Below are 57,671 nucleotides of genomic sequence, written 5' to 3'. Positions count from 1 at the left end.
CGAGTTCCTCCTCGACCGCTTCGCCGACCCGGTCGACGACGCGACGAAGGGCGCCATCAAGGCCGCCCTCATGCACACCCTCGACCGCATGACCCTCGGGGGCATCCACGACCAACTCGCCGGCGGCTTCCATCGCTACAGCGTCGACCCCGCGTGGGTCGTCCCCCACTTCGAGAAGATGCTCTACGACAACGCGCAACTCGCCTCCACCTACGCGCGCGCCAGCGAGGCCTTCGGCGAAGACGCCGACGAGCCCGACGCGCTCTACGCGCGCACCGTCCGCCTCACCCTCGACTACGCCCTCCGCGAGATGCAACTCCCCGGCGGCGCCTTCGCCAGCGCGCAGGACGCAGAGGTCGACGGCATGGAGGGCGCCAACTACCTCTGGACGCCCGACGACCTCGCGCAGACGCTCACGAGCGACGAGGCGTCCTTCGCCGCCCATGTCTACGGCCTCGATCGCGGCCCCAACTTCAAGGACCCCCACCACGAGCACCTGCCCCCGAAGAATGTGCTTTTGCTGGGCGAACGACCCGAAGAGATCGCCGCTCGCTTCAACCTGACCACCGAGCAGTTCTACGCCCGGCTCGACCAGATCCGCTGGAAGATGCTCGGCGCACGCGCCAAACGCACCCAGCCCCTGCGCGACGACAAGGTCATCGTCTCGTGGAACGGGTTGATGCTCAGCGCCCTCGCGCACGGCGCGATGCTGCTGCGCGAATCGCGCTACCTCGACGCCGCCAACCGCGCCGCCGCGTTCATCCTCTCCGCGATGCGCAACGACAAGGGCGAACTCGTGCGCGTCTGGCGCGATGGGCGCGTGGGCACCACCGCCGTGCTCGAGGACTACGCCATGCTCGCGCAGGGGCTCATCGCGATGCACCGCGCGTCCACCCGGCTCAACCGGGGCACAGCGCCCCAACTCGAACGCGCGCTCTCCATCCTCGACGAAGCGTTCGCTCTTTTCGCCTGCCCCGACACCGGCGCGCTCTTCGACACCCGCGACGGGCGCGACGACCTGGTCGTCCGCGCCATCTCGCGCGCCGACGGCGCCATGCCGAGCGGGCAGTCCGTGATGCTGCACGCCCTCCTCGACGCGCACGAGATCACGCGCGACGACAAGCACCTCGAACGCGCCGGCCGGCTCCTCGCCGCGATGAGCCGCGCCGTGCACGACACGCCGTTGGGCGCGATCAACTCGACGCGCGCGCTCCGGCGCGTCCTCGCGCTCGACCCGGCGCTCCTCGACCGCTTCGGCATGACCGAATCGCCCGAGCGCTTCGGCCCCGACCTCGACCCCAGCGAGCCCATCGCCCCGCCCGTCGAGGTCTTCGCCGATGTCGACGGCTTCCACCTCGCAGAGGGCGACATGCAGGAGTTCACCATCGAACTGCGCATCCGCGAGGGCTTCCACATCACCGCCAACCAGCCCTACGACGAGAGCACCACCGGCAAACGCGTCGACGGCCTCGAAGGCCTCCAGGTCGGCGTCACCGGGGGCCGCGGCGTCATCCTCTCGTGCGACTACCCCGCCGGAACCCCCTTCGAGCCAGCGATCGCCAAGGGCACGCTCGCGCCCATCCTCGTCCACTCGGGCACGGTGCGCCTCGACATCACCGCCCTGCGCACCACCGACGCGTGGGAAGGCGAGCCGAAAGTCGCCGTGCGCTTCCAGGCGTGCAACGACCGGGAGTGCCTGCAGGCGATGACGGCGGTTTTGGAGGTTGGGATGACGAGGAAGGAAGCGTGAGCGATCCGCTCACTTGGCCGCGGGCGCGATAACCCCCCGACACTCCCCCATCCCGATCCTCCGCGCCCCCTCGCGCAGGCAGTAGCCGCGGAGGATGACCTCGTCGCCGTCGGCGAGGAACTTGCGCTCTTCGCCCGTGGGGAGTTTCAGGGGCTCGGTGCCCCGCCAGGTGCGCTCGAGCAGGCACCCGCGCGAGTCGGGCTCGGGGCCGCTGATGGTGCCGGAGGCGAGCAGGTCGCCCGGGCGCATGTTGCACCCGTTGCTCGCGTGGTGCGTGAGCATCTGCGTGATCGTCCAGAACATGTGCTTGAACGAGCCGCGGCTGATGAGCGTCTCCGCCACGCCCTCGCTGCGCATCTTCTCGCTGCGCAGCCACACCTCGACCGTGATGTCCAGACCCCACGCGTCCATCGGCTTCTGCGCCGTCAGGTAGGGCAGGGGCTGGGGGTCGCCCTCGAAACGCAGCGGGCCCGCGACGCGGAAGGGCGCCAGCGCGTCGAGCGTCGTCACCCAGGGCGACACCGTCGTCGCGAAACTCTTCGCGAGGAACGGCCCGAGGGGCTGGTACTCCCACTTCTGCAGGTCGCGCGCCGACCAGTCGTTCACCAGCGACAGCCCGAAGATATGGTCGGGCGCCGCGTCGATGGGGATCGTCGTTCCCATCGCGTTGCCGGTCCCCACGAAGAAGCCCATCTCGAGCTCGTAGTCGAGCAGTTTCGAGGGGCCGAAGACAGGGTCCTTCGCGTCGTCGGCCTTGGTCTGCCCGCTGGGGCGTTTGACAGGGGCGCCGCTGACGACGAGCGAACTCGCGCGCCCGTGGTAGCCGATGGGGATGTGCTTGTAGTTGGGCAGCAGCGGGTTGTCGGGGCGGAACATCGAGCCGACATTCGTCGCGTGGTGCACGCTGGCGTAGAAGTCGGTGTAGTCGCCCACCTGCGCCGGGAAGAGCATCTCGGCGTCCTTCATCGCGACGAGCGCCCTGGCGCGCAGCGTGACATCGTCGCGCAGCGCGTCGCTGTCCTCGCGCAGCAGGTGGCTGAGGTGCTCGCGCGCCGCGCGCCACGCCGGGCGCCCCAGCGCCATGAACGCGTTGAGCGTCCCGCTCGCGAAACAATCAGACTTGCCCGCCAGCCCGACCACCCCATCGAACAGCCCCGCCTCGTGCAGCACGCGCAGGTCGAGCACGCGGTCGCCGATCGCCACGCCCACGCGCGCCGGCTCAGCGGTCCCCTTCCGACGGAACACCCCGAAGGGCAGGTTCTGGATGGGGAAATCGGCGCGCTGGTCGTTGGCGCTCTCGACCCACGAACGGAGGGCGGGGTCGGTCGTCGGGTCGGTGTTGCGATGAACGGGGCTGGTCATACCCGCAGGGTATGCGAACGGCCTCAGACCGTCACATCGAGCAGGCCCAGCGACTTCAGGTCGTCCAGGGGCTCATCGACCGAGCACGAGCCGATCGACAGGAAGAAGCTCTCGCGCGTCCGCTCGATCTGCTCGAGCGTCACCCGATGCCCCCGCCAGACGATCGCCTCGTCGCTGAACCCGAACGCGCGCGTCTCGCGCTCGTCGAGCACCTCGATCAGCGTCTTCTCGTCGGCGCGCAGCGCGAGCCCCATCGCCGCGGCCATCGCGACATTCACGAAGCCGTGCATCGTCACGCCCTGGCCCTGGTTCAGATGCCGTATCGGGTGGTGCAGCCCGGCGGTCGCCTTGAAGGGCGTCTGCGCCATCGCGCAGGTGCGGATGAACCGCGCCAGCGCGTCCGGGGGCGGGAACAGGTCGGGCGTCATCCCCCCGGTGCGGATCTTGGCGCACAGCCCCTCGCCCGAGACAGCGGTGATCACGCCGCGCAGGTCGGGCATCGTCCAGGGCAGCTCGAACGCCGCCGTCAGATAGGACGGGATCGAGCCGACGGCGCGGTCGATCTCCTCCGCCGTCGTCGCCTTCAGCTCGATCGCGTCGATCGCCGCGAGCCCGTTGTCGGGGTCGGAGTACTTCTCGTTGAACCGCTCGATGCGATCGAGGTCGGCGACGAGCCCGGCGTCGTCGGCCCCGCGCGTCAGCGCCGTGATGCGCCACGGGTCGACGAGGATCTCGCCGTCCTCGTCGTCGTCGCCACCCCCGGCCCCGATATCGCGCGGCAGCAGGTCGGCGGCGTGCTCCTCGAACTCGTCGAGACGCGACACGGGGATCACCAGGCGCGAGACGAACTCGTCGCGCGCGTCCGCCCGGTACGACGCGAAGTTGCGCACCGTCGGGGCCATCTCGAGCTTCGCCGGCGGGAAGAGCCCCGCGTAGTCGATCAGGCCTCGCATCATCGCGTGCACGGTCTGCATCCGGGGCTTCTCCACAGGGGAATCGCCGGGGCCAGCTCTCGCGGACCCCGGCGCGGGTGTCTCGGAACGGATCAGGCCTTGCCGGCCAGGGCGGCGCCCAGTCGCTCGTTGAAGCGGCGCTCGGGGCGACCGGCCCACTTGCGCCGGTGCAGCGCGTCGCTGGCCAAAATCGGGAAGGTGGTGGTGGCCTCGCCGAAGACCATCTGCTCGTGCACGGTGTCGACCTTGCCCCACGAGCACGCCTCGCGCAGCGTCGACCCCGAGAGCGCGCCGTCGCGCGAGTCGGCGACGGTGAGCTGGACCGCGTACTTGTGCATCGGCGCGTCGTTGCCGAGGAGTTCGGCCGCGACGACGATGTCCTGCGCGAAGTTCTTGGGCACGCCCCCGCCCAGCATGAGCAGGCCGGTGCTGGGGTTGAGCAGCTTGATCTGCGTGAGCTCGCGGAAGTCCTTGCCCGAATCGAACATCAGGTGGGGCTGGTCGAGGCGCGCCATCTGGTGCATGACGATGCCGAACCCGGCGGAGCAGTCGCTGAACGCCGGGACGAAGATCGGCACGCGCTTGCGATGGGCCGCGAGCACGACGCCGGGGATCTCTGGGTGCTTGTCCGCGAGGTAGGCGCCCATCGCGTCGATCAGCTCGCGCGAGGAGTACCCGCCCGGGGGCAGCGAGTCGAAGATGTCGCGGGTGACATCGTCGCACGCGCGCAGGTCGTCCTCGTCGATCAGTGTGTCGTAGATGCGATCGATGTGGAAATCGCGGAGCTGCTCGTCGGTGACGAGCGGGTTCTCGGGGGACCACTGCGCGATGTAGTGGCGGAAGCCCAGGCCCTCGAAGAAGTCCTGGTCGACGATGTTCGCGCCGGTCGACACGATGGCGTCGACCATGTTGTTCTCGATCATGGCGACGATGGCCTTCTTGAGCCCGGCGGAGACCATCGACCCGGCGAGGGTGAGGATGACCGCGCAGTCCTTGTCGGCGAGCATCATGTTGTAGATGTCGGTGGCGCGGGCCAGGTTGCGCGCCTGGAAGGCGGTCTGGCGGAAGCCGTCGACGATCGGGCGCGCGTCGAAGGACGCGACGTCGATGTGCTCGACGGGACGGGACAGGAGCTGCTCTTTCGTGATCTTCGTCATGGGATCGCCCTCACGCGTGAAATGCCAGCCGGCGCCTTCGCCGGTCACACAGTGCGCCGCCACGCCGCGCGGGGCAGGGCGCCGACTCTCTCTCCGCCCCGAAGGGGGCGTCTGCTCGCCAAACCATATCCGGCCCGCGACCGATCAGTCCTCGAGGTAGGTGTACCCCGCCAGCCCGTCCTCGTAGAAGCGCAGGAGGGCGGTGGACTCGGTGATGCTCATGTCGCCCCGCTTGACGGCGCGCTCGACATCGCGCCGGACCGAGCGCTTCAGCTCGTTCTGGTCGAACTGCACGTACGACAGCGCCGTGGACACCGTGTCGCCTCGCACGACCTCGTCGATCGACATGTCCCCGTCGTCGTCGATGGAGACATGCACGGTGTGCGTGTCGGCGAGGAGGTTGTGCAGGTCGCCCAGGATCTCCTGATACGCCCCGACCAGGAACGCGGCGAGGTAGTACGGCTCGCCCGGCTTCAGGTCGTGCAGCTCGAGGGTTTTCTTGACGTCGCGCTTGTCGACGAAGTTGTCGATCTTGCCGTCCGAGTCGCAGGTGATGTCGGCCAGGATGCCGCGCCGCATCGGGCGCTCGGTCAGGCGGTGGATGGGCAGGATCGGGAACAGCTGGTCGATGGCCCACGAGTCGGGCATGGACTGGAAGATCGACATGTTGCAGAAATAGATGTCGCTCATGATGTCGGGCAGGTCCTGGAGCTCGTCGGGCAGCTCCTGCCTCGTCGCGACGCGCTCGAGGATCTTGCGCCCGACCGACCAGAACAGACGCTCGGCGATGGCGCGCATCGGGAGCGAGATGTAGCCGAGCCCGAACAGACTCATCGCCTCGTCGCGCGCCTGCAGCGCGTCGTGGTAGGTCTCGAGGATGTTCTTGTCGGACAGGTCCTGCGACGCCTGGATGAGATCGATGATCGGCTGGGGGACCTCTTCCTCCGCCGCCATCGCGGCGTCGAGCTCGTCGGGCGCCGGGTCCTTGTCGAAGCGCGACGACCCGCGCACGTCGAACACCAGCACGCTCGAGTGCGCCACGAGGGCGCGACCCGACTCGCTGATGATCATCGGGTGGGGCGCCTTGGCGTCGTCACAGACGCTCTTGATGCGATAGATCACGTCGGACGCGTATTCCTCGATGGTGTAGTTCATCGACGAGTCCGACGAGCTCTGCGAGCCGTCGTAGTCGACGCCCAGCCCGCCGCCGATGTCGATGATGTCGAGCGAGGACGCGCCGAGGCGGCGCATCTCGGTGTATATGTGCGCGAGCTCGTTGAGCGCGTTCTTGAGGTTGCGGATGTCGCAGATCTGGCTCCCCATGTGGAAGTGGATCATGCGCAGGCAGCCGAGCATGTCGTTCTCGCGCAGGTAGTCCATCCCGCGCAGGATCTCGCTGATGAAGAGCCCGAACTTGGATCGCGAGCCGGCGGACTCGCCCCAGCGCCCGACGCCGCGCGAGTCGATCTTGACGCGCACGCCCAGCTTGGGCTTGACGCCGTAGCGCTTCGCGTGCTTCACGAGCATCTCGAGCTCGCTGTACTTCTCGACGACGGGGATGATGTTGCGCCCGAGCTTGGCGGCGAGCACGACCATCTCGATGTACTCGTCGTCCTTGAAGCCGTTGCAGACCACGGGCATGTGGGGCCGGTTCTCGGTGAGCGCGAGGACCGCGAGCAGCTCGGGCTTGGAGCCGGCCTCGAGGCCGAAGCCCAGGGGCTCGCCCACGTCGCGCACGAGCTCGACGACGTGCTTCTGCTGGTTGACCTTGATGGGGTACACGCAGGAATACCCGCCCTTGTACTCCTGATCGGCCATCGCGCGTTTGAACGACGAGTGCAGGCGCTGCGCGCGGTCCTTCACGATGTCGTCGAAACGCACAAGCACAGGCGTGTGCACGCCGCGCTGCGCCAAGCCCTCGATCAGCCCGAACAAGTCCACCGACGCGCCGCGGTCGCGCCTCGGGTTCACCACCACCGTCCCGCGCTTGCTGACCCCGAAGTACCCAAGGCCCCACCCGGGCAGGCCGTACAGATTCGCAGCGTCATCGGCCGTCCATTCGGACAGAGACTGGGGCTGCTCGGCCTTGGCGCCGAGCGGCGCGGGAATCGTCGTCATCGAGGGTGTTCTCTCTTGGGCATATCGCGGGAGCGCGGGGGCCTCGGGGGGGCCGTGCGGAGCAATCCGGGACGAAGGGAACTATACGCGGGTCAAACCCGGGGGGACCCCTTCGCACGCCGGCTCCGACGAGCCCCGGCGCGCTCCCCGGGCAGCCGGTCGTCGTCCCCTTCGACCTCCTTGAACGCGGCTGCGGTGAAGGTCTTCCCCGTCGTCGACGGGTCCCAGGTCCACGCCGGCCCGCGCTTCGACTCGTAGAAGTCCCACAGCTCGAACCAGTAACTCTGGAACTTCCTCGCCCCGAACGGGGCGTAGTGCGCCTCCACCCGCTTCCACAGCTCGGCGTCCGTCCCCTCGAAGCCCAGCACCGTCCTCGCGTGGCGCATCGTCTCGGTGTCGATCGGCAGCCGCTCGTACCGCCCCAGCAGCTGCATCACGTTGGCCGCCGAATAGGGCCCCAGCCCTGGCAACCCTTTCAGGAACGCGAACAGCTCGTCGTCGCCGACGCCGGGATCGCTCAGGCGCGCCTCGTCGATCTCCCCGGCCGCGGCCATCTTCGCGAGCAGCACGATCCGCGCGTCGCGATACCCCACCGAGCATCGCGCGCGCAGCGTCGACGCCTTCTTCCTCGCGAGCTGCGCCGGTGTCGGGAATGCCGGCGCGACGACCTCGCACAGGCGCTGGTTCATCTTGATCGTGCTGGGCCAGGCGACATTGCAGCTGGTCACCGTCTTGATGAGATCTTCAAAGAAGGTCGGGCTGCGAAACAGGCGCCCTCGCCCGCTCGCGCGCCAGCGAGGGTCGACGCCGTGGAACTCCCCCACCCCGTCGTCATCGAGGCGCAGCATCCGGGTGAGCATCGCTTTCGCCTGCGTCTGCTCGCGCCGGGACAGCGCGCGATCGGCGCGCACGCGCAGGGGCTTTCCCTCGCTCGCCCAGCGCAGGCGACCGGCCCTGTCGGGCCCGGGATCGGCCTCGCGCTCGTCCTGCGCGATCGCCAGCGTGGCGACGCCGCCCTCGAGGGCGAGGGGGCGCGTCAGCGTCCGATCGAAGGGGTTCCACCGGTTGGGCGCGAGCAGGAAGTAGCCGTAGGAGCAGGCGTCGCGCGCCAGCACGAAGTCGCCCGGGGGCGTGATGGACAGGCGCGTGCCCACGACGAATCACACTCTGCGCACGAAATCGGGCACGAAAAGGTATGTCACGAGGTTCACGCAGACGCGATCGCTGAGGCGCGCGAACATCGGGTAGTCACGCTCCGCCTGCCGGTTCACGTCGTCGAAGGTCAGCCCGTTGTCGTAGAACGACTGCTTGCCCTCGCGAACGAACCGCGCGACGCCCTCGCGGTCGAGCTCGAAGTGGTGCTGGAAGCCGTAGGTCCGGGCGCCGAAACGCACGATCGAGTTTTTGCACCGGGGCGTGGACGCCAGCGTGACGGCGCCCGGGGGCAGCGCCGTGACCTCGCGCGTGTTGCAGTAGAACTGGGGGGAGTCCCACGCCACGCCGCTGAGGACCTCGTCGGTGTGCCCGGCGGGCCCGATCGACAGGGGCAGGAACCCGAACGCCTGCTTGGCGGATCTCTCGACAGTGCCCCCGAGCGCCGCGGCGATCATCTGGTGCCCCAGGCACACCCCCACGACCGGGATGCCGCGCTCGTGGCCCTCGCGCAGGAGCGAGAGCTCCTCGTCCATCCACGGGTGATCCTCTCGCGGGTCATCGACGTTCGGCCTGCCGCCCAGCGACACGATGCCCTCGACGCCGTCGAGGTCCGGGGGGACCGCATCGCCGCGGAAAAGCTGGCGGACATCGATCCGGAGCCCGTGGTCGCGCAGGGTGACGCCGAGCCGGCCGGCGGTGTTGGTCGCGTCGTGCTGAAAGACGAGGATGGCCATAGGGCCGCAGCATAGCCGCCCCGGAGCCCGGGGAGGTCAGGCGGCACGACGGAGGGCCCGCGCAGGGCGAAGGGCCGGCTGGTTGTCGGAGCGTCCCGAACCCGGCGCTCAGCGCCGGGCGATGCCCTCTCGCTTGTCGCGCGTGATCATCGCGTAGGCGTTGTGGCTGTGGATCGACTCGAAGTTCTCGCTGGTGATCGAGTACCACACGATGCGGTCCTCGTCGTCCAGCCGGATCGCCAGATCGCGCACGATGTCCTCGACGAACTTCGGATTCTCGTACGCCTTCTCGGTGACATACTTCTCGTCGGGGCGCTTCAGCACGGCATAGACCTGCTCGCTCGCCGACTCTTCGATCATCGTCGCCACGTCCTCGATCCACAGCGAGCCCCGGAAGCGGACCTTGGCCTCGATCTCGCATCGCTGGTTGTGCGCGCCGTAGCGACTGATCTCCTTCGAGCACGGGCACAGACTCGTCGCGGGCGCCTTGACGCCGATGATGAAGTCATCGTGGCTGTTCGAGGTGCACTCGAAGGTGACCTTGTAGTCCATAAGCCCCGGCATCTTCGTGACGGGCGCGAACTTCTTGATGAAGTAGGTGAACGCGAGCTCGATGTGCGCCTGCTCGGCCTCGAGCCGCTCCTTCACGCTGCGCGCGATCTGGGGGATGTTCTCGGGCTTGATCGGCGCCGAGTTGTGCTCGTTGAGCACCTCCAGGAAGCGGCTCATGTGCGTGCCCTTCTGGTGATGGGGCAGAGACACGTACATATTGATGGAGGCGACGGTGGGCTGCTCGCCCCCATCGGGGGTGTGCAGCACGAGGGGGTAGGTCACGCCCTTCACGCCCACGCGGTCGATGGCGATCCGCCGCTCGTCTCGCTTGCTCTGGACGTCGGGGATGACACCGGGGGCGCCGGGGGCGCCGGGGGCGGGAGGGGTCTTCGTCGTGACCATGCGTGTGCTCTCTGCGGGGTCGGACCCGCCGCGCGTTGAAGAGTCCTGTCCGCTCATCGGCGGATCCTAGGTCGCGCGGGCTGAGTATCCGACCGGGGATGGATGGGTTCTTTCGCCCGAGAGGGCCGCCCGGATTCCCCCTATGCCCGTCGCCGGGGGGCTTACGCCGCGGCGCGAGACTCCCCGGCCCGGGGCGCGCCGCTGCGCTTCTCGATGACCGACGCGGCCCACGACAACCCAAGCGGCAGGCCCAGCATCGAGCCGGCGAGCCAATCCAGCGGAATCGGATGCGAGAGCGCCGGCAGACGCATCTCGTACGCGGCGCGCAGCGCGTCCGATCCGGCCAACACCATCCCGAGCACCGGACCGAGCACGCCCACCAGCATCACGCCCAGCGCGAGCGCCGCCAGCGGCGCCCGGATCGCCACGATGCGACCCGCCGCCCCGCCCCCGATGCCGGCCGCGACCCCGGCGAAAATCGACTGGCCCTTCGTCGGCTCGCGCGCGATCACCCACGCCGCCAGCGCGCCGGCGGCGAGCGCCACGCCCATCGCGATCGCGGAGTCCATCGACAGCAGCTTCGGGGCGTCGGCTTTTTGCAACTCGTGCGACGAGCGCGAGACGCGTTCGATCAGCAGCGCAGCGAACGCCGCCGCGATCGCGAGGATGACGCCCTCGATCGCCATGACGCGGAACGCGCCGGGTGATTCTGCCCAGCGCAGAATGGGGACGAGTTCGCCGAGGCGCATCGCCGGGGCGATGAGCGTCATCGCGAACGCGCCCAGCCCGGCGTTGATCCCGAGGAGTCGCGACGCCGCGACGCCGACGCCGCCGGCAACCACGAGGATCAGCGCCATCGCGAAGATCCCGCTCGGAGCCGACGCCGAGAGCAGGAAGGTCGCGTCGGTCCCCCCGTCGCCGCCGCGCACGCCGCCCATCGCCAGCGTCAGCGCCGGACCGAGCCCGAAAAGGCAGAGAAGGAGGACAGCCCACATCGTCGCGGTTCGCGCCATGACCGTGGTGATACCCGCCCGCGACCCCCCCGGCAAACGCCCGATCGCCGCTCGGGACAGATTTCCGCCTTGCCAAGTCCCCTGCGACGCCGAACACTGACCACGATGCCCACCAAGGTCACGCTCACCGGTCAGCCCCTCACGCCAGCCCAGGTCGAAGCGGTCGCACGCCGGGGGGCGACCCTGGGCGTCTCCGACGAGGCCCTCGGCTTGATCGAGCGCTCTCGCCAGGCGCTCGAGCGCGAATCGCGCACCGGCGAGCCCCTCTACGGCGTCAACACCGGCTTCGGGAAGTTCGCGCGCCAGCGCATCCCCGACGCCGAGCTGCGAGACCTCCAGCGCAACCTCGTGCGAAGCCACGCCAGCGCCGTCGGCGAGCCGCTCCCGGTCGAGACCGTCCGCGCCATGCTCACCATCCTGGCGGCGTCGCTCTGCCGGGGGCGATCCGGCGTGCGACCCGTGACCGTCCGGCGCCTCGTCGCGGCGATCAACGCCGGCGTCACCCCCGTCGTCCCGTCGATCGGGTCCGTCGGCGCGTCGGGAGACCTCGCGCCGCTCGCGCACGCGATCCTCGCGCTCATGGGCGAGGCCGAGGTGATCTACGACGACCAGCGCATGCCCGGGGACCGCGCCCTCGAGCACGCCGGACTCGAACCCATCGACCTCGAAGCCAAAGAAGGCCTCGCGCTGCTCAACGGCACGCACCTCATGGCCGCCGAGGGCGCGCTGCTCCTCAACGACATCGACCGCCTGCTCAACGCGGCCCTGTGCGCATGCGCGATGTCCATCGACGGCGCGCGCGCCACCGACGCCTTCCTCGACCCGCGCGTCTATGTCGCGCGCAACCAGCCCGGGCCCGAGCGCGTCGCCATGCGCCTGCGCGAACTCCTCTCCGGCAGTCAGATCGTGCGCGCGCACAAGGACGATGATCCGCGCGTGCAAGATCCTTATTCCTTCCGATGCGCGCCCATCGTCCTCGGCGCAGCGCTCGACCTCATCGACCACGCGCGCGGCTGCATCGAACGCGAACTCGGCGCTGTCACCGACAACCCACTCGTCTTCGACGGGCCGGGCGACCCCGCCAGGGGCGAGGCCCCCACCACCATCGTCTCTGCCGGGTGCTTCCATGGAATGCCGATCGCCCTCGCGCTCGACACCCTCCCCATCGCGCTCGCCCACATCGCGGGCATCGCCGAGCGCCGCGTCTATTTCATCACCGGCGCCTCCGACGACCAGAACCCCCTCCCCATGTTCCTCAGCCCAAAACCCGGGCTCCACAGCGGGCTGATGATCCCCCAGTACGCCGCCGCCGCCTGCGTCAACGAGCTCGTCGGGCTCGCCAACCCCGCCAGCGTCGCCAATGTCCCCACCTGCGCAGGCACCGAGGATTACAACTCCTACGGCCCGCGCTCCGCCGCCAAGGCACGGCGCGCCGTCGAACTCGCCGAGCATGTCGTCAGCGTCGAGCTCCTCACCGCCGCCGAAGCCATCGAGCACCAGCGACCGCTCCGCTCGGGCGAGGGCGTCGAGCGCACGCACGCGGTCATCCGCGAACGGGTCCCGAAACTGGACGCCGACCGCTCGCTGGCGCCCGACCTCGCCGCGATCCGCTCCATGATCAGAGCGGGACGCTTCTCGGAATAACCGCGCCGCGCCGGTCGTTCGTCGGTGCGCGGGGCTTCCAGTCCCGCCACACCACTGGAGCACCGGCCCATGCTGACCAAGGTTCTAACCGCCGCGCTCGCGCTGAGCGTCTCGTCGCTCGCGATCGCGCAGTCCGCCGCCCCGAACACGCGAAACCTCGACCCCGAGACCGACAAGCCCGGCCTCGCCGTGGGCGACAAGGCCCCCGCCGGCGTCGCGCTCCGCACCGTCGAGAACGCAGAGATCGACCTCGAATCCCTCTGGGCCGAGGGCCCCGTCGTCCTCACCTTCTACCGCGGCGGGTGGTGCCCCTACTGCACCAAAGACCTCGCCAAGTGGGAGAAGCGCATCGACGAGATCGAGAAGATGGGCGCCGCCTTCGTCGCCATCACGATGGAGAAGCCCGACCTCGCGCAGAAGACCGGCGCCAAGCACACGCCCGGCACGACGATCCTCTCCGACTCCACCGGCGATGTCAGCCGCGCCTTCCGACTCGCGTTCACCCTCGACGACAAGACCGTGAAGACGTACAAGGGCTACGGCATCGACCTCGAGAAGGCCAACGCCAGCGAGTCCTGGGAGCTCCCAGCCCCTGCGACCTACGTCATCGATCGCGACGGAGTCATCCGATACGCCTGGTCGAGCTGGGACTACACCAAGCGAGCCCCCATCGCCGAGGTCGTCGAAGCGACCCGCGCCGTCGTCCAGGACGCACGCTGACAAGCCACGAACCTCTCTCCCCCCCTCTCGCCGCGCCCCGCTCGGACGCGACGAGAGCCCGCGCAGCGGACGCCAAAGCGTCCTCTGCGCTTTTCTTTCGTCGCGAGGAGGTCGATACCGACGGTTGTGCCGCCCACGCAGGCCGCCTACCTTGTCTCAGAGACCCAGCCGCGTTCCTTCGATGTGTGTGAAGACGCGGCGACGCAGCGAAGCGCGAGGGAGCGAGTATGAGCCCTGCAGTCCTCGACACCGCCAAGTCCGCCTCCGTCGCCCGCGTCGTCAAGGCGCCCCACGGCGTGCATCGCACCTGCAAAACATGGCAAGCCGAAGCGGCGCTCCGCATGCTCATGAACAACCTCGACCCAGAGGTCGCCGAAGACCCCGCCAACCTCGTCGTCTACGGCGGGCGCGGCCAGGCGGCGCGCTCGTGGGAAGCGTTCGACGCCATCGTCGAAACACTCCGGCGCCTTGAGCCCGACGAAACGCTCCTCGTCCAGAGCGGAAAGCCCGTCGGCGTCGTCAAGACGCACGAAGACGCCCCGCGCGTCCTCATCGCCAACTCCAACCTCGTCCCCCACTGGGCCACCCAGCAGCACTTCGATGAACTCGCCCGCAAGGGCCTCATCATGTACGGCCAGATGACCGCCGGATCCTGGATCTACATCGGCACGCAGGGCATCCTCCAGGGAACCTACGAGACCTACGCCGAGTGCGCGCGGCGCGAGTTCGAAGGAACGCTGAAGGGCACGCTCAATGTCACCGCCGGCTGCGGCGGCATGGGCGGCGCACAGCCCCTCGCCATCACGCTCAACGGGGGCGTCTGCCTCATCGCCGACATCGACCGCTCCAAACTCGCGCGCCGCACCCACGACGGCTACCTCGACGAGATCCTCGACGATGTCGATTCCGCGATCGACGCCGCCATCGACTACTGCGAGCGCCACATGGGCGTCTCCATCGGTGTCCCGGTCAACGCCGTCGAACTCCTCGACCGCATGATCGAGCGCGACATCACCCCCGACACACTCACCGACCAGACCAGCGCGCACGACCCGATGAGTTATGTCCCCGCCGGGCTGACCATCCACGAGGCCGAGGAACTCCGCACCGCCTACCCCGCCGACTACGAACGACTCAGTCTCCAGACCATGCGCCAGCATGTCGAACTTATGGTCGAGCTGCAACGCCGCGGCGCCGTCACCTTCGACTACGGCAACAACATCCGCCAGCGCGCCTACGACGAGGGATTCAGCGACGCGTTCGCCTTCCCCGGGTTCGTCCCGGCGTACATCCGCCCCCAGTTCTGCGAGGGGCGAGGGCCCTTCCGCTGGGCCGCCCTCTCGGGCAACCCCCAGGACATCTTCGTCACCGACCACGCGCTGCTGAAACTCTTCCCCGAGCACGAGGGGCTCCGGCGCTGGATTCTCGGCTGCCACAGCAACCCCGACGCGCTGATCGCAGGCGACTTCGACAACTGCGCGCCCAAGTTCGGCTTCCAGGGACTCCCGGCGCGCATCTGCTGGCTGGGCTACGGCGAGCGCCACAAGGCGGGCCTGCTCTTCAACACCCTCGTCGCCGAGGGCAAGGTCGGCGCACCCATCGTCATCGGACGCGACCACCTCGACTGCGGCAGCGTCGCCTCGCCCAACCGCGAGACCGAGGCCATGAAGGACGGCACCGACGCCGTCTCCGACTGGGCCCTCCTCAACGCGATGGTCAATGTCGCCAGCGGCGCGTCCTGGGTCTCCTTCCACCACGGCGGCGGCGTGGGCATCGGCTTCTCCCAGCACGCCGGCCAGGTCGTCGTCGCCGACGGCACCCCCGAAGCCGGCCGACGCATCGCGCGCGTCCTCACCAACGACCCCGCCATGGGCGTCTTCCGCCACGCCGACGCCGGCTACGACGAGGCGTGGAAGGCCGCGAACGAGCGGGATGTGGATATCCCGATGCGCCCGAAGGGGCGGTGAGGCCCCGTCCAACTTCCGAAGGTCGCAACCCGCTGACAGCGGGTTTTTTCGTGTTGACACCCATCCCAACATGTGATATATCTATCACGCATTGAGACCCGACCCACTCGAACCCGTCTTCAAGGCCCTCGCCAGCCCATGGCGCAGGACCATCCTCGACCTGCTGCGCGACGGGCCCCTCTCGACGGGCGATCTCGACGCGGCACTGCCCGAACTCTCGCGCTTTGGGGTCATGCAGCACCTTTCGGTGCTCGAGGAGGCCAACCTGATCGTGGCGCGCAAGGAGGGGCGGACGAGGATGAACCACCTCAACGCCGTGCCCCTGCGCCGGGTCTACGAGCGCTGGGTCTCGCGATTCGAGGGGCACTGGGCCGGGGCGCTGATCTCTTTGAAAGACTCGCTGGAGGCGCAGGACACCCCGGGCGACGAGCGTCGCCCGCCCGCGCGTCCAAAGACGGATACCACCGACGAGGCCGCGCCCCCGGTCAAGGGCGGGCGTCGTCGGATAGACCGTGGGGCCGGGGGGAACGGGGGCGGCGCCTCGCGCGCACGCCCCGGGAGGTCGCGCGATGGATGACTTGACGAAGGTGCTCTCAATCGACATCAACGCCCCGATCGAGAAGGTCTGGCACGAACTCACCAAGCAGGGCGAGATCTCGCGCCCCATGTACAACACCGCCCTGCATGTGCAGGGCGGCACGCTCACTCCCGGCGCGCGCCTGCGCTACAGCAACGCCAGCGGGAAGAACACCTTCATCGTGGGCGAGATCCTCGAGGTCGACCCGCCGCGACGACTCGTGCACACCTTCGTCATGACCTTCGGCAACGACAAGCCGGCGACCGTGACCTGGGAACTCGAGCCCCGCGGCGGCGCCACGCGCGTCACCCTCACCCATGTCTTCGCCGAGCCGAGCAAGGACAACCACAAGGTCGCCAAGGGCTGGACGCAGATCCTCGATCTGCTCAAGCACGAACTCGAAACCGGCAATGTCCCGGTCAAGACGCGCATGCAGTACGCCATGATGGGCGCGATGACCTTCATGCTCCCGAAGAAGACCCGCACCGAGCAGGCCGAACTGCTCGATGTCCGCGCCCGCTGAAAGGAACACCCATGACACGCATCCTCACGCTCGCGTGCGCGCTGCTCGTCGCGGCGGTCGCCCCCCCGACGCTCGCGCAGGCGCCGCTCCTCCCCTCTCACGAGTTCCGCCTCGACGCGCCGGCCCTCGAAACCGTCCGCGACATCGACGCGCCGCCCTCCGAGGTCTGGCGCGTCTGGACCACAGCCGAGGGTTTCCAAGAGGTCATCGGCGCGCACCTCGAGTGCGAACTCAGGCCCGGGGGCAAGTACGAGATCCACTGGGCGCCGACCGCCCCGGCTGGCAGCCGCGGCAGCGAGGGCTGCGTCGTGCTCTCCTTCGTGCCCGAGCGCACGCTGTCATTCACCTGGAACGCGCCGCCCAACTTCGCGTCGCTGCGCGACGATCGCACCTGGGTGACGGTCGATCTGCGCCCGCTGCCCCACGGGCGAACACGCATGACCATCACGCACCTGGGCTTCGGCGAGGGCGAGGACTGGAACACGCTGCGCGGGTACTTCGTCGCGGCGTGGAACTCCGTCGGTGCGAAGATCCAGCAGAGCTTCGCGAAGCCGGCCGACCCCTCGCACGATCCGAAGAACGGCTGGGTGTACATGCTTCGGCTTTCGCGCCCCGAGTTGATGACCGCCACCACGCAGGCCGAGAAGGACGCCTTCGCCGGCCACAGCAGGTACCTGTCGGACCTCACGAAGTCGGGCGCCGTGATCGTCGCGGGGCCCTGCACGGGCGAGTTGCAGATCGGGCTGGTGATCTTCGAGGCGAAGGACGAAGCGTCGGCCCGGGCGATCATGGAGGGCGATCCCGGGGTCGTCGGGGGTGTTTTCACCGCCGAGCTGCACCCGATGCGACTCTCGCTCGTCCGCGACCGCGACGCGCGATGAGCGTGAGCGCGATCGGCGTGCTAGAACATCGCCCATGGAGCGAATCGTCCCCTTCACCACGCCCCCGGCCTGGCCCGCGATCCGGCCCGGCCGGTTCGCGTCGCACATACGGACTGACACCCCTGAGGGCTGCCGCGTCGCGCTGCTCGGCCTGCCCGACGACCTTGGCGTGCGTCTGAACCACGGACGCCCCGGCGCGAAGGAGGGCCCGACGGCGCTGCGCAGGGTCCTCGCGTCCTTCGGCGCCGACCACGACTACCAGCGCGCCGCCGCGATGGACATCGCGGTCTACGACGCCGGCGACATCGAGCCGGTGCGCGCCGATTCGGAAGCGGCGCTGCACGAAACGCACGACCGCGTGACACGCGCCGTGCGCGAACTGCACGAGATGGGCCTGGTCACGATCTGCGTCGGGGGCGGGCACGACCTGACCTTCCCCTCGGTCCGCGCGCTCTCGCAGCACTACCGCTCCCCGGTCGGGGGCGTCAACATCGACCCGCACCTCGATGTGCGCGAGACGGTCGGATCGGGCATGCCCTACCGGGCCGCGATCGAGGGCGGGTTTCTTGATCCGCAGCGCTTCGTCGAGTTCGGCGTGGGTCGCTTCAGCAACAGCGCCGAGCACATCGAGTACCTGCGCGCGCGCAGCGCGGCGCTCATCGGCGTCGAGAAAGCGCGCGACTTCAAGGCCGCGATCCCCGTCGCGTTCGACCGCGCCTTCCCGGCAGGCAAGGCCGACCCCGGCTTCGTCTCGCTCGACCTCGATGTCATCGACGGCGCGTCCGCCCCGGGCGTGAGCGCCGTCAACCCCGACGGGCTCTCCGTCGATCGCGTCCTCAAGGTGCTCGAGCGCGCCGGCGAGCACCCGGCGGTGAAGCACTTCGACATCATGGAACTCAGCCCGCCCAACGACATCGCCGACCGCACGGCGCGCGTCGCGGCCCTGTGCCTGCTCACCTTCCTCGCCGGCTTCGCGGAGCGCCCCTCGTGAGCGGCGCGACGGTGTTCCTCAACGCGCGCGTGGTTACTCCACCGGGGCCCGGGCCTCACCGGGGCGCCGCCGCGAACGATCTGCATGTGCTCGACCGCGCCGATGTGCTCGTGCGCAACGGGCGCATCGAAGCGATCGAACCCGCCGGCTCGCTCAGCGCCAAGGGCGTCGACCATGCCCTCGACGCGAAGGGGCGCGTGCTCATGCCCTCGTTCGTCGACGCGCACACCCACGCGTGCTGGGCTGGCGATCGCATCGACGAGTGGACGAAGAAACTCGCCGGCGCGACCTATCTCGAACTGCTGAAGGCCGGCGGCGGGATCATGTCCACCGTCCGCTCCGTGCGCGGTGCGAGCGAGAAGGACCTGGCCTCCTCGCTGCTCGACCGCCTCACGCGCATGCTGCTCGCCGGCACGACCACCGTCGAGGTGAAGTCGGGCTACGGCCTCTCAACCAACGACGAACTCAAGATGCTGCGCGCGATCCGCGCCGCCGCGAAGGGCTTCCCGGGCGCCGTCGTCCCGACCGCGCTCATCGCGCACGCGATCGACGCCGACCACCCCTCGCGCGACGCGTTCATCGAAACGACGATCGGCGAAACCCTCGACGCGGTCCACGCGGAGTTCCCGGGCGTCGCCCTCGACGCGTACTGCGAATCCGGCGCGTGGTCGCTCGACGAGTGCGCGCGCCTCTTCGATCGCGCCATCTCGCTCGGCCACCCCTTCCGCGTCCACGCCGACCAGTTCAACGCGCTGGGCATGACTCGCTGGGCGGTCGAGCGCGGCGCCCGCAGCGTCGACCACCTCGAGGCGTCCACGCCCGAGGAACTCGCGCTGCTCGCGAGGTCGAAAACCTTCGGCGTGATGCTCCCCTGCGCCGCCTTCCACACCGACGGGCGCTACGCGGACGGGCGTGCCTTTCTCGACGCGGGCGGCGCGCTGGTCATCGCCACCAACTGCAACCCCGGCTCGGCGCCCACGCACTCGATGCCGATGGCGATCGCGCTCGCGGCGCGGTTCAACGGGCTCACCCCGAACGAAGCGATCACGGCCTGCACCGCGAACGCCGCCGCCCTCCTCGGATTCGACGACCGGGGCCGCCTGACCCCGGGCGCGCGCGCCGACCTGATCCTGCTCCGCCACACCGACGAGCGGGCCCTCGCCTACGAGTTCGGGGACAACCCGGTGGATGTCGTCTGCGTTCACGGCGCTATCATCGCCCGCTCATGACGCCCAAGGTCACCACGCAGGAAGCCGAACTCGCCAGAGAAGCGGCGTACAAGGTCGTCGAGGTTCACCAGCGCCTCGTCGATTTTCTCGCGCTCGGGCAGACCCTTCTCGAGATCGATCTTTTCGTCGCGCAGACGCTGACCGGTCTCAAGTGCGTGTCCGCGTTCCGGGGGTACAAGATCCCGCGCCTCCCGGCGTTCCCCAGCCACGCGTGCCTCTCGCTCAACTCCTGCATCGTGCACGGGACCGCGACCTACACCGGCGCGAAGCTCAAGCCGGGCGATGTCCTCAAGATCGACATCGGCGTCGTGCACAAGGGATTCATCGGCGACGCCGCCTGGACCTATGTCTTCGGGGGCGCGTCCGACGAGGTCGCCCGGCTCTGCGAGAGCGGCAAGCGCTCTCTGCGCGAGGGCGTCCAGACCCTCAAGCCCGGCAACACCTACCTCGAATGGGCGCGCGCCGTGCAGGACCGCGTCGAGTTCCAGGACCGCTTCCACCTCGTGCGCGGGCTCGGGGGCCACGGGTACGGGCGCAAACTCCATATGCGCCCCTACATCAGCAACACCACCCCCACCTACCCCGGCGAATGGCCCGACGCCTTCACCCGCTGCGAGCCGGGCACGCTCGTCGCCGTCGAGCCCATGATCGCCATCGGCACCCCGGAAACCATCCAGGCGAGCGGGCAGTGGCCCGTCTTCACCGCCGATGGCTCGCAGTGCGTGCATTACGAGCACGACGTCCTGATCACCGAGGAGGGCCCGGAGGTCATGACCGCAGGGCTCGAAGATTTACCGGACGTGGTGACCCGCGGGAAGTGATTTTCGCTGGCGGATCACCGGCGCCGAGGTAGACTGCGTCGAGGCCTCTCACCACTTCGAGGGCGATCGATGCGATCACTGTCCGTGTGCGCGATCAGTCTGTGTCTCGGCTCCGCCGCCGCTGCAGGCGGGGCGTTCTACGCGCTCGGCGCCAGCGCGCCGGGGATCGAATCCCTCGCGTGGAAGGTCAGCGCCGACGGCACGACGGTCGTCGGCAACGACGCCGCCGGGCCCTTCGTGTGGACGCTCGCCACCGGGCTGCAGCCCTTCACGCTCCCCCACCCCGGGGCGATCAACGTCGGCATGCGCGGCGTGAGCGCCGACGGCGCGATCCTCATGGGCGTCGCGCGCATCGAGGGCGTCAACCGCGGGTGGCGACTCGGGCCGGGCGGGGTGCTCGACATCATCTCACGCCCCGACGGGCTGAGTCTGAGCGCCATGGGCATGAGCGACGACGGGTCGACCGTCGTGGGCAGGACCTCACTCGGCAACGACTCCCGCGCGTTCCGATGGACACCCGACGACGGCTTCACGCTGCTCGACGACGCGTTCGGCATAGAGGCCTACGCCGCCAGCGCCGACGGCGCGTCGATCGTCGGGGGCCCGTTCCCTCCGTTCCTGTGGCGCGACGGGTCGGGAGTTGAACCGCTCCAGTCACCGGCGGACGCCGGCCCGATCGTCTACGCCTACGCCATCAGCGCCGACGGCGCGACCGCCGCCGGCGAAGCCACCGACGGGAACACCGCCAGCGCGATCGTGTGGGAGAGCGGCGTCTCTTCGGTTCTCACGCCTCTCCCCGGCGCAACCTACACCGCGGTCTACGCCGCGAGCGGGAACGGCGCCACGCTCGCCGGGCGCAGCAGTCTCACGGGCTTCAACGGCTTTCGCGCCGCGATCTGGGACGAAACTCGGCGCGTGATCGACCCCAACGCGTACTTCGATTCGATCGGTCTCGATCGGGGCGGCCTCCACCTCACCTTCATCCGCGGCGTGAGCCACGACGGGCGCACCCTCACCGGCTGGGGCGAACGCGTCACCGACGAAGGCGCCACGCGTCGCGAGGCGTGGGTCGCGGTCCTCGACCGGCCCGCCTCGTGCGCCGCCGACCTCAACCGCGACGGCGTGATCGGCTTCGCCGACCTCAACGCGATCCTCTCGACTTTCGGCTGCGTCGGGGACGACTGCGCGGGCGACATCGACGCCGACGGCACGGTGGACTTCGGCGACCTCAACGAGCTGCTGAGCAGCTTCGGGGTGCGCTGTTACGACCCGCCTTCGCCGGATTGACCGCGCGGTACGATGGCCCGAGAGGACCACGCCATGCCCACCCGCCTCCTCTCGCTCGCGTTCGTGCTGACTCTTCTCGCGACGCTCTCGCCGCGAGCCGTCGCGCAGCATTCGCTCGAGCATTTCACCCTCGACAACGGCCTGCGTGTGACGCTCTGGCCGACGACCGGGGGCTCGGTCGCGTGCGTGCTCGTGCTGCACGACATCGGCGAGCGCCACGACCCGCCTGGCAGGTCCGGCCTTGCCCACCTCCTCGAGCACGTGCTCGTCACCGCCGCGACATCGGAACGAGGCGCCACGACCGCTGAGGCGCTCGCCGCCCGCTACAACAATCAGTTCAACGCGCAGACCGGCGAGGACTCCACGCTGATCGCCGGCGTCGTGAACGCCGCCGAACTCGACGAGGAGCTGCGCCGGGCCGCGTCGAGGATGCGATCGCTGCGTGTGACGCGGGAAGATCTGGAACGCGAGCTGCCCCGTGTCGAAGCCGAACTGGGCAACATGTGGGGCGGGATCCCTTTCCTCGGCCTGATGAACCGCGTGAAGCACGCGGCCCTTCCCTTGCAGGTCGGCGCGCGAAAGGGCGGCGTGATCGAACAGCTCCGCGATGTCACTCCAGAAGAACTCCAGCAAAGACACGACGCGCTCTATCTGGCCGCGAACACCCGCCTCGTCGTCGTCGGCGCGTTGGACGGGCAGGCGGTGCGCGCCAGGATCAAGGAGCTCTTCGCGGACATCCCCTCTGGACTCGCGCCGGGGCCGCCCGCGGCGCGAGCCGAACCGATCCGTGAGGTCGTACGCATGTCGGGGCAGCGCGACTCGCTCGCTCCAAGCGTCTGCTTCGCGTTCCCGATGCCCTCCCCGACCGACGATCACTACCCGGCGGCGCTCGTCATCGCGGCGCGACTGCTCGAGCGATTCCGGCACGAGATGCGCGACGGGCGCTGGACGCCCCCTCCGGCGCAGTGGGCGCCCCTCGACCAGCCGGAGGTGATGTTCCTCCTCGTTCCCATGGGCACGGGAGAAGAGCCGAACCCGTCGATTGCGCGACTGGATTCCATCGTTCGCACGATCGCGACGCGCCCCATGTCCAGAGCCGACGCGACGCGCGCGATGAACAACTTCGGTCTGATGCTGCGCGCCACGCCGATCAGCCAGGCGATGGCCGCAGGCAACCCATACTTCGCCGCGATCACGATCGGTCGCGCCGAGCAGCTGGGGACTCCGGGCCCGGCGCTCGCGCAGCGCGTCTCGCTGGTCGACGACGACGCCCTCGCGGCGTGCTACGAGGCGGTCTTCGCCCCGGGCGTCCGCGGGGCCGGGGTCTGGACCGTCGCGCCGCCCCCCTGATCTCGTCGGTTCCGGAGCACGACTGTCCGTCGCATGAACCGAGGGCGAGGAAGTCTGTACACTGCGGGACTCAACCTTTCCCCCCGGCCCCCACCCCCGGCCCCCGGCCCGCGGGCCCCAAGGCCGCGGATTGCCCTTGAACCTCTCGGAAGGACCTCAACGGATGATGCGTTGCTCCGTGATCGGCGTGCTCGCTGTCGGCCTGCTCTCTGGCTGCTCGACGGCGCAGACTCCCCCCGCTTCGAGCGCACCGACCAGCGCGGCCCAGCTCGTCGCCCTCGCGCTCGCGACCGACGCGCTCCAGGAATCCACGAGCGTCGCGTTCCCCCAATACCCCTCGCTGAGCCCCGACGCGTCGACGATCGTCTACGCGTGGGCCGGCGACCTGTGGGCCGTCCCCGTCGCGGGCGGGAAGTCGACGCGCCTCACGACGCACCCGGCGATCGAAGGGCGCAGCGCGTTCAGCCCCGACGGCTCGCTGCTCGCGTTCGAGTCCAACCGCGACGGCGCGCAGAACATCTATGTCATGCCCCTGTCTCGCGCCGACGAGGGCGTCCTCGCCGGCGAGCCCCGGCGCGTCACCGTCTCCGACAGCGCGCAGTCCCTGGGCGGGTTCAGCGCCGACGGCACGCGGATCCTCTTCACCTCGCGTGAGGAGCCCTCGATCTATCGCCAGCAGCGCATGTACGCCGTCCCCGTCAATGGCGGGCCCGTCGAGCGCCTCACCGACGCGTTCGGATCGCACGTGAACATGTCGCCCGACGGCTCGGTGATCTTCTTCCAGCGCGGCTACAACGCCTGGGACCGCCCGAAGTACCGCGGGCCCGGCGCGACGCAGCTCTGGTCGTTCGACCCGTCGGACAACCGCTTCACGCGCGTCACGAACACCGTGTCCAACGACGGTTTCGGATTCGCGCTGCCCGACGGGCGCGTGCTGTTCATCTCCTCGCGCGACGGGCAGAACAACCTGTGGGCCAAGCCCCTGGGCAACACCGACGAATCTCGCGCGCGCCAGCTCACCAGCTTCAAGCCCGACGGAGTCGCCTCCATCGGCGCCGGCGTCCGCGATCTGGATGTCTCGCGCAACGGGCGCACCGCGGTCTTCGCGGTCTGGGACACGATGTACACGCTCGACCTGACGCGCCCGAACGCGCGCCCGGTCGCGGTCCCGCTCGCCGCGTCCGCCGACACCGACTCGGCGCTGCGTCAGCGCATCACGATGAGCGACAAAGCCAGCGAGGCCGCGCTCAGCCCCGATGGCAAGACCGTCGCCGTCGTCGCGCGGGGCGAGGTCTTCGTGCGCAGCGTCGACGAGGGCATGCCGGCACGGCGCGTGACACGCACCGCGGCGCGCGAGCGCGACCTCGCTTGGTCACCCGACGGGCAGTACCTCTACTTCAGCTCCGACGAGAGCGGGCGCTACGCGATCCATCGCGCCGAGGTCTCGCTGGCGCGCGCCGATCTCGAGCCCGCCAAGCCCGCCCCCGAGCCCAAGGCCGACGACGCCGACAAGCCCACGGACGACAACGCGGGCGAGCAGCCCAAGGCCGAGGGCGACGAGAAGAAGGACGACGCGAAGAAGCCCGCCGCGAAAGACAAGAAGCCCGACCACGGCGAGCGCTGGGCCGCGTCCCTCCGGTTCCACGTCGAGGAGGTCGTCAACACCGGCTCGGGCGACCGCAGGCCGATCCCCTCGCCCTGCGGCACGAAGCTGCTCTTCACCCGCAACTACGGCGACCTCGTGGTGCGCGACCTCGCCACCGGGGACGACCGCGTCGTGCTCGAGCACTGGGACGAAGCGGACGTCGCCTGGGCCTACGACTCGCGCCACCTCGTGCTGGCGATCAACGACTTCGATTTCAACAGCGACGTGCACCTGCTCGACACCGAGAACCCTGACCGCGGGTTCTTCAACCTGACCCGTCACCCGGACCGGGACGCCTCGCCGCGACTCTCGGCGGACGGTCGCGTGCTCTACTTCCTCTCCGACCGCGACGCGACGCAGAACGGGCAGAACGACATCTACCGGCTGTACCTCGACCGGTCGCTCGACCAGAAGCGCCCGTACGAGCTGAAGAAGTATTTCGACGACGCGGCCGCCGCCGCGAAGAAGCACGCGCCCCTCAGCGGCGCGTGGAAGAAGCCGGACGGCTTCGACCTCGCGCAGGCCGTCGAGACGGGCGAGCTCGACGACGCCTACCTGCGCATCAGGCGTCTCTACGGCGTGCCGACCGGGCAGGGCAACCTCGAGATGACCCCCGGCGCCGACCGCGCGATCTTCAGCGCGAACATCGACGGCTCCACCTCGCTCTTCTCCGTCGACTTCCGCGGTTCGGACCGCAAGCAGATCACCGGCGGCGGGACCGGCGGCGTGAGCGTGTCGCTGAAGGGCGACAAGGTCGTGTTCCTCTCGTCCGGGCGCGCGAACATGTCGTCGCCGACCGGGGGAAAGACCGACCGGCTCGACATCGACGCCGACATCGAGATCGCCGTCCGCGATCAGCAGCGACAGAAGTTCGCCGAAGCGGCTCGCACCCTCGGCGATCGCTTCTATCACCCCACGCTGAAGGGGCTCGACTGGCCCGCGCTGACGGAGCGTTACGGCTCGCTCGCCGAGCGGACGCGCACCAACGAGGAGTTCAACCGCGTCGTCCAGTTCCTCTTCGGCGAACTCGACGGCTCGCACACAGGCATCCGAGGGGGCGATTCGTTCTCGTCCCCGTCCCCGCGCGTCGGGCATCTCGGCGCGACGGTCGAGCCGGCGTCGGGCGGGTACCGCGTCGTCTCGGTGATGCCCAAGTCGCCGGCGGCGCACCCGCTGTCGCGCCTCTACGAGGGCGACATCATCACCGGCGTCGACGGGCGCGCGCTCGCGCCTTCCGAGAACGAGCGCCCGAACATCTCGATGGCCGAGGCGCTCGCCGGCGCCGCGGGCAGGGAGACGCTGCTGGACGTCCGTCGCGCCGAGGCGAACGCCGACAAGCCCTCGTATGTGCTGATCACGCCCATCAGCGGCGGGCAGCTGACCGGGCTCGGCTACGAGAACGAGGTGCGCCAGCGCGAGGCCGCGGTGCACGCCCTTTCGAACGGGCGTCTGGGATACCTGCACATCCGGGGGATGGACCTCGCGAGCGTGCGTGACTTCGAGCGAGACCTCTTCGCCGCCGCGAGCGGTCGCGACGGGCTCGTGATCGATGTGCGCGACAACGGGGGCGGCTCGACCGCCGACATCCTGCTGTCCTCGCTCACGGCCCCGGCGCACGCCTACACCGTGCCTCGCGGCGCCGACCGCGAGAAGGCGTCGTTCGACACCTACCCGCGCGACCGCCGGCTCATCCACGGCTACGCGCGCCCCATCATCGTGCTCATCAACGAGAACTCCTTCTCCAACGCCGAGATCTTCGCGCACGCGATCAAGACGATCGGGCGGGGCAAGCTCGTCGGCACGCAGACCTTCGGCGGCGTGATCTCCACCGGCGGAACCTCGCTCATCGACGGGACCTTCGTTCGCGTGCCCTTCCGCGGGTGGTACCTGCCCGACGGGACCGACATGGAGAACAACGGCGCGATGCCCGACATCGACGTGGCCCTCTCCCCTGCCGACGAGGCCGCCGGGCGAGACCCACAGATGGAGGCCGCGGTGCGTGCGCTGCTCGCGGAGATCGATCAGCGCTGACCCGCCGCCGCCACCGACGCGAAAGGACAGGACCATGACAGCTCCACATCGCTCGCGCCGCCACCGGTCGGCGCTCGTCGCCGGCTCGCTGGCGGCGGTCGTTTCGCTCGCCGGGTGCGCGTGCTGCGCGAACCCGCCCGCGTCGACTGCGCACCGTGCGCCGCTGCACGACGCGCAGGAGGAGTTCTGGGACGCGCTCGCCTCGCTGTGCGGGCAGTCGTTCGAGGGGCGCGTCGTCGAGGACTCGACCAGCAGCCCCGACTTCGCCGGCAAACGCCTCGTGATGCAGGTCCGGCACTGCGAGGGCGATCGCATCCAGGTCCCCTTCCATGTCGGAGAAGACCGGTCACGCACGTGGATCTTCACGCGCACCATCAACGGCATACGCCTCAAGCATGACCACAGACACGAGGACGGCGCCGAAGACGAGCTGACGCAGTACGGCGGGGACACGCGCGGGCCGGGCAGCCCGACCACGCAGCGATTCCACGCCGACTACGAGACCTCGCGCATGCTCCCCGCGGCGACCACGAATGTCTGGACCGTCGAGATCATCCCCGGCAGGACCTACACCTACGGGCTCGAGCGCCAGGGCGCCGACCGGCGATTCCGCGTGGAGTTCGACCTGACTCGACCGGTCCCGGCGCCTCCCGCGGCGTGGGGCCAGCGCTGAACCATCGCGACGACAGCGGATCAAAAAGAAGAACGCGGGCCAGCGCAGGCCCGCGTTCTTGATTCACAGCCGACGCGTGAGCGCCGACCATGCTCGGATTGGGCAGAGAGCGCACACTCTCTCGGCCCGATCCGCCCGTTGTCTGGGTCTCAGACCTTGAACTTCTTGACGAGTGACTGGAGCTTCTCGGCCTCGGCGGAGAGCTGCGCGGCGGCGGCGGCGGCCTGGGCGGCGCCCTCGCGGCTCTGCAGCGCCACCGAGTTGATCTGCTCCACGCTCTGCGCGATCTCGATGGTCGCGCTGCTCTGCTGCTCCGCCGCCGTCACGATGCTGCTCAGCGCGTCGCCGGCCTGCTTGGCGTACTCCACGCCGGCGGCCACCTTCTCGGTGCCGCCCTCCATGCGCTGCACCGCGCCCGTGGTCTCCTGCTGGATCTCGCGGATCGACTGGCCCACCTGCTCGGTGGCCTTGGTCGTCCGCTCGGCCAGCTGACGCACCTCGTCGGCGACGACCGCGAACCCGCGCCCGTGCTCTCCGGCGCGTGCGGCTTCGATGGCGGCGTTGAGCGCGAGGAGGTTGGTCTGGTCGGCGATGTCGTTGATGACGGAGATGATCTGCCCGATCTCCTCGCTCTTCTGCCCGAGCGAGTTGACGGCGGCGGCGGAGGCGCGCACCTCGGAGGCGATCTCCTCGATGCGTGAGATGGTCTGCTCGACCACGCCCTTGCCCTCGGTGGACTTGTTGGCGACCTCCTGGGAGGTGGCGGACATCTCCTCGGTGGCGGCGGAGACCTGCGAGACCTGGTCGGCCTGCTCGGCGAGCCCGGCGGACATCTCCTCGTTGGAGGCGGCGATCTCGGTGGCGGCGGAGGCGACGCCCCCGGCGGAGGTGGAGACGTCGGCCATGATCTGCTTGAGGGACTCGTTCATGGAGTCGGTGGCGCGGGCCAGCTCCCCGATCTCGTCGGAGGACTTGAGCTTGAGCGCCTCACGCGTCAGGTCGCCCGCCGCGACGGACTGAAGCACGGAGAGGACGCGGCTGACGCCTCGCGTCACGACACGGATGAGAAGCACGCTGACGAAGGTCGCGGTAAGCAGCGCGAAGGCGCTGATGATCAGCACCTCGGCGCGGATCAGCTCGGCCTCGGACGCGAGGCGCGCCTTCAGCTCGTGCTCGCGCTCGTTGATCAGCTTGACAAGCTCGTAGCCGTTGGCGATCGCGGCGTCGCCAGGGCGGTCGATCTGCTCGGCAAGCACGCGTGCCCGGTTCTGGCTCGCGGCGGTCACGCGGTCGATGCCCGTCGCGAAGAAGTTCGCGCCCTGCTCGATCTCGGCCGCCCATCGCTGGCGCACCGGGTTGCGCATGGAGGCGCGCAGCTCGGCGGCGTCGCGTGCGCTGCGGCGGGCAAGCTCGGTCGCGAGCCGGGCGTGGTTCGCGTCGCGGGTGACGACATAGCGCTCGAGTTCGATGTGCGCCAGAAGGATGGTCTCGATCTTGTCGCCCGCGGCAAACGCGATCTGCGCGTCGCCGTCGGCGCGGGCGGTGTCGCGGATGGCTCTCAGCAGCGCGACGATGCGCTCCGCGGTGGGCGCGAGCTGGTACTCGAGGATCGCGTGCTCCTCGTCGAGGACGGCGACGAGCCGGGCGAACCCCTTGTCGTACTGGTTGACATGCTCTCGGACCTCCGAGAGGATCCGCGCGCTCGATGGGTCGGTCATGACCTTCGACAGACCCTCGACGCTGGCGACCGAACGGGCCATCGCGTCGGAGTAGCTGGCGAGCGCGCGGTCGGAAGGATCAAGCATGAAGTCGCGGACGCGGACCTGCGCACGGTAGAGATCGAGCATGATCTCTTCCGAGGCGGCGACGTCCTGGATCATCTCTTCAAACTCGCTCGTCGCGGCCTCTGCGGAGTGCTGCGACTTCAGCGACATCGTGCTGACTACGAGGATCATGCAGCCGAGCGAGCCGAAGGCGAGGGTGAGCTTGCTGCCCAGCGTGAACCCGCGCGCCACCGTTCCGTCCGGCTTACGGAGCCGCGCGAGTCGCCACGCGGCAAACGCGGTGACAAAGCCGGCGAAGGCGGTGAGGATCCAGAACGCCGTCACCAGCGTCGAGGGCGGGGTTTCGAAGTGGCTCAGCGACGAGGGCTCGGCGCGCCCGGCGTTGGCGCCGAACGCGGGGCGGGGCGTCGGCTTGAGCTCCGGAGCGACAAAGGTCCCGGTGTTTCCCAGCTCTGAGACGAGCTTGGCGGTCAGTCCGGAAGTGTCTCCCACGCTCCGTGTCGCGGTCTGCTCGGCAGGCGTGAAGGGGTCGGCGCCCGAGGCGAAGCTCGGAGCCGAGGCCAGAGCGAGGAGGACGAGAACGACCCCGAGCAGGCCGCGCGCACCGAAGGCGCAGGCCCGCGACAACGCGAGTATGCAACACACCATTGGAGAAAACTCCGGCCCCGAGGGCGTCATGTCTTGTCGTCGCGCCGTCGCGACTGTCACCATGCCGCACCGTGGCGGCGTCCACTGCCGGAGTCATCGACGCCAAAGATCGGCCGATTTAGTCAATCTTGGCGGAAAGCACTGGCTGAAATCGATCTGTTTATCCGCCAACACCGCCGCAATCGCTTGGCTCGGGGCACGGCTCGCTCCCTGTCCGGAATTGGTTAGGATTCCGCCATGTCCGACGACGCGACACGAGAACGACTGTTCGAGCTGCTTCGCCTGCACTGGGGCTTTGACTCGTTGCGCCCCATGCAGGAAGAGGCGATCCGCGCGAACCTGAAGGCGCGCGACAGTCTGGTCGTTCTCCCGACGGGCGCCGGGAAGAGCCTGTGCTACCAGCTGCCCGCGATGATGCGCGAAGGGCTCGATGTAATCGTCTCGCCGCTCATCTCGCTGATGAAGGACCAGGTCGACGGCCTGGTCTCGCGCGGGTGCCCGGCCGTCGCGCTGCACAGCGGGCTGACGCCCGAGGAGCAGGCCGAAGCGGAGCGCGCGATCGAGGCGCGAGAGGTTCGGATGGTCTTCGCCGCGCCCGAGCGCCTTCTGACCTCGCGGATGCGCGCGATCCTGCGCCGGGCGAAGCCGGCGTCGATCGTGGTGGACGAGGCGCACTGCATCAGCCACTGGGGGCACGATTTCCGCCCCGAGTACCGCCGGCTGACGGACCTGAAGCAAACCGTCCCCGACGCGGCGTGGCACGCGTTCACGGCGACGGCGACCGAGCGGGTGCGCACCGACATCGCGCGTCAGCTTGGGCTGCGAGACCCTGCGGTTCTCGTGGGCGACTGCGACCGGCCGAACCTCGTGTACCGGGTGCTGCCCAGAGTCTCCGGCAGGGAACAGCTCCTCGAGATCGTCAAGCGCCACGAGGGCAAGGCGGTCATCGTGTACTGCATCAGCCGCAAGGACACGGAAACGATGGCGGCGTGGCTGACCGATCAGGGCGTGCAGGCGAGCGCGTACCACGCCGGGCTGTCTTCGTCTGCGCGCCAGCGCGTCCAGGATCGCTTCATGCAGGAGCGTCTGCAGGTTGTCGTCGCGACGGTGGCGTTCGGGATGGGTATCGATCGCAGCGACGTTCGCTGCGTGATCCACATGGCGATGCCCAAGTCCGTCGAGCACTACCAGCAGGAAGCGGGTCGCGCCGGGCGCGACGGGCTCGAGGCCGAGTGCACGCTGCTGTATTCATCGGCGGATGTCTCGAACTGGCGCCGCCTGATGCAGCACGCGGCGCGCGAGAACGGCGACGCCTCGCCCCCCGAGCACCAGACCGAGCTGCTCGAGCACATGCGCCGTTTCTGCTCGACGATGACCTGTCGTCACCGGGCGCTGGCGGCGTATTTCGGTCAGGCGTTCGACAAGCCGAACTGCGGCGCGTGCGACATCTGCCTGGACGAGTGCGAGGCGGTCGCGGACAGCGTGGTGGTGGCCCAGAAGATCCTCTCGTGCGTGGCGCGCCTGCGCGTGGGCTTCGGCGCGGCGCACATCAGCGATGTCCTGCGCGGCGCGAACAAGGAGAAGATCCGACGCCTGCGCCACGACGCGCTGAGCGTCTACGGGTTGATGGCCGGCACGCCAGCGTCGGCGATCCAGTCGTACATCGACCAGCTGTGCGACCAGGGCGCGCTGGAGCGGACGACCGACGAGATGCCCGTGGTGCGTCTCACGGAGCGTTCGGGCGAGTTCCTGCGGGGCGAGCGCTCGGTGACGCTGCGCTCGCCGCGCGTCGCGCCGACGAGGGCGGAGTCGAGGGCGAGCGGGGCCGACTGGGAGGGCGTCGACCGGGACCTGTTCGATCGGCTGCGCTCGCTTCGCCGGGAGATCTCGCAGGAGCGCGCGATCCCGGCGTACCTGGTGTTCGACGACGCGACGCTTCGCGAGATGGCCCGACGACGCCCGGCGACGCGCGACGCGCTGCTCGAGGTCAAGGGCGTGGGCCAGCGCAAGCTCGAGGAGTTCGGCGAGGCGTTCCTCGCGTGCATCGGCGCCTGACAGCGCGGCGCTACGCTCTGGCATGCACCTGGACCCCTCATCGCTCGACGTCGCGGAACGGTACAAGCTCCTCGTAGGCGCCGTCGTGCCTCGCCCCATCGCGTTCGTCTCGACCATCTCGCCCGACGGGTCGTCGACGAACCTGGCGCCGTTCTCGTTCTTCACGGCGGTGGGCTCGAACCCCATGATGCTGATGTTCTGCCCGGCGAACAACGCGGACGGCAGCGAGAAGGACACGCTGCGCAACGCGAAGCCTCGCGAGGAGGGCGGGACCGGCGAGTTCGTGGTGAACGTGGTGAGCGAGGGGATCGCGGCGCAGATGGCGGCGTGCGCGCACGAGCTGCCCTACGCGGAGAGCGAGTTCGCGCTCGCTCGGCTCACGCCGGCGCCGAGCGTGGTCGTGAGGGCGCCCCGGGTCCTCGAAGCGCCCGTGAGCTTCGAGTGCGAGACGACCCAGGTGATCCGGACGAACCCAGGCCAGCGCGCCGGGGGCAACGTGGTGCTCGGGCGCGTGGTGCACGTGCACGCGCACGAGGGGCTGATCAACGACCGGATGCACGTCGACCCGGCGAAACTGGCGGCGGTCGGGCGCCTGGCCGGGTTGTCGTACTGCACGACGCGCGAGCGGTTCGACCTGCCGTGGGGCGCCCCGGCGATGGAACTCGCCGGGAAACCGCTGCCACTGGGGTGATCACGCCTTCGCGCTGATCGTCAGGGGCACCGCGCCGTAGGCCTCGGCCGAATAGTCGTAGTGGCCGATGCGCACACGCTCGTGCGCAGGGTCGAGCCCCCGGTCGGCCATCCATCGCCGCAGGCTCGAGGGCAGGTTGAATTCCTGGTCCTCGTCGGCGGTGGAGACCAGCCGGATATCGCCGCCAAACCACGAGAGCAGCGTGCGGCAGACGCCGGCGACGAGGTCCTCGGGCGCCGACGCGCCGGCGGTGAGCAGCACGGTCTCGACGCCCTCGAACCACTCCTTGCGCAGCTCGCTGGCGTCGTCGACGAGGCGGCCCGGCGTTCCGACGTTCTGCGCGATCTCGGTGAGGCGGACCGAGTTGCTGCTGTTGCGCGAGCCGACCACCAGGACGAGCTCGGCGCGCGGCGCGAAGGTGCGAACGGCGTGCTGGCGGTTGGTCGTCGCGTAGCAGATGTCGCTGGTCGGGGGTTCTTTGATGTTGGGGAACGCCCGCTTGAGCGCGTCGATGATGACCTGCGCGTCGTCGGTGCTGAGGGTGGTCTGGGTGAGGTAGACCAGCATGTCGGTGTCGTCGATTCGCAGATTCGGGATGTCGGAGGGCGACTCGACGACCTGGATCGCGTCGGGGGCTTCGCCCCGGGTGCCGATGACCTCCTGGTGGTCGGCGTGCCCGACGAGGAGGATCTGGTAGCCCTGCCGGGAGTATCGGATGGCCTCCGCGTGGACCTTGGTGACCAGGGGGCAGGTCGCGTCGATCGCGGTGAGGTTCCGTGCGCGGGCCTCCTCGCGGACCTGGGGCGAGATGCCGTGGGCCGAGAAGACGACGAGGGACCCGGGGGGGACATCCTCGAGACGCTCGACGAAGACGACCCCCCGATCGCGGAACCTCCCGACGACATGCTTGTTGTGGACGATCTCGTGGTAGACGTAGACCGGCTCATCCGCGCCGGCGTCGTTCAGAGCGTCGAGGATCTGCTCAACGACCTCGACGGCCATCTCGACGCCGGCGCAGAAACCACGGGGGCTGACCAGGAGGATGCGCATCGGGCTACTCTACGCCCGGACGTCGCGGAGGCGGGGGGTTGATTTACCGCCCGGGGCGCCCTTCTATTGGCGTCCCGTGAGGGGGTACCCCCCTTCTCGGATCGTCAATCTGGACCGGACCGACTCGGACCGCAGCCGCGGCCACCCGACGGTCGCTTCCACTCACCCCCGAAGCACCCTTCGCCCACCGGCGGAGGAGACGGAGTTCGAACGATGGCCAATTACACCGGCCCCAAGGTCAAGCTGTCCCGACGCGTGGGCGTCCCGATCGCCGACCTCCCCAAGCACACCTCGAAGCGCCAGCTCAACCCCCCGGGCATGCACGGCCTGCGCGGTCGTCGTCTTCGCGACTACGGCATCCGCAAGAACGAAAAGCAGAAGCTGCGCTACCACTACAACGTGCTCGAGCGTCAGTTCGAGCGCTACATGGAAGAGTCGGCGCGTCGCCAGGGCAACACCGGCGAGGTGCTGCTGCAGCTCCTCGAGCGTCGCCTTGACAACGTCATCCGGCGCGCCGGCTTCGCCCGCTCGATCTGGGCGGCCCGCCAGCTCGTGGCGCACGGGCACGTTCGCGTCAACGGGCGCAAGGTCGACCGGCCGTCCTTCCAGGTCTCCCTGAACGACAAGATCACGATCAAGGAGCGCACCCAGAAGCTCGTCCGCGAGCACATGGAGTCGCTGGTCGGGCACGTGACGCCCGGCTGGATCGACGTGAACCCCTCGGAGCTGACCTGCGCGGTGACGGCGATGCCGACCCCCGACCAGATCCCCTTCGACGTGAACACCAACCTGATCGTCGAGTTCTACCGCTAAACCGCGGCGGGCTCGCGAGCGCACGGCATCCACGGCGCCCCGGCTCTCGCGCCGGGGCGCTTTCATTCCCCGCCGCGCTCGGCGCGACCCTTCCGCGTATCCTGCCTGCTCCGCACCCAGAAGATCGTTCCATATGCTGAAATTCTTCCGCAAGTACAACAAGTGGATCCTGGTCATCGGCGGCGGGCTGCTGATGATCGCGTTCCTCGTTCCCCAGGCGCTCCAGCAGGTCGGACAGGCAGCGGCCGGGCGCGCCTACGCGAAGTTCGACGGCGGGGAGATCTCGCTGCAGGACGCGCAGTTCGCCGCCGGAGAGCTGCGACTGCTCACCGACATGCTGGGCCTGGACCCTCAGTCGCTGGGCATCGAGGACGAGGAGCACTGGATCCTGCTCGTCGCCGAGGCGCGCAGGGCCGGGTACGCCGGCGGCGTGAGCGACTCGCTCGCGCTGCTCGACCGCTTGGCGCGTGAGTATGCGCAGCAGTTCGTGATGCAGGCCGGCGGGCAGATCTCCATCGACCAGGCCTACGCGCAGGTGCGCTCCGAGCTCGAGCAGCGCCGCATGCAGCTGTCCGGCGGCGGCGTGTCCTCGACGCTGGATCGTGCGCTCGCGAACCTCTTCGGCGTGCAGCGTCTGCGCGCCGCGTATCTGGGGGCGCCCAAGCTCTCGTCGGCGCGCGCGCTGCGGTTCGCCGAGTCCGTGCTGGACACGGCGCGCGTGCAGGCGGCCATCGTGCCGGCGGACGCGCTGGCGTCGCAGGTCCCGGCGCCGTCGACGGCGGAGCTCGAGGCCCAGTTCGCGAAGCACCGCGATGTCGACCCGGGCGCAGAGTCCGGCAACGAGTACGGCTTCGGCTACCGCCTGCCCATCGGCGTCAAGGTCGAGTGGATCACCATCGACCCGCAGGCGTTCCTCGACACGATCACCCTCGATCCCATCGATGTGCGCAAGCGTTTCGAGGCCAACCGCGACGCGTACCCCGGCGAGTTCAGCGCCGAGCGTGCGCGCGTCCGCGACGACCTGGCGCGAGAGCGCGTGAAGGCCCTGATGCAGGAAGCCGACCAGGTCGTCCGCGCCGCGGGCCTGGCCGATGTTCGCGACATCGCCACCGACGGGCGGGGCTTCCGCACGCTGCCCGGGAACTGGCGCGAGTCGCGCACCGAGTTGACCGCGATCGCCGACCAGGTGGTCCAGCGCTTCCGCACGCAGCACAATCTCACGCTGCCCCACCCCTTCGTGGGCGTCGAGGCGGACGCGTGGCTCTCCCCTGCGGAGTTCGCGCAGCTCCCGGGCATCGGCCAGTCGTTCATTCAGGACGGCCTGCGCGTCTTCGCGCTCTCGCAGGTGCTGGGAGAGATCCGCGAACTGCAGACATCCGACGAAACGACGGCGCGTTTCCAGGTCGGCGTGCTGAACATGCCCTCCGCCGACTCGGCGGACCAGCGCCACTACTTCCGGTTCCTCGATGTGCGCCCCGCCGGCCCGCCGGCGTCGATCGACGAGGTCCGCGCTCAGGTCGAGCGCGACCTTCGTCGCCTCAGCGCGTTTGAGGTGATGAAGGAGCGTGCTGAGGGCCTGCGCGACACGCTGGTGGCGCGAGGCCCCGACGCGGCGGCCCAGATGCTCCAGCCCGGCGCCCGGTCCACGATGCTCTCGGTCTCCGACGAGCAGGCCGTGCCGCTGTTCGAGCCGATGGCGTCCGAGACGCTCCAGCGCACGCTGGCGCAGCGTTCGTTCCGCGACGCGGTGATGGGCGCCGCCCGTGCGCTCACGCCGACCGAGCCGATCGACCTGCAGCCGATGGACAGCCGGGTCCTGATCGTGCCGGTGCGCGAGGCCCTTTCCGTCGCGTTCGTCCGGATTACGGCGCGCGACCCGCTGACGCGCGAGGAGTACGAGTCTCTGCAGTCGCGGATCGTGCTGGCGGCCATGCAGCGAGAGCTGAACACCTCCGAGGACAACCCGTTCTCGCTCGAGAACCTGCGCCAGCGCCTGAACTACCGCGAGGTCGGGCGGCGCGCGTCGCGAGAGAACGCCGACAACGCCGACGCCGGGTCCTGAGTCCGGCCCGGGCGGAGCGGGCTCGCCACCGGTCGGCCGCGGCGCGGTACAAGTGGGCCCGGGGGAACTCCGCCCCCGGCGCCGTTCCCATGCCTGGGTCCCCTCTCTCCTTCGCGAGCCGACGCCCCGATGACCTTCCTGCTCGAAACCATCAAGCTGGGCCTGAAGAACCTCCGGCTGCACATCCTGCGGTCGATCCTGACGGCGCTGGGCATCATCCTGGGCGTTTCGGCGGTGATCACGATGGTGAGCATCGGCGAGGGGTCGAAGCAGCAGGCGCTGGAGCAGCTTGAACGCCTCGGGGCGCGCAACATCATCATCCGGTCGCAGAAGCCCCCCGAGACCCAGCAGGGCGGCGGCGGGAACCGGTCGTGGTCGTCGAAGTTCGGCATCACGCGCGAGGACTTCGCGGTGATCAAGGCGAACTTCCCGAACGCCGAGCACATCGTCCCCCTGAAATCCGTGGGCAGCCAGATGCTCAAGGAAGAACGCCGGCTGACGAGCCAGGCGTTCGGCGTGACGCCCGATCTCGCGCAGATCATCAACCTGCGGATGGACCGCGGGCGCTATCTGACGCAGGCAGACCTCGACGAGAACGCGACCGTCGCGGTGATCGGGCAGGAAGTGGCGAAAAAGCTCTTTCCCTTCTCCGACCCGCTGAATGACACGGTCCGCATCGACGACAAGGTGTTCACGATCGTGGGCGTCCTCGCGCCGGTCGGGCTGTCGGGCGGCGCCGGCGCGGCGCTCGTCGGGCGCGACTTGAACCTCGACATCCACATCCCCCTGACGACGGCGACCCTGGTCTTCGGCGACCTGGTGATCCGACGCGCGTCGGGGTCGCAGCAGGCCAACGAGGTGCAGATCGAGGAGATCTACATCGCCTCGCCCACGCGCGACACCGTGCTGCTCGACGCCGCCCGCGTCAACCGCATCATGAACGTGCGTCACCCGGGGCTGACCGACATCACGCTCATCGTGCCCTACGAGCTGCTCGAGTCGGCGAGGAAGACCGCGCTGACCTGGTCGCTCGTGCTCGGCGCGATCGCCGGGATCGCCCTGCTCGTGGGCGGCATCGGCATCATGAACATCATGCTCGCCAGCGTCACCGAGCGCACGCGAGAGATCGGCATCCGCCGGGCCCTGGGCGCGACGCGCAAGCACATCATCTGGCAGTTCCTCGTCGAGACCTCGGTCCTCTCGGCGATCGGCGGGCTCATCGGCGTCGGGCTGGGCATCGGGCTGTCTCTGGCGATCGGCTACGGCGTGCCGGCCCTGCCCAGCGCCCCGGTCGTGGGCAAGTTCTTCCCCCGGGATGTCACCCTCCCGACCCAGGTCACCTCCTGGTCGATCATCGTGTCCTTCGCCGTCGCGACGGCGACGGGCCTGATCTTCGGGATCTACCCGGCCAAGATGGCCGCCAAGCAGGACCCGATCGTCGCGCTGCGCCACGACTGATCCCGGCGCGTACAGTCGCCTCCCTTGAGCGACCAGAACCTTCCAGACCAGCCCACGCCGGCACTCCGCCCCGTCGAATCCGCCCCCCCCACCTCGGGAGGCCCCGGCTCGGAGCGATTCCGACGCGACCGGCTCGATTCCCCCCTCGTCAAGCCCAGCGACCTGGGCGCCGGGGTCGATCGCGCCCGCGACGCGGTGTACCACGCGATCGCGAAGCAGGTGAAAGAGTACCCCAACCTGGATATCGACGGCCTGCGCGACGAGGCGCTCGAGCCCCTCGACGCCGCCTTCGCGCACGCCGTCTACGACGCGACGATCCGTCGCTGGCTGACGCTCGAGTTCCTGATCACGCGCCACATCCGCGCCGAGTGGGACAAGCTCGAGACGAAGGTCCGCGCGGCGCTGCTGGGCGGCGCGGCCCAGATCCTCTTCCTCGACAAGGTGCCCCCTCGCGCCGCGGTGCACTCGACGGTGGAGTGGGCGAAGCGTCGCATCCGGCCCGGCGCCGGCGCGATGGTGAACGCGGTGCTGCGCCGCATCTCGGAAGACGTGCACCAGGACGAGACCGCGCGCTTCCGCGACACCTGGACGGACCGTCTCGACGAGATCCCGCTCGCCGACGGGCGTGCGCTCGTGCTGATCAACACCCCACTGCCCGAGGACGCCGCGTCGCGTCTGGCGATCGCGACGAGCCACCCGCTCTCGCTGCTGCGCTCGTGGCTCAAGCACATGCCGATGCGCGAGGTCCGCGCCCTCGCGATGCACGGGATGACCCAGCCCCCGATCATCCTGAACACGCAGCACGCGCGCGAGCCGCTGCCCCCCGACCTCACCCGCCCCCACGCCGCGCCAGGGCACCACGCGTTCCTCGGCTCGCGCGACCAGCTCCTCGCGCTGCTCGCCAGCCGGTCGGACCTGTGGGTGCAGGACCCGGCGTCGTCGCTCGCGGTGCAGAGCGTGCTCGACCTCAGCCCCTCGCTGATCATCGACGCCTGCGCCGGGCAGGGCACCAAGACGCGCCAGCTCGCGGCGGCGTTCCCCAACGCGAAGATCATCGCGACGGACACGCACGACCAGCGCCGCGAGACCCTCAAGAAGGTCTTCGCGAACAACCCGCGCGTCGAGGTCGTCGTGTACAAGCGCCTGATCGAGTACGCCGGCAAGGCCGATCTGGTGTTCCTCGACGTGCCCTGCTCGAACACCGGCGTGCTCGCGCGCCGCGTCGAGGCGAGGTACCGCTTCAACGACGAGAAGCAGACCGAGCTGACGAACATCCAGCGCCAGATCCTCGCCGACTCGATGCGCCTGGTCGCGACGACCGACTCGGGAGCGCGCCGGGGGCAGATCCTCTATTCCACCTGCTCGCTCGAGAAAGAGGAGAATGAGGAGCAGCTGGCGTGGATGGAGCGCTGGCACGCGATGAAGCCCTCTCGCATCAACCGGCGCGCCCCCCAGGGCGGGCCCGGCGACCCCCCCGAGAAGTACTCCGACGGCTCCTTCGCGGCCCTGCTGTCCTGACCGGGCCCCACGCGACGGCTACACTCTTGAGTCACCCGGTCGGCTTCGTCTCCAGAGCCCGTGCTTCACCAAACTCGTGTGGTTTCCGCGATGAATCTGACCGAGATCCTCAAGCCGACCTGCGTCAAAGTCCCGCTCGTCGCCCTCGATAAGAAGGGCGCGATCTTCGAGCTGGTCGACGCGCTCGCCCAGTCCGGTCGCGTGCTGGACGCCGAGTCGCTCAAGCAGGCGGTCTGGACCCGCGAGCAGACTCGCACCACCGGGATCGGGCACGGGCTGGCGATCCCCCACGGCAAGTGCGCCTCGGTCGCCGGGCTCGCGATGGCGATCGGCAAGCCGGCGAACCCTCTCGAGTTCGCCGCGATCGACCAGAAGCCGGTCCGCCTCATCGTCCTGCTCGCGAGCCCCCCGGACAAGACCAGCGACCACATCCAGGCGCTGGCCAAGATCAGTCGCCTCATGGCCGACGCCGAGTTCCGCGAACAGCTCTACAACGCGATGAGCGCCGACGAGATGTACTCGATGCTGGCGTCGCGCGAGCACGTCGCGTCCTGAGGGCGCCCGGCGCGCACAGGTACACTCCCGTCGTGAACCCGCCCTCCACCACGACCCCCGCGATGACCCAGCCGACCACGCCCGAGTCGCTCTCGCGCGCCGCCGCGCTCGTGGACGGGCGCCTCGACCGCTTCCTTTCGTCGATCGAACTCGCGGAATCCCTGCGCGAGGCGATCCGCTACGCGCTGCTCGGTGGCGGCAAGCGCCTGCGCCCCTGCCTGGCGCTGGAGTGCTGCGCCGCCGTCGGTGCCCCTCGCGAGGCCGCACTGCCAGCGGCGGCGGCGGTCGAGCTGATCCACGCGTTCTCGCTCGTGCACGACGACCTGCCGGCGATGGACGACGACGACCTGCGCCGGGGGCGCCCAACCCTGCACAAGGCGACCAGCGAGGCGATGGCGATCCTCGCGGGCGACGCGATGACGGTGCTCGCGTTCCGGGCCCTGACGACCGAGGGGATCGACCCGGCGCTGGCGGGCCTTCTGACTCGCGAGCTCGCCGACGCGTCGGGCGCGATGATCGTCGGGCAGGTGTACGACACGCTGGGCGGCTTGCCCGAGGGCTTGAGCGCACAGGAGCGGGTCTCGCTGATCCACCGCTGCAAAACCGGGGCACTGATCCTCGCGTCCTGCCGCATGGGCGCCATGATGGGGCTCCGGGCGGTTTCTCCTGCAGAGACGGGCCGACGGTCTGGCTCGCCAGAGGACGCTCTCGAAGCGCTGACGACCTATGGCTCGGCTGTCGGGCTGATGTTCCAGATCGTCGACGACCTGCTCGACGTCGAGCAGACGCCCGAGAATACGGGCAAGCGGACGGGCAAGGACGCGGCGGCGGGCAAGACCACCTTTCCCGGGGTGCTGGGGATCGAGGGTTCCCGGGCCGAGGTCGAGCGCCTGCACGCCCTGGCGACCTCGGCGCTGGCGCCTTTCGGGGAGCGTGCGACGGAGCTGGGGCGAATCTGCGATTTCCTTGCCGTGCGAACATCGTGAGGGCCGATTCCCTACACTCCTGTGAGGTATCGCCCCCCCGATGGAAGGCCAGGCCGACGCGATGACCAACCTGCTCGACACGATCCGCTCGCCTGCCGACCTGAAGCGCCTGCCGATCGACCAGCTCCCGACCCTCGCGGCCGAGATCCGCGCGCGCATCGTGGATCAGGTCTCGAAGACGGGCGGGCACCTCGCCCCGAACCTCGGCGTCGTCGAGCTGACGATCGCGCTGCACTATGTCTTCGACTTCGCGCACGACCGCCTGCTCTTCGATGTCGGGCACCAGTGCTATCCGCACAAGCTGCTGACCGGGCGCGCCGACCTGCTCGGGGGCCTGCGCACCAGCGCCGGCATGTCGGGCTTCCCCGACCCGCGCGAGTCGTCGTACGACCTCTTCTCGGTCGGGCACGCCGGCACCGCGATCAGCACGGGCGTGGGCATGGCCCGGGGCGACTCGCTCAACAGCGAAGCGTTTGACCCCCAGCACAACCCGAAGGGTCGTCGCGTGGTCTGCTTCGTGGGCGACGCGTCGATCGTCAACGGCGTCGCGCTCGAAGGCCTGAACAACGCCGGAACGCTGGCGCGACAGTTCCTCGTCGTCCTCAACGACAACGGGATGTCCATCAGCCACCCGCAGGGCGCGATGGCGCAGTACTTCGACCGGCTGCGCATCAACCCGCTGTACTCTGATTTCAAGCGCCAGGCGCGCAAGGTGCTCAACCGCGTGCCCGGCGGCAAGCTGGTCGAAGACGCGTACCACCGCTTCGGCGAGGCCACCAAGGCGTGGCTGGTCGCGCGCGAGCAGCACGACGGCCCGGCGTCCGGGCGCGAGGTGAACTGGTTCGAGCACTTCGGGCTGATGCACATCGGCCCGGTCGACGGGCACGACCTGCCCTCGCTCATCGAGTTCCTCGCCGAGGCGCGCGACTTCGATCGCCCGATGGTGCTCCACGTCAAGACCGTCAAGGGCAAGGGCATCCACTACGCCGAGCAGGACGCGACCACGTTCCACTCGCCCAGCGCCTTCAGCGTGAAAACCGACCCGGACGTCACCTCGAGCGACGCCGCCAGCGCCGCCGCGACGCGCGAGCTGGTCAACACCGGTTGCCGCGTCGAGCTGAAGAAGTCCGGGCGTTCGTTCACGAGCGCGTTCGGCGACGCGCTGCTGGGGATGATGGAGCGCGACGCGAAGGTCGTCGCCGCCACCGCCGCGATGCCCGACGGGACGGGTGTTTCCAAGGTGCTCAAGGCGTTCCCGGATCGCACCTGGGACACGGGCATCTGCGAGAGCCACGCGATGGACATGATGGCGGGGCTGGCGAAGACCGGGCTCAAGCCCTTCTTCGCCGTGTACTGCACGTTCCTCCAGCGCGCGTTCGACCAGGCCTTCCAGGAAGTCGCGCTGCAGGGGCTTCCCGTGCGTCTGTGCCTCGATCGCGCCGGGCTGGTTGGCGGCGACGGCGCGGTCCACCACGGCTTCTGCGATGTCGCGATCCTGCGCACCCTGCCAGGCGCGGTCGTCACCGCCGCGATCGACGAGCCCTCGCTCCTGGCGGCCCTCGAGTTCATGCGCACCTGGGAGACCGGTCTGAGCGCCGTGCGTTACCCGCGCGACAACGTGTCGGCGCTGTTCGCAAGCGAGCCCTGCCCGGCGTTCGTCGTGGGCAAGGCCCGCGCGCTGCGAGAGGTCGAGCGCCCCGACGCCGCGATCCTCGCGTTCGGCTCGCCGGCGATCGCGTCGGTCGAGGCCGCGACGCAGCTGGCCCCCGACATCCGCGTGAGCGTCTACGACGCGCGCTTCGCCAAGCCGGTCGACCGTGAGCTGATCCGCGACCTGCTGACGCGCGACATCCCGATCCTGACGGTCGAGGACCACAGCGTCGTGGGCGGGTTCGGGACGGCGGTCCTCGAGGCCGCGTCCGAGATGGGCCTCAACGCGTCGCGCGTGCGCACGCTGGGCATCCCCGACCACTGGATCTACCAGAACAGCCGCTCCTCGCAACTGGCGGAGACGGGGCTCGACGCCGCCGGCATCGCGCAGCGCGTGCGAGGGCTGCTGCTCGATCGCCCGAAGCGGGAAGAGTCCCCGGCGTCTCCGACGCCCAGGCGCAGCCCCGCCGCCGGCTGACGCCGCGTCGCGATGATCGACTACCATGCGCGCATGAGCGATCGTCGACGCGTCGTCCTCCTGGTCAACACCGACAAGCCCGACGCGCGGGAGGCCCTCCCCACGATCCGCGCGCTCCTCGCGTCGCACGCCGATCTCGTGGGCGAGTGCGAGGCCAACGCCTGCCCCGACGAGTCGCTCAAGGCCGACCTCGCGGTCGTGCTCGGGGGTGACGGGACGATCCTCGCCGCCGCCCGCTCTCTCGCCGAGCGTGCCGTTCCCCTTTTGGGCGTGAACTTCGGGAAAGTCGGCTTCCTCGCGGAGTTCGAGCCCGCGGCGCTCGTGCAGCAGGCGCCCACGCTGTTCAATCCCGGCGCGCCGCTCCCGACGCGCGACGCGGTCCTTCTCGGCGCAACCATCGAGCGCGCCGGAGGACCGCCCGAAGACCTCGGCCTGGCGCTCAACGAGTGCAGCATCGCCGCCGGCCCGCCCTTTCGCATGATCGCCCTCGACCTCTCGATCGACGGCCAGCCCGGCCCGCTCCTCCAGGGCGACGGCGTGATCGTGGCCACCCCCACCGGGTCGACGGCGTACAACATCGCCGCCGGGGGTCCGATCCTCGCCCCGACGACCCCCTGCCTGGTGGTGACCCCTGTCGCGGCCCACTCGCTCTCGTTCCGCTCGATCGTCGTGCCCCAGGACGCCGAGATCCGCATCACGGTCCGCAGAGCCAACCACCACGAATTCAACCACGGCGCCGGGACGACCCTCGTCCTCGACGGGCAGCGGATGGCCCCCCTGCGCGAAGGGGACCGGGTGCGCATCCAGATACACCCCAAGCCCTTACGCGTCGTGACCAACCGCCGGGCCAACTACTGGCAGACCCTGATCCGCAAGATGCACTGGGCGGTCGCCCCGGGCGAGCGATAGCCAGACGGCCCCGGGCGTGAAGATAGGCAATCTTGCCTCCGGGCAAAAACGCAGAAATCGCGCCTCCCCCCCTCTCCGAGCGGGAAAAGATACAGAAAGTTCATCGGTTCCCCCACGATTTGGCTTGCAGAGCGGGGGAGGACACGCTACCTTGTTGGTCAAGAGGGAAGCAACCGCCCGCCTCGGCGTGCGGTCCTCAAGGAAGGCCCTCGCGGAAACGCGAGGGAGAGACACGTCAGCGTTCATTCTCGGATTCGTCCGAGTCTGGACACCCCGGACAACTGTCCGGAGTTGAGGGAACGGACAGCAGGACCCGCTGTTCGAGAGAAACATGTCGCAGTCGGCAGCGTTGGGGAATGCTTCCGACACCCGGTGAAAGGGTCGCACCGAAAAACGCACGACGCCGTAAGGCGGAGTGTGGCAGAGACCGTGGCCGCTCACAGGCGACCACGGTCTTTTTCTTTGTCCACACCCTCGCACAACGCCCCGGCGCGTCGCACACTCGTGCCGCGTTCCCCTACCATCCCGACCCATGATCGATCTCAAACTGCTCCGCGAGGATCCGCAACGCTTCAAGGACGGCGCTCGAAAGAAGGGCGTCCCGGTCGATATCGATCGGATTCTCGACCTCGACAAGCGCCATCGCGAAGCGCTTTCCGAGCAGGAAACCCTGCGCGCTGAGCAGAACAAGCTCGCCAAGGAAGCCGGGCCGAGAATGGGCCAGCTCATGGCGGAGGGAAAGAAAGCCGACGGCGCCAGGCAAGCCGAGATCGCGCAGGAAGTCGCGCAGCTCCGGGAGCGCCCGGCCCGTCTCAAAGGCAAGATCCAGGACCTCGAACTCGTCCTCCAGGCGATCGGGCCCGAGCTGGACCGGCTGCTGCTCGAGGTGCCCCAGCCCCCCGACGACGACGTGCCCGTCGGCAAGGGCGCAGAGGACAACAAGGAGATCCGGCGCTGGAACCCGCCAGCGAAGGGCGGGCTCCCCGCGTTCGACACCTCCAAACCCTTCGAGCGCCAGCGCGGGTTCATGCCGCGAAACCACATCGATCTCATGACCATGCACGACATGGTCGACTTCGAGCGCGGCGTCAAGATCGCCGGCTCGCGCTCGTATCTGCTCAAGGGCTGGGGCGCGCGTCTCCACTTCGCGGCGCTGCGCTACGCGATGGACTTCATGTCCATGAACCACGGCTTCACGCCGATCAACGTCCCCGTCCTGGCGCGCGAAGAGGCCCTCATCGGCACCGGCTTCTTCCCGGCCGGACGCGAACAGGTCTACCGGCTCGACGAGAAGGAGCGCGGTGGGCAGGACCTCTTCCTCACCGGCACCGGCGAGGTCTCGCTTATGGCGATCCATCAGGACGAGATCCTCGATGAGTCGATGCTGCCGCTGAAGTACACCACGGTCTCGACGTGTTTCCGGCGCGAGGCCGGCGCCGCCGGTCGCGACACCGCGGGCCTGTACCGCGTCCACCAGTTCGACAAGTGCGAGCAGGTGGTGATCTGTCGCCCCGACGAGGCCGAGAGCCGCGCGTGGCACGCGAAGATGATCGGGTTCGTGGAGGAGATCCTGCAGTCGCTGCACCTGCCCTACCGCCTCCTCCAGTGCTGCACGGGCGACCTGGGCGTGAAGAACGCCGACATGATCGACATCGAGTCCTGGATGCCGGCGCGCGTGGAGTCCGGGGGCGACGAGAAGAACCCCGGCGCCTATGCCGAGACGCACAGCGCATCACGCCTGTACGACTACCAGTGCCGCCGGCTCAACATGCGCATCCGCACCGCCGACGGCAAGCCCGTGATCGCGCACTCGCTCAACAACACCGTGCTCGCCAGCCCGCGCATCCTGATCCCGCTGGTGGAGAACCACCAGCAGGCCGACGGATCCATCCTCATCCCCGAGCCGCTGCGCCCCTACCTCGGCGGCGTCGATCGCATCGGCTGAGTTGAAGAAGGCACGGGGCAAGAGGCACGAGGAGGCAAAGGGGAAGAAGGAAACCGAGGCGGCGCAGTCAAACCTCCCGGCCCCTTGTGCCTCGTGCCTGCTTCTAAAAGAAAGCGCCCGCGAGTGGTGCTCGCGGGCGCTGGTGGTTGGTGCGTGGGGCGCTGTTCGCTCGATTACTCGGCGGAGGCGAGCGACTCGGGGGCGCGTCGCCCGAAGTTGGCGAGCACGAGGTTGATGTCGGCCATGTTCACGATGCCGTCGCTGTTGGCGTCGGCGTTGAAGTCCATCTGGCCGAAGCTCTGGATGACGGCGCTGAGGTCAGCGAGGTCGACGGCGCCGTCGCGGTTGACATCGCCGGGGATGCTCTGGAAGGCGAGGCCGCCGCCGGGAGCCAGCTGCTCGATGGTGATCGCTCGCCAGGCGAGACCGAACTCGGTGTCGGCGACGGGGAGGCGGAGGAAGCGGTCATAGCGGCGCTGGTTCCACTCCACGCGCATCAGGTAGCGACCGGTGACGGGCATGCCGCCGGGGCCCTGATCGACGGACTGATCGAAGTAGATCAGTTCGGTGTTGTCCCACTCGGTCGCGGAGCGCCCGATCTGGAACGACGGGTTGCCCGACGAGTCGGCGAAGAACAGGAGGAGGTTGATGTCCTCGTACTCGAGCTGGAGCTCGGCGTCGCGGATGTTCGGGGGCAGGACCTCGGTCGAGCCCGGCGCGACGAACGGCCAGTCGATCTGCTGCGTGCGGTTCCAGGTGAGGGTGGCCGAGAAGGTGTCGCCGGCGTTGATGAGCGTGGTGATCACATAGTCGACGTAGCCGCGACCGAGTCGGGCGATGTCCCAGCCGATCGAGTCGACGGGCAGCGCGGAGCGGATGAACACCGTGTTGGGGTTCTCGAAGTCACGGAACCCGCGAGGGATGATCTGACGGATCGGCCAGTCGGCCGGGATCTCGCCGCCGGGCCCGATGTTCGGGGGCGGGAAAGGCGGGCGCAGGCTGTTGTCGTTATCGCCGAGCCCGCCGCTGGGCCCGCCGCCGAACCCGGCGCCGCCGCGATTGAGGCCGAGGCCGGGCGGGATGCGCACGTAGGGGATGCGCCGATCCGTGGTGGGCACATCCATCGTGGCGAACTGCTGGAGGACGCCCTCGGCCGCGGCGCGGCCCTGGAAGTTCTCGTGGAGCGCGACGAGGTCGAGGAGCCCGCCGCCCACCGACGCGTCGAGCGAGCGCTGCGTCGAGTCGGCGGTGAAGGGGTCGCAGGTGCCGAAGGGCTGGGCGCCGCGGTCGGGGTTGCCCTCGTAGAACTCGCCCGTGTTCGTCCAGCATGCGATGTCGGCACGCGCTCGGGACGCGGAGTTGATGACCATCGCCCTCATGGTGACCGCCGGAATGCGCGGCAGGCGGAACATGGTCGGCTGGGCGGCGTTGAGCTTCTTGTACGCGTCCTGGACGAGCGCGATCGCGCCGGCGACATAGCCGGTTGCGAAACGGGTGCTCTCGGCGAGGTCGTCGGGGGTTTCGCCGCCCGGACCGCCGCCGCCGCCGCCCTCGGGCAGCAGGTCGCAGATGTTCTCGTCGCGGACGAACGCGTTAAACGCGGTGATGTCGGGGATGCGCAGCTTGGTGCCGGGAGCGACGACGCCGACGCCGGAGCGCGCCTGCGGGATCTCCTGGAACCCGGTCGGCTCGTTGGGGTCGAACTGCGCGTAGTTGCGCGCACGCAGCGTGCCGCGACCGGACTTGAACCACTGAGCGCGGTATTCCTTGGGGCAGCTGCCGCCCATGGACATCGTGCCAGCGGGGAAATCCTGCGCACCGACGGCCAGGACGTTGTACCCCGACGCGGGCGCAAAGAGCGTGCGGTTGAAGATGAAGGTCTGGCGCTGCTGCTGGGGGACGCCGACCGCGTCGGCGCCGTCGCCCGTGGGGGCGATGACCGTGACGTCGTAGTCGAAGACGATGCCGTCAGCGACGCGAGGGAGGAAGCCCTCGCCCGCGAGGTCGCCGCCTTCCGCGATGTCGAGCACGATGACATCCGCCGTCACGACGTCGGGGCTGCCATCGCCGTTGATGTCGGGGTACGCCGAAGCGAAGCGCAGCGCCGTGGTCCGGTCGGCCATGATGAGCATCGACCGCGCGAAGCCGTTGAGGTCGGTCTCGAACTGCGGGTTGTTGTCGGCGCCGGACAGCGAAGCGGCGACCGAGGCGACGATGGCGCGTGCCTCGCCGGCGACGCCCTGGGTGGTGTCAACGAACGGGTTGAACGGGTTGAAGTCGCCGTCGCCCATCGCGGTGGCGAGCACGCCGCCCGCCTGGACCTGGAGACGGTTCTCGCCGTTGAGCTGCGTCGGATCGCCGCTGGAGCGGCCGTTCGAGTACGCGCCGGCGATGATGCCCACCAGCACGCGTGAACGCCCGGAGTTGCCCTCCTGGAAGACCACGTGATCGACCTGCGAAAGGCCCTCGCCCTCGAACCGGACCGGGGGCAGGAAGCCCGAGATCATGCCGATCACCGCGTTGCGGCCGGAGGTGGGCGCGTTCTGCCCGAGTACGGCGCTCAGGATGGGGCCCTGACCGGTGAACCAGGGGCAGAACGGGTTGACCGAACCGCCGGTCGCGCAGATGTACGCCGTGCCTTCGCCGACCGCGACCGCTGGGGCCGACAAGCCGATGGCCGCGCCAACAACCGCCGTCAGGGCGTATGCCGCGGACCGCGTGGAGACGCTCGACCTTCCGATGTCAGTTCTTCTCATGACCAATCATCCCCTCGTGTCTGGGGCTGGAACATTCGGACCCACGGCCCCGGCGCGGCCGCGACAAAGTATGGCTTCAGACCGGGCCCGGCCCGGGGGTGCGGACACCTCATGCGTCGGGCGCTCACGCGCCCTTTCAAACTCAGGGCCATTCACAGGAATTTGCCCTCGACAGAGCATAGCAGACCCGCTCCTGTCTCGCCCGCGCTCCCTCGGCGTTTCGCCGATCCTGCCAGCGTGCGCACCACCCGATACGCCACCCCTCGGGGCCGGTTCCTCCCCTTCCTCCGAGAACCACCCGCGGCCTCTCATTCAGGGCAGAAAAGCCGAAAAAAAAGCCCACCCGCCTCGTCTCCAGCGACGACCCGCCCCGCCCATCGTCGCAGGGGAGGAGTCGCCCCCCTCCACCGCTCGCCGGACTCAGTCGTCGCGAACTACGAGGGGTCGCGCACGCGGGTCCCACCCACGCACGCCCCGGATCAACCCCTCGGACGCGTCCTCGACCCGCTCCCACGGAACCAGTTTGAAGTTCTGGGTGGAGCCCGGACGCTCGTCGTCCTGGGCCACGAACACGCCGCGAGGGAACGCCGGCCCGAGTGCCGCCGCGACGACCTCGATCCCGTCCGTGCCGCTCACCTCGTCGATGGAGCCCGTTCCGCCTAGGCGGAACGAGAACAGGTGCGTGTGAGAGCTTCGCAGCCCGAAGACCGCGAAGGTGCTGTCGCCCTGGCTGGAAACGAGCAGGTAGCCCCCGTCCTCGCCGTCCATCGGGTAGACCGCCAGACCCTCGACATCGGCGACGAGCGGGTCGCGCCCGACCGCCGCCACGAGCCGGCGCGGGCGCTCGAACGGCACGCCGGGCGAGTCCTTCGCGACGCCTCGCACCAACCATGCGGGCTCGGCCTCGTACTTCCACACACCGACGCGCTCCTCGCCGACGAACAACGCGTTCGTCGACGCCGACGCGACGATGCCCTCGGTCAGCCCCCCCACCGGGAAGGCTCGCACGAGTTCCGCGTCGACCTTCCCGTCGCGCTCGAACAAACGCCACTGCTGGACGACGCCCTCCTTGTTGTTGAGGAACGCATAGAACCGCCCGGTGACGGCGCTGCGCAGGAAGCAGAAGCCATACACGCTTTCAATCCCGGTGAGAATCGGGCGCGCCGCGATGGAGCGCAGCGTGCCGTCGGTCTGATCGATCTCGTACAGGGCGATCGAGTCATCGGTGCGGTTCGTCGCCCCGGCCAGGTCGACGGTCCGGTCGCCCAGCGTGAAGCCGTAGACGACGTCCACGTTGTTCATGCGCCCGTCGGGGATGTCCTGCAGCAGGCGACCGGCGAGGTCGTACACGAGCAGTCCTCGCGTCTTGTCCGTGCCGATGATCGTGCTCCGCTCGGGGCTCGATGGGTGCACCCAGACCGCCGGGTCGTCGGCGGCGTCGCCCTCGGTCTGCACCGGCACGGTCTGCACCGTCGGCTGCACGATCCGCACGATGGAAACGGGCCCGGCGCACGCGCCGAGCGCGAAAGCGAGGGCGGTGAGCGGCGCCACGACGGAGGATCGACGAGCCATGCCGGGAGAATACCGCCGGCCAAGGCACGCCGCGCGCCGCTCAGCCCACGCTGACCGGCTCGCGACCGGGCCTCGACGACCCGCTCGCCCGCCCGGACGGCGCGCTCGCGAGCGACTCGTGCTCAAGCATCTCTCGCTCGAAGCGCGCCTCGACCGGATCGCCGGTGTTGGTCAGGGGCGAGAGCAGGACATAGATCGCGGGGATGATGAACAGCGTGAGGACGGTCGCGAAGCCCATCCCGCCCACGATCACGACGCCGATCGCTCGACGCCCCTCGGCGCCGGCCCCGCTCGCGATGACGAGAGGGATCGCGCCCAGCACCGTGCTGATCGCGGTCATCAGGATCGGTCTCAGGCGGACCTGCGCCGCCTCGCGCGCCGCCTCGATCGGGGACCGGCCGCGCCGCCTGAGCTGGTTCGCGAACTCGACGAGCAGGATGCCGTTCTTGGCCATGAGGCCGATGAGCAGGATCAGCCCGATCTGGCTGTAGATGTTCAGCGATTCGCCCGTGACCCACAGCGCCGCGAGCCCGCCGGTCACCGCGAGGGGCACGCTCACCATGATGGTGATCGGGTGGATGACGCTCTCGAACTGCGCCGCGAGCGCGAGGTACACCATGATCAGCGCCATCGCGAAGGTGAAGTAGAGCTGCATGGACGAGTCGCGGAACTCGAGCGATTCGCCCAGGTAGTTCACGATCGCCCCCGCAGGAAGCTGCTGCGCGACCACCTCGTCGAGGCGCTCCAGCGCCTCGCCAAGCGAGCTGCCCTCGCCCACGCCGCCGGAGATAAGCACCGAGGGAACACGGTTGATGCGTCGCAGGTCCCGCACCGTGCCGCGCTCCTCGAGCGAAACGACGCTCTCGATGGGGATGAGTGTCCCGGTCGTCGAGCTTCGCACATAGATGTCGCGCAGGTCGCCCGGGCTTGCGCGGAACACCGGGTCGGCCTGGAGGATCACCTTGTAGAGCTCGCCACGGTCGAAGAACTCCGTGACCTCGCGCCCGCCCAGGAAGGTCTGCAGCGCGCGCCCGATCGCGGCTACATCGAGCCCGATGTCGATCGCGCGCTCCCGGTCGATCTGCACGGTGATCTGCGGCGTGGTCGGCTCGAACTCGCTGCGAAGGTTCACGAAGGCCGGATCGCCCTCGACCGCTTCGAGCACCGTTTCGGCCCAGATCCGCGCCGTCGCGTAGTCCGGCGCGCCGATGCCGTACTGGATCGGCTGCCCGCCCCCCCGGATGCCCAGCCCGGCCGGGTTCGTCGCGAACGCACGCACCCCGGGCATCGCCGCGAGCTTCGGCGTGAGCTCGGACACGACGCGCTGCTGCGACATCGTGCGCTGGTCCCACGGCTTGAACCGCACGATGAGGCGCGCCGTGTTGACCCCGCTCGCGCCGCCCCAACCCGGGGAGAGGATCGAGATCACGCGATCGAGCGGGCCGTCGCCGTCCTCGCCGAAGTACGGCAGGAGCATCTCCTCGATCTTCGCCACCTGCGCCGCGGTGTATTCCAGCGACGCGCCCTGCGGCGCCTCGACGACGATGAAGAACCGACCCTGATCCTCGACCGGGGTCAGTTCGCTCGGGAGGTTCGTGAAGAACCACCACGCCGCGCCCCCCACCGACACCGCGACGACCGCCGCGACCCATCGCAGGCGCACCGTCAGCCCCACCAGCGCGCCGTACCCTGCGCCGATCGCGCCGGTCGTTCGCGCGATCGCGCGCCGCGCCAGGCCCGGCTTCCTGCCCGGTGCTCCCGGCTTCTTCGCCCGAAGAACCTGCGCGCACAGCGTGACGCTCAGCGTGAGCGCGACGAAGCTCGATAAGACGACGGCCGACGCCATCGCGATGCCGAACTCGGTAAAGAGTCTCCCGACCTTGCCCGTCAGGAACGACAGCGGGACGAAGACCGATACGAGCACGACGGTCGTCGCGATCACCGCGAAGCCGACCTCGCGGGCCCCGTTCGCCGCCGCCACGAGCCGCTTCTCGCCGGCGCGGATGCGCCGGTCGATGTTCTCGAGCACCACGATCGCGTCGTCGACGACGAGCCCGATCGCGAGGACCGCCGCGAGCAGCGTCAGCACGTTGATCGAGAAGCCCAGCGCGTAGAGCACCACCAGCGAGCCGAGCACCGAGACCGGGATAGCGATCGCCGGGATGATCGTCGCGCGCAGCGAGCCGATGAACGCCAGGATCACGAGCACGACCAGCCCGATCGCGACGAACAGCGTCGTCACGACCTCGCGGATCGACTCTTTGATGAAGATCGAGTCGTCGGAAGCGATCTGGATCGATATCCCCTCCGGCAGCGTCTCGCGGATGCGATCGACCTCGGCCCGGACAAGGTTCGCCACGTCCACCGTGTTCGCGTTGCTCTGGCGCACCACGCCCACCGAGACCGACGTCCGCCCGTTGACGCTGAAGCCGGTCCGCTCGTCCTCGGCGGCGACCTCGATCCTCGCGACGTCCGCCAGGCGGACCCGCTGCACGCCCTCGCCTCGGATCACCAGCGACTCGAACTGCTCCGGCTCGGTGAGGCGCGAGAGCGAACGCACCGAGAACTCACGCAGCTTGCTCTCGATGCGGCCCGCCGGCAGCTCGAGGTTCTCTGCTTCGAGCCGCTGCGCGATGTCGTCGACCGTCACGCCGCGCGCCGCCATCGCCTGGCGGTCGAGCCAGACGCGGATCGCGTACCGCCGCTCGCCGCCGATCCGAACCCGCGAAACGCCGTCGAGCAGCGAGATCCGTTCGGAGAGCTGCCGGTCGACGTAGTCGGTCAGCTCCATCGCGTTCAGCCGGTCGCTCGACAGACTGATCCACATGATGGGCGACGAATCGCTGCTGGACTTCCTGACCTCGGGCTCGTCGACGTCATCGGGCAGATCGTCGCGCGCCTGGCTGATCTGGTCGCGCACGTCGGCCGCGGCGAGGTCGAGATCGCGGCTCAGACTGAACTCGATGTCGATGCTCGACGACCCGTCGCTGCTGCGCGACTCGATCGTGCGGATCCCCTCGATCCCGCTGAGCCGGTCGAGCAGGCGCTTGGTGATCTCCGCGTCGACGACGTCGGCCGACGCCCCCCGGTAGTTCGTGCTGATCGACACCACAGGCGGGTCGACGTCGGGATACTGACGCACCTCGAGCCGCGAGAGCGACGCGACGCCCAGCACCAGAATCACAACGCTCGCGACGCTCGCGAGAACCGGCCTGCGCACCGAGAGGGTCGAGAGGAACATCAGGGCGCCCGCTCATCGAACGGGGCGAGCTCGTCGCTCATGGGCTCGACGGTCACGACCTCTTCTCGTACTGCCGGGGCGCCCACGGCGCGCAGCGCGCTCTGTCGGGAGCGACTGGCGCTCTGCGCACCGAACGCGGGCTGCTCGTGGAACGCGGCCCCGATCCGGACGCCCAGGCCCTCCAGATCGGTGTCGGGGCTCGCGTCGACCACGATGCCGTCGCGAACGCGCTGGATGCCCTGGGTGATGACGCGCTCCCCCGCGCGCACGCCGCGGACGATCTCGACGACGCCGGGCTGGCGCTCGCCGATCTCGACCTCGCGTCGCCGCGCCTTGCCCTCGACGATGACGAACACATCGGCCCTGGCGCCCTCGCGGATGACCGCGGACTCAGGGACGAGGACCGCGTTGTCGCGCACGCCGACGACCTGCTCGACGCTCAGGAACATGCCCGGCTTGAGCGCGTCCTCGGGGTTCTCAACGAGCGCGTACACCTCGATGGTGCGCGTGGCGCGATCGACCTGCGAGCCGGAGACCGCCAGCTCGCCGCTGAACACGCGCCCCGGGAACGCCGGGGAGCGGGCGTCGACCCGCTGGCCGACCCGCAGCGACGACAGGTACATCTCGGGCGCCGAGAACACGAGCTGGATCGGGCTCACAGTGCGCAGCTCGGCGATCGGGTCGCCCGGGCTGACCAGCGCGCCCACGCTCACGAGACGCCGCCCGACGCGACCCTGGAACGGCGCGACGATCGTGTGGTCCTCCACCACCCGCGACGCCCGTTCGAGTTCGGCCTCGACCTCCGCGAACTGCGTGCGCGCGTTGTCGACCTCGGTCTGGTTGCTGGCCCCGGCGCGAAACGCCTCGAGCGTGCGCTCGTAGAGGATGCGAAGCCGCTCCTTGCGCGCCGCGGCGGCGTCGCGCTCGGCGCGAGCCAGCCCAGCGTCGAGCTCCGCCAGCACCTGCCCCCGGTCGACGATGGACTCGTCCGTGAACCCGAGCCGAAGCACGCGACCGGAGACCTCGCTCGTGACGGTCACCGAATCCACGGCGCGGGTCGTGCCCACGGCGCGCAACCGGAGCTCGACAGGCGACTCCCACGCCTCGATATACCGAACCCGCAGGCTCGGCGCGGACACCGGGGGTCGCTGCGCGCCGGCGTCGCCACCGGGCCCGCAGCCCGGGAACGCCCCCGATGCACCGAGCAGCATCGCGCACAGACACACTCGCACGCACGCACGCGTGGAAGACCGGGCTCTGTGTTGCCTGCTCGTGTGGGCCATGGGGATAGAGGACTGTATCGATCACATTCGCGCCGCGGATGCGTTCACGACGCCAAGCGACATGAAACGCCCGGCGCGGACGCTCGTTCCCGGACCCGACCGTTGCGACGCCGCTCAGGTCGCGCAAAAAAGAACCCCGCGATCGCGGGGCTCAGGTGGGTCAACCCTGGACGGGGGCTTGCGACACGACGCAACGATCACCGACGCCGGCGCATCGCCGCGATCCCGGCGCACCCCAGCAGCGCCGCGGCGCCCGGGGCCGGGACCACGAAGGTCACGACCGGCGCAGGCCCGTCAAAGGCGAGCACCGTGCTCGTGCCCGGCACGCCCACGCCCCAGCTGCTCGCGAAGTCCATCGTGTCCGAGGTGAACAGGAACCGGACCTGCTCGCCGGCGTTGATGCGCCCGACGAGCGTCTCGCGGATCGAGGTCAGATCGACATCGAACGACACATCCTGCGTGCCGCGCACCAGCCCGACCTCGCCGACGAGCGTGAGGTCGGAGAACTGCGAGCCGAGCCCGTTGGGCGAGTTGATGTCCCAGACGAAGCCGTTGGCCGCGGCCAGCACATCGCGGCTGTCGGTGGTGAAATAGACCTGCAGGTTCCCGTCGCGGATCACGCTGGGAACGTCCTGGCCGGTGATGGGCACGGCGCCGAAGAGGTCGATGCGCACCGAGTCGAGCGTCGAGATCGGCGAATCGAACAGCGCGCCGCCGTCGAGGTTGAACGCGGTCCACAGCCCGAAGTTGCGCATCGCCGAGCTGGGGTTGCGCCCGTTGACCTGGAAGCGCGAGTTCAGGGTGTTGATGCGCGTCGGACCGAACAGGCCCTCGCCCACCACGTGGATGCTGAAGTCGTCGAGGCCCACGGCGCTGGCCGTCTGCGCCTGCGCGCCGCCGGCGCACGCGAACAAGGCCGCAAGCGCGGACGCGCAGGCCGTTCGAGTCGAAAGAACATGCATTGTCTCTCTCCTATTCAGAACTGTGACACTGACCTTTGACACGCCCGCTCGCGCGGGCGCACCGAAGCGCACGCCCGCGACGCGGGCGCACCCCATTGGGTGGTCGTTCGTCCCGACCGGGCGCCGGGATGCACCCGCGCACGCACGCGGTCACGGACAACCGGAATCCGCTTTTGGGGCGCATGCCACGAATTCCGGGGGAGATACGTCTTTCGAAACGCCAGGGATCGTGTACAGTGAGTCGGCTCCGGCCACGCATCCCTGGCACGGATCCGCGCATGACCGCCCGCCCCGACGAGATCTGGGAATCGTTCCTTCGCGACCTCGAGGGTCGTGAAGATCTCGACGAGTTCGTCGCGCGCGAAGCGGGCGATTTCCTCACACTGGCGAACCCGGCGCGCAGCGCGCCGCAGCCGCCTCCCGACGAGCTGGAGTGGCTGCGCGGCGCGGTCCCCGGGCTCCACGCGGTCCGCGAGATCGGTCGCGGCGGGATGGGCGTGGTGCTCGAGGTCATCCAGCGGTCCACCGAGCGCCGCGCGGCGCTCAAGATCCTGAACCCCGATCTGCGCGACCCGAGATTCATTCGGCGCCTCGAACGGGAAGCCGTCGCGCTCGGCCGGCTCGACCACCCGAACATCGCGCGCCTCTACGCCGCCGGCCAGTGCCGCGGGCAGCTCCGCGGGACTCCCTGGATCCTTATGGAGTATGTCGAGGGCCTCCCCCTGCTCGAGGCGATCGACGCGCACGGCCTCGACCTGCGCCAGCGCGCGACCGTGATCATGCACATCGCGGACGCCATCGCGTGTGCGCACGAGCACGGCGTCCTGCACTTGGACCTCAAACCCGGCAACATCCTCGTGCGCGCCGACCTGGTCCCCAAGGTCCTCGATTTCGGCATCGCCAGGCTCCTCGACGACAAGGTGGGTGAATCAACGCTCACCCTGCTCACCCACGGCTTCGGCACTCTGACCGCGATGGCGCCCGAACAGTTCGAGGGACGCGCCGGGGGCGCGTGCTCGGATGTCTACGCGCTGGGCGCGATGCTCTATCGCGCCCTGACCGGCGTGCACCCGGTCGACCTCGACGGCGTCCCCTTCACCCGCGCCGCGCAGCGCGTGATCAACGACACGCCGCGCAGCCCGCGTGAGTTCCGGCGCGACATCCCGGCGGACCTCGAGACCATCGTCCTCACGGCGCTCGAGAAGTCCCCCATGGACCGCTACATCTCCGCCGCCGCCATGCGCGACGACCTTCGCCGCTGGCTCGGGGGCGAGCCGATCCACGCCAAGCCCACCGGGGCGATGGGCAGACTCTGGCGCCTCGCGAAGCGCAATCGGCGCGAAGCGGGGCTGCTGACGCTCGGCGTCGTCACCGTGCTCTCGGTCGCGACGGTCGCTGTGGTGCAGGCCGTCGACGCAAGGCGTGCCCAGGCCGACGCCGAGGGCCGGCTGGTGGACCTGCGCGCGCTCAGCACATCGCTCGTCGTGGATTTCATCGATCAGCTCGAGCGCGTGCCGGGGGCCGTCGAAATCCGGGCCGAGGTGCTCCGGCGCACGCTGGACAGCTACCGGGCCCTCGAGCACCACGCCTTGAAGGATCCCGAGTTTGCGCGCGAACTCGTCGATGCGTACACGAAACTGGGCGCCGCCCTGGGCCATCCGGACTTCGCCTCGCTCGGACTCCCCAGCGCCAAAGAGCCGCTCGACCACGCCGCCGCCCT

The 57,671-nt window shown here is 69.4% G+C and carries 41 protein-coding genes (2 of these 41 only partly in view); 26 read left to right on the top strand and 15 right to left on the bottom strand.

Translation table 11 applies throughout. From position 1 onward, the window contains the following. On the top strand, window positions 1-1,750 hold the 3' portion of the coding sequence (locus KF684_07860) for a thioredoxin domain-containing protein (GenBank protein MBX3352836.1). The gene continues 707 nt to the left of window position 1, outside the view; 1,750 of the gene's 2,457 nt are visible here — the last part of the coding sequence; its start codon lies beyond the left edge, outside the window; it ends in the stop codon at window positions 1,748-1,750. A 9-nt stretch (window positions 1,751-1,759) separates the two neighbouring features. Here the strand turns inward: KF684_07860 and fahA are convergent, their stop codons facing one another. The 8 genes from fahA to KF684_07820 form a co-directional block, all read right to left on the bottom strand. After that, window positions 1,760-3,112: a fumarylacetoacetase gene (gene fahA, locus KF684_07855; protein ID MBX3352835.1), complete on the bottom strand. Its 1,353-nt coding sequence runs from the start codon at window positions 3,110-3,112 to the stop codon at window positions 1,760-1,762. Window positions 3,113-3,135: 23 nt separating this feature from the next. Further along, window positions 3,136-4,086 (bottom strand): hypothetical protein, encoded by a 951-nt coding sequence (locus tag KF684_07850; GenBank protein MBX3352834.1) that lies wholly within the window; start codon window positions 4,084-4,086, stop codon window positions 3,136-3,138. Between the two features lie 71 nt (window positions 4,087-4,157). Further along, window positions 4,158-5,222, bottom strand: coding sequence for a deoxyhypusine synthase (locus tag KF684_07845; GenBank protein ID MBX3352833.1), 1,065 nt, complete (start codon window positions 5,220-5,222; stop codon window positions 4,158-4,160). 144 nt (window positions 5,223-5,366) lie between these two features. After that, complete coding sequence (gene speA, locus KF684_07840) at window positions 5,367-7,340, bottom strand: biosynthetic arginine decarboxylase (GenBank protein MBX3352832.1); 1,974 nt, start codon at window positions 7,338-7,340, stop codon at window positions 5,367-5,369. 92 nt (window positions 7,341-7,432) lie between these two features. After that, complete coding sequence (locus tag KF684_07835; protein ID MBX3352831.1) at window positions 7,433-8,494, bottom strand: hypothetical protein; 1,062 nt, start codon at window positions 8,492-8,494, stop codon at window positions 7,433-7,435. A 6-nt stretch (window positions 8,495-8,500) separates the two neighbouring features. Further along, window positions 8,501-9,229, bottom strand: a complete 729-nt coding sequence (locus KF684_07830; protein MBX3352830.1) for a type 1 glutamine amidotransferase — start codon at window positions 9,227-9,229, stop codon at window positions 8,501-8,503. Window positions 9,230-9,337: 108 nt separating this feature from the next. Continuing rightward, window positions 9,338-10,183 (bottom strand): GTP cyclohydrolase I FolE2, encoded by an 846-nt coding sequence (locus KF684_07825; GenBank protein ID MBX3352829.1) that lies wholly within the window; start codon window positions 10,181-10,183, stop codon window positions 9,338-9,340. A 161-nt stretch (window positions 10,184-10,344) separates the two neighbouring features. After that, window positions 10,345-11,196, bottom strand: coding sequence for a hypothetical protein (locus KF684_07820; GenBank protein MBX3352828.1), 852 nt, complete (start codon window positions 11,194-11,196; stop codon window positions 10,345-10,347). A gap of 105 nt (window positions 11,197-11,301) precedes the next feature. Here KF684_07820 and KF684_07815 point away from each other — a divergent pair, with 105 nt between their 5' ends. From KF684_07815 to KF684_07755, 13 genes are all read left to right on the top strand, one after another. After that, complete coding sequence (locus tag KF684_07815; GenBank protein ID MBX3352827.1) at window positions 11,302-12,840, top strand: histidine ammonia-lyase; 1,539 nt, start codon at window positions 11,302-11,304, stop codon at window positions 12,838-12,840. 69 nt (window positions 12,841-12,909) lie between these two features. Beyond that, window positions 12,910-13,560, top strand: coding sequence for an AhpC/TSA family protein (locus tag KF684_07810; protein MBX3352826.1), 651 nt, complete (start codon window positions 12,910-12,912; stop codon window positions 13,558-13,560). Window positions 13,561-13,787: 227 nt separating this feature from the next. Further along, complete coding sequence (hutU, locus tag KF684_07805) at window positions 13,788-15,527, top strand: urocanate hydratase (GenBank protein MBX3352825.1); 1,740 nt, start codon at window positions 13,788-13,790, stop codon at window positions 15,525-15,527. A gap of 91 nt (window positions 15,528-15,618) precedes the next feature. Then, complete coding sequence (locus KF684_07800; protein MBX3352824.1) at window positions 15,619-16,104, top strand: helix-turn-helix transcriptional regulator; 486 nt, start codon at window positions 15,619-15,621, stop codon at window positions 16,102-16,104. Further along, window positions 16,097-16,627, top strand: a complete 531-nt coding sequence (locus KF684_07795) for an SRPBCC domain-containing protein (protein MBX3352823.1) — start codon at window positions 16,097-16,099, stop codon at window positions 16,625-16,627. Before KF684_07800 ends, KF684_07795 begins: the two co-directional genes overlap by 8 nt. 11 nt (window positions 16,628-16,638) lie before the next feature. Then, on the top strand, window positions 16,639-17,508 hold the full coding sequence (locus tag KF684_07790; GenBank protein MBX3352822.1) for an SRPBCC domain-containing protein: 870 nt from the start codon (window positions 16,639-16,641) through the stop codon (window positions 17,506-17,508). A 34-nt stretch (window positions 17,509-17,542) separates the two neighbouring features. After that, a complete protein-coding gene (locus KF684_07785; protein MBX3352821.1) occupies window positions 17,543-18,499 on the top strand; it encodes a formimidoylglutamase in 957 nt (318 codons plus the stop codon). Then, window positions 18,496-19,728, top strand: a complete 1,233-nt coding sequence (gene hutI / locus KF684_07780) for an imidazolonepropionase (protein ID MBX3352820.1) — start codon at window positions 18,496-18,498, stop codon at window positions 19,726-19,728. The genes KF684_07785 and hutI overlap by 4 nt, the downstream gene beginning before the upstream one ends. Next, the gene (gene map, locus KF684_07775) at window positions 19,725-20,549 is read left to right on the top strand and encodes a type I methionyl aminopeptidase (GenBank protein ID MBX3352819.1); all 825 of its coding nucleotides are present in this window, start codon (window positions 19,725-19,727) and stop codon (window positions 20,547-20,549) included. Before hutI ends, map begins: the two co-directional genes overlap by 4 nt. 69 nt (window positions 20,550-20,618) lie before the next feature. Beyond that, window positions 20,619-21,836 carry a hypothetical protein gene (locus tag KF684_07770; protein ID MBX3352818.1) on the top strand — a complete coding sequence of 406 codons (1,218 nt, stop codon included), beginning with the start codon at window positions 20,619-20,621 and terminating at the stop codon, window positions 21,834-21,836. 33 nt (window positions 21,837-21,869) lie between these two features. Then, window positions 21,870-23,186 (top strand): insulinase family protein, encoded by a 1,317-nt coding sequence (locus KF684_07765; protein MBX3352817.1) that lies wholly within the window; start codon window positions 21,870-21,872, stop codon window positions 23,184-23,186. Between the two features lie 163 nt (window positions 23,187-23,349). Further along, complete coding sequence (locus tag KF684_07760; GenBank protein MBX3352816.1) at window positions 23,350-26,862, top strand: PD40 domain-containing protein; 3,513 nt, start codon at window positions 23,350-23,352, stop codon at window positions 26,860-26,862. 34 nt (window positions 26,863-26,896) lie between these two features. Further along, a complete protein-coding gene (locus KF684_07755; protein MBX3352815.1) occupies window positions 26,897-27,535 on the top strand; it encodes a hypothetical protein in 639 nt (212 codons plus the stop codon). Between the two features lie 149 nt (window positions 27,536-27,684). On the opposite strand, the gene KF684_07750 is transcribed toward KF684_07755, so the two are convergent. After that, window positions 27,685-29,967, bottom strand: coding sequence for a HAMP domain-containing protein (locus KF684_07750; protein ID MBX3352814.1), 2,283 nt, complete (start codon window positions 29,965-29,967; stop codon window positions 27,685-27,687). A gap of 237 nt (window positions 29,968-30,204) precedes the next feature. On the opposite strand from KF684_07750, the gene recQ reads away from it, so the two are divergent. After that, window positions 30,205-32,022 carry a DNA helicase RecQ gene (gene recQ / locus KF684_07745; protein MBX3352813.1) on the top strand — a complete coding sequence of 606 codons (1,818 nt, stop codon included), beginning with the start codon at window positions 30,205-30,207 and terminating at the stop codon, window positions 32,020-32,022. Between the two features lie 22 nt (window positions 32,023-32,044). Continuing rightward, window positions 32,045-32,713 carry a flavin reductase family protein gene (locus KF684_07740; protein MBX3352812.1) on the top strand — a complete coding sequence of 223 codons (669 nt, stop codon included), beginning with the start codon at window positions 32,045-32,047 and terminating at the stop codon, window positions 32,711-32,713. On the opposite strand, the gene ispH is transcribed toward KF684_07740, so the two are convergent. Then, entirely contained in the window at window positions 32,714-33,763 is a 1,050-nt protein-coding gene (gene ispH, locus KF684_07735; GenBank protein ID MBX3352811.1) for a 4-hydroxy-3-methylbut-2-enyl diphosphate reductase, read from the bottom strand. A 213-nt stretch (window positions 33,764-33,976) separates the two neighbouring features. Here ispH and rpsD point away from each other — a divergent pair, with 213 nt between their 5' ends. From rpsD to serS, 9 genes are all read left to right on the top strand, one after another. Then, entirely contained in the window at window positions 33,977-34,576 is a 600-nt protein-coding gene (gene rpsD, locus KF684_07730; GenBank protein ID MBX3352810.1) for a 30S ribosomal protein S4, read from the top strand. A 133-nt stretch (window positions 34,577-34,709) separates the two neighbouring features. After that, window positions 34,710-36,638: a hypothetical protein gene (locus KF684_07725; GenBank protein MBX3352809.1), complete on the top strand. Its 1,929-nt coding sequence runs from the start codon at window positions 34,710-34,712 to the stop codon at window positions 36,636-36,638. A 129-nt stretch (window positions 36,639-36,767) separates the two neighbouring features. Further along, window positions 36,768-38,096 carry an ABC transporter permease gene (locus KF684_07720; GenBank protein ID MBX3352808.1) on the top strand — a complete coding sequence of 443 codons (1,329 nt, stop codon included), beginning with the start codon at window positions 36,768-36,770 and terminating at the stop codon, window positions 38,094-38,096. Between the two features lie 24 nt (window positions 38,097-38,120). Then, entirely contained in the window at window positions 38,121-39,614 is a 1,494-nt protein-coding gene (locus KF684_07715; protein ID MBX3352807.1) for a hypothetical protein, read from the top strand. Window positions 39,615-39,704: 90 nt separating this feature from the next. After that, complete coding sequence (locus tag KF684_07710) at window positions 39,705-40,169, top strand: PTS sugar transporter subunit IIA (GenBank protein ID MBX3352806.1); 465 nt, start codon at window positions 39,705-39,707, stop codon at window positions 40,167-40,169. Between the two features lie 32 nt (window positions 40,170-40,201). Continuing rightward, window positions 40,202-41,155, top strand: a complete 954-nt coding sequence (locus tag KF684_07705; protein ID MBX3352805.1) for a polyprenyl synthetase family protein — start codon at window positions 40,202-40,204, stop codon at window positions 41,153-41,155. Between the two features lie 40 nt (window positions 41,156-41,195). Further along, on the top strand, window positions 41,196-43,283 hold the full coding sequence (locus KF684_07700; GenBank protein MBX3352804.1) for a 1-deoxy-D-xylulose-5-phosphate synthase: 2,088 nt from the start codon (window positions 41,196-41,198) through the stop codon (window positions 43,281-43,283). A 33-nt stretch (window positions 43,284-43,316) separates the two neighbouring features. Continuing rightward, window positions 43,317-44,192 carry an NAD(+)/NADH kinase gene (locus tag KF684_07695; GenBank protein MBX3352803.1) on the top strand — a complete coding sequence of 292 codons (876 nt, stop codon included), beginning with the start codon at window positions 43,317-43,319 and terminating at the stop codon, window positions 44,190-44,192. Window positions 44,193-44,724: 532 nt separating this feature from the next. Continuing rightward, window positions 44,725-46,137: a serine--tRNA ligase gene (gene serS / locus KF684_07690; GenBank protein ID MBX3352802.1), complete on the top strand. Its 1,413-nt coding sequence runs from the start codon at window positions 44,725-44,727 to the stop codon at window positions 46,135-46,137. A 173-nt stretch (window positions 46,138-46,310) separates the two neighbouring features. Here serS and KF684_07685 read toward each other — a convergent pair whose 3' ends face one another. The 5 genes from KF684_07685 to KF684_07665 form a co-directional block, all read right to left on the bottom strand. Beyond that, window positions 46,311-48,893: a hypothetical protein gene (locus tag KF684_07685; protein MBX3352801.1), complete on the bottom strand. Its 2,583-nt coding sequence runs from the start codon at window positions 48,891-48,893 to the stop codon at window positions 46,311-46,313. A gap of 420 nt (window positions 48,894-49,313) precedes the next feature. Continuing rightward, complete coding sequence (locus KF684_07680) at window positions 49,314-50,465, bottom strand: phytase (protein ID MBX3352800.1); 1,152 nt, start codon at window positions 50,463-50,465, stop codon at window positions 49,314-49,316. A gap of 40 nt (window positions 50,466-50,505) precedes the next feature. Further along, entirely contained in the window at window positions 50,506-53,706 is a 3,201-nt protein-coding gene (locus tag KF684_07675) for an efflux RND transporter permease subunit (protein MBX3352799.1), read from the bottom strand. Next, window positions 53,706-54,917 (bottom strand): efflux RND transporter periplasmic adaptor subunit, encoded by a 1,212-nt coding sequence (locus tag KF684_07670; protein ID MBX3352798.1) that lies wholly within the window; start codon window positions 54,915-54,917, stop codon window positions 53,706-53,708. Before KF684_07670 ends, KF684_07675 begins: the two co-directional genes overlap by 1 nt. A gap of 269 nt (window positions 54,918-55,186) precedes the next feature. After that, entirely contained in the window at window positions 55,187-55,951 is a 765-nt protein-coding gene (locus KF684_07665) for a hypothetical protein (protein MBX3352797.1), read from the bottom strand. Between the two features lie 278 nt (window positions 55,952-56,229). Here KF684_07665 and KF684_07660 point away from each other — a divergent pair, with 278 nt between their 5' ends. Continuing rightward, a protein-coding gene (locus KF684_07660; GenBank protein ID MBX3352796.1) for a serine/threonine protein kinase crosses the window boundary here: on the top strand, window positions 56,230-57,671 show its 5' portion. It continues 880 nt past the right edge of the window; the window shows 1,442 of its 2,322 coding nt (coding positions 1-1,442); the start codon lies at window positions 56,230-56,232; its stop codon lies beyond the right edge, outside the window.

The organism is Phycisphaeraceae bacterium, from assembly GCA_019636675.1.
In the GTDB taxonomy this organism is placed as follows: domain Bacteria; phylum Planctomycetota; class Phycisphaerae; order Phycisphaerales; family UBA1924; genus JAHBXC01.
The sequence above is the reverse complement of the archived record's forward strand: the minus strand, read 5'-3'. Positions and strand labels throughout refer to the sequence as shown.

Excerpts from the sequence above, each read along its gene's own strand:
- fahA (MBX3352835.1), bottom strand. The coding sequence starts at position 3,112 with ATGACCAGCCCCGTTCATCGCAACACCGACCCGACGACCGACCCCGCC.
- KF684_07850 (MBX3352834.1), bottom strand. The coding sequence starts at position 4,086 with ATGCAGACCGTGCACGCGATGATGCGAGGCCTGATCGACTACGCGGGG.
- KF684_07845 (MBX3352833.1), bottom strand. The coding sequence starts at position 5,222 with ATGACGAAGATCACGAAAGAGCAGCTCCTGTCCCGTCCCGTCGAGCAC.
- speA (MBX3352832.1), bottom strand. The coding sequence starts at position 7,340 with ATGACGACGATTCCCGCGCCGCTCGGCGCCAAGGCCGAGCAGCCCCAG.
- KF684_07830 (MBX3352830.1), bottom strand. The coding sequence starts at position 9,229 with ATGGCCATCCTCGTCTTTCAGCACGACGCGACCAACACCGCCGGCCGG.
- KF684_07825 (MBX3352829.1), bottom strand. The coding sequence starts at position 10,183 with ATGGTCACGACGAAGACCCCTCCCGCCCCCGGCGCCCCCGGCGCCCCC.
- KF684_07820 (MBX3352828.1), bottom strand. The coding sequence starts at position 11,196 with ATGGCGCGAACCGCGACGATGTGGGCTGTCCTCCTTCTCTGCCTTTTC.
- KF684_07815 (MBX3352827.1), top strand. The coding sequence starts at position 11,302 with ATGCCCACCAAGGTCACGCTCACCGGTCAGCCCCTCACGCCAGCCCAG.
- KF684_07810 (MBX3352826.1), top strand. The coding sequence starts at position 12,910 with ATGCTGACCAAGGTTCTAACCGCCGCGCTCGCGCTGAGCGTCTCGTCG.
- hutU (MBX3352825.1), top strand. The coding sequence starts at position 13,788 with ATGAGCCCTGCAGTCCTCGACACCGCCAAGTCCGCCTCCGTCGCCCGC.
- KF684_07795 (MBX3352823.1), top strand. The coding sequence starts at position 16,097 with ATGGATGACTTGACGAAGGTGCTCTCAATCGACATCAACGCCCCGATC.
- KF684_07790 (MBX3352822.1), top strand. The coding sequence starts at position 16,639 with ATGACACGCATCCTCACGCTCGCGTGCGCGCTGCTCGTCGCGGCGGTC.
- KF684_07785 (MBX3352821.1), top strand. The coding sequence starts at position 17,543 with ATGGAGCGAATCGTCCCCTTCACCACGCCCCCGGCCTGGCCCGCGATC.
- map (MBX3352819.1), top strand. The coding sequence starts at position 19,725 with ATGACGCCCAAGGTCACCACGCAGGAAGCCGAACTCGCCAGAGAAGCG.
- KF684_07770 (MBX3352818.1), top strand. The coding sequence starts at position 20,619 with ATGCGATCACTGTCCGTGTGCGCGATCAGTCTGTGTCTCGGCTCCGCC.
- KF684_07765 (MBX3352817.1), top strand. The coding sequence starts at position 21,870 with ATGCCCACCCGCCTCCTCTCGCTCGCGTTCGTGCTGACTCTTCTCGCG.
- KF684_07760 (MBX3352816.1), top strand. The coding sequence starts at position 23,350 with ATGATGCGTTGCTCCGTGATCGGCGTGCTCGCTGTCGGCCTGCTCTCT.
- KF684_07755 (MBX3352815.1), top strand. The coding sequence starts at position 26,897 with ATGACAGCTCCACATCGCTCGCGCCGCCACCGGTCGGCGCTCGTCGCC.
- KF684_07750 (MBX3352814.1), bottom strand. The coding sequence starts at position 29,967 with ATGGTGTGTTGCATACTCGCGTTGTCGCGGGCCTGCGCCTTCGGTGCG.
- recQ (MBX3352813.1), top strand. The coding sequence starts at position 30,205 with ATGTCCGACGACGCGACACGAGAACGACTGTTCGAGCTGCTTCGCCTG.
- KF684_07740 (MBX3352812.1), top strand. The coding sequence starts at position 32,045 with ATGCACCTGGACCCCTCATCGCTCGACGTCGCGGAACGGTACAAGCTC.
- ispH (MBX3352811.1), bottom strand. The coding sequence starts at position 33,763 with ATGCGCATCCTCCTGGTCAGCCCCCGTGGTTTCTGCGCCGGCGTCGAG.
- rpsD (MBX3352810.1), top strand. The coding sequence starts at position 33,977 with ATGGCCAATTACACCGGCCCCAAGGTCAAGCTGTCCCGACGCGTGGGC.
- KF684_07725 (MBX3352809.1), top strand. The coding sequence starts at position 34,710 with ATGCTGAAATTCTTCCGCAAGTACAACAAGTGGATCCTGGTCATCGGC.
- KF684_07720 (MBX3352808.1), top strand. The coding sequence starts at position 36,768 with ATGACCTTCCTGCTCGAAACCATCAAGCTGGGCCTGAAGAACCTCCGG.
- KF684_07710 (MBX3352806.1), top strand. The coding sequence starts at position 39,705 with ATGAATCTGACCGAGATCCTCAAGCCGACCTGCGTCAAAGTCCCGCTC.
- KF684_07700 (MBX3352804.1), top strand. The coding sequence starts at position 41,196 with ATGGAAGGCCAGGCCGACGCGATGACCAACCTGCTCGACACGATCCGC.
- KF684_07695 (MBX3352803.1), top strand. The coding sequence starts at position 43,317 with ATGAGCGATCGTCGACGCGTCGTCCTCCTGGTCAACACCGACAAGCCC.
- serS (MBX3352802.1), top strand. The coding sequence starts at position 44,725 with ATGATCGATCTCAAACTGCTCCGCGAGGATCCGCAACGCTTCAAGGAC.
- KF684_07685 (MBX3352801.1), bottom strand. The coding sequence starts at position 48,893 with ATGAGAAGAACTGACATCGGAAGGTCGAGCGTCTCCACGCGGTCCGCG.
- KF684_07680 (MBX3352800.1), bottom strand. The coding sequence starts at position 50,465 with ATGGCTCGTCGATCCTCCGTCGTGGCGCCGCTCACCGCCCTCGCTTTC.
- KF684_07675 (MBX3352799.1), bottom strand. The coding sequence starts at position 53,706 with ATGTTCCTCTCGACCCTCTCGGTGCGCAGGCCGGTTCTCGCGAGCGTC.
- KF684_07670 (MBX3352798.1), bottom strand. The coding sequence starts at position 54,917 with ATGCTGCTCGGTGCATCGGGGGCGTTCCCGGGCTGCGGGCCCGGTGGC.
- KF684_07665 (MBX3352797.1), bottom strand. The coding sequence starts at position 55,951 with ATGCATGTTCTTTCGACTCGAACGGCCTGCGCGTCCGCGCTTGCGGCC.